We start from the raw sequence: 56,538 nt of genomic DNA on the forward strand, positions 1-56,538 counted from the left end.
AGAGGAATTATACGAAGTAGAAGAGGAAGACGAAGAAGATCGCTAAACATCCGGACCGGCAGTGCAAGACGCACGCCGGTTTTCTTTATTAGTTCTTGACAAGTTTCGCGAAAGCCGATAGAATCATTTTTGGGCTAAACGTATATATAATTCGATTATTGCAGATAAAAACAAAAGTGCCCCCATTCATGGGGAGGAGTCACTTTTGTTTTTTTTTATTTTATGGCTTCTTTTTCTTATTCTTTTATTCTGCTTGAAACAGAGGCGGAGGGGAATACTTACTAGTGTTGATTATCCAGAGGGGGAATAATGAATGGCAAAGTATATATTTGTAACGGGCGGAGTGGTTTCGTCTCTTGGAAAGGGTATTACAGCGGCGTCGTTGGGCCGCTTGCTAAAAAATAGAGGGGTCAAGGTTACAACCCAAAAGTTTGATCCGTATATTAACGTCGATCCGGGAACAATGAGTCCGTATCAGCATGGAGAAGTGTTTGTAACGGATGATGGCGCGGAAACGGATCTTGACCTTGGACATTATGAACGTTTTATTGATATTAATTTGAATAAATTCAGTTCCGTTACGACCGGTAAAATTTACTCTACCGTATTGCGCAAGGAACGAAGAGGAGAGTATTTGGGCGGTACGGTTCAAGTTATCCCTCACGTCACCAATGAGATTAAAGAGCGCGTTTTCCGTGCTGGACGGGAAACTAACGCGGATGTAGTTATTACTGAAATCGGCGGAACCGTCGGTGACATCGAAAGCTTGCCGTTCTTGGAAGCAATCCGCCAGATCAAAAGCGATGTAGGTTCTGAGAATGTCATGTACATCCACTGTACGCTCATTCCTTATATTAAAGCGGCGGGCGAGCTGAAAACCAAGCCAACACAACATAGTGTAAAAGAGCTTCGCAGTCTGGGCATTCAGCCGAACATCATTGTGGTCCGTACGGAAATGCCGGTGTCCGATGATATGAAAGAGAAAATCGGGCTGTTCTGCGACATCAATCCAAAAGCGGTCATTGAAGCTCGTGATGCAGACACCTTGTACCGTGTACCAATGGATCTTCAAGAGCAGAAAATGGACCAGATTGTATGCGACCATTTGAAGCTGGATTGCAAGGAAGCGGATATGGGCGAATGGAGTGCACTGGTTGACCGCGTGCTGAATCTTTCCGGAAAAGCAAAGATTGCGCTGGTTGGTAAATATGTAGCCCTTCAGGATGCCTATATTTCGGTGGTTGAGTCATTAAGGCATGCAGGATACCATCATGACGCCGATATTGATATCGAATGGATTAATTCCGAAGACGTGACAAAAGAGAACGTCAACGACATCTTAAAAGATATGGACGGAATCCTTGTTCCTGGCGGATTCGGTGACCGTGGTGTAGAAGGAAAAATTCTTGCCATTCAATATGCCCGTGAAAACAAGGTTCCTTATCTTGGAATTTGTCTTGGGATGCAGCTTGCTTCCGTAGAGTTTGCCCGCAATGTGCTGGGAATGGACAATGCGCATTCTACAGAATTGCTGCCAACTACTGATTTCCCAATCATTGACCTGCTTCCTGAACAAAAAGATATCGAGGACCTTGGAGGAACACTCCGTCTCGGACTTTATCCATGTAAGCTGAGTGAAGGAACAAAAGCTTATGATGCTTATCAGGACGAAGTGGTTTATGAACGTCACCGCCATCGTTATGAGTTTAACAATGAATATCGCGAACAAATGGAAAAGCAAGGCTTTGTCTTCTCCGGAACAAGCCCTGACGGACGTTTGGTGGAAATTGTGGAGCTCAAGGATCACCCTTGGTTTGTAGCATCCCAATTTCATCCTGAATTTATTTCACGTCCAACCCGCCCGCAGCCTTTATTCCGTGAGTTTATCGGAGCGGCGCTTCAACTTAAGAAATAAGACAGCAAACAAAACCCCCGGCTACTCAGAGCCGGGGGTTTTTAGCTGTTTTTGTGGAGAAGTGATTTTTAGATCAGCTCACTGGCCCTTTGGAGGCTGCGGTTTTTTTTGAGAGGGGGAACCACAGTGAATAAAGGGCCAGGTGTTGCTGTTGTTGTGCGAACCTGATGGGGTGCATCCTGCTGCAGGCACGGTTAAAGGGGTTTTTGTATGAGGTTCTGTTTTCTAAGATGGTGAGGTGAACAAAGGGGGCTGGTGAAGATTAGGACCTTAGTCCCGCCTCTATTCAAAATTTCGCCAATATGCGACAATATCCTTCAAGAATTAAATTTTTTTCACTCATATTCTTCCAATATTTCTTTGGCCGTTAAACAGATCACATGGTAAGTGAAAAGACCGGCCATGGCAGAGGGAATGCCGTAACGTTCTCCATTTTCAAATGGGACGAGACCGCCCCGCAGATTTAAGCGAATACAGGCATCCCATGTCTCTTCTTGTGACGCCTCCTCTTCTTTGCGGCTGGAAAGAAGGATGACGGGAGTATCGGTTTGATCTTTGACTTTCCGGATTAGATCAAGCAGTTCGTTATTCTCATTACGAAAGCCAGTTGCCGCAATTACAATATCTGTACTCGTTAACGCCGGAATATCAGAATCAGAAAGCTCACTGGCGGCAGGAAAAGCCTCAGGTCCTTCTAAGCCTTCTGCAGCTATTGCTTTCATCTCACCGCTTGCCACAAAATAAACAGTGCCCCCCGATATGACGGCCTGGGCAAGTAAACGCGCTGTGTCTTCAATGGCAAACTCATTTTCTTCCTGTATTTTTGTGAAGATGCCATTCAGCTGGGTCGAAAATATTTTTTGCATAAAGTCTCCTTTTCGCCGGTTTTTGTATGAATGTAGTATATCTTATTCATTTTTTTATTTCACTTAAAGCAGCAGGAAATTGGCAAACCTTGGCGAATTAGGTTTAGAATAAGAACATGTTGAACGAAAAATATGGCAGAGGTGAGCAGGTTGGGTAAAATACTAATTGTTGATGACCAGTACGGAATTCGAATTCTTCTCAATGAAATTTTTCAAAAGGAAGGATATCAGACATTTCAGGCAGCAAACGGCGTGCAAGCTTTGTCTATTGTTCAAAAAGAAAGTCCTGACCTCGTGATTTTGGATATGAAAATCCCTGGGATGGACGGGTTAGAAATTCTTCGCAGAGTTAAAAAGCTGGATGCTTCCATACAAGTCATCATCATGACAGCTTACGGGGAGCTGGACATGATCCATGAAGCAATCAAGCTCGGGGCAATTACTCACTTTGCAAAGCCTTTTGATATTGATGAGATCCGGGCAGCTGTAAGGAAAGAATTACCAATTAATGCCGGGTAATGAAAAATTCTTTTAAGCATTGCCCTGTGGGCGATGGTAGCGCTTGCACAGGAAAAGCCTGATTTATTGCGGTTTTCAAGCGCTATTGGTATGCTATAATAGATTTGAAAATATACTATATATGTTAAACATATGGCATTTTCGGAAAAAGAGCGAAGATGGTTCTTTTTTCGTTTTTTTGTGCCAATAGCAAAGGGAGGACATGAAAGATGCCTTTAGTTTCTATGAAAGAAATGCTCGAAAAAGGAAAAGCCGAGGGATATGCTGTCGGTCAATTCAACATCAACAACCTTGAATTTACCCAGGCGATCCTGAAAGCTGCCCAAGAGGAAAACTCTCCGGTAATTCTTGGGGTGTCAGAAGGTGCTGCTCGTTACATGGGTGGTTTTAAGCTTGTTGTCAGCATGGTTAAAGCACTCATGGAAGAATATAAAATTACCGTTCCGGTTGCTATCCATCTTGACCATGGTTCCAGCTACCAGAAATGTGCAGAAGCGATCCACGCTGGATTTACTTCTGTTATGATTGACGGTTCTCACTTCCCATTGGAAGAGAACATTGAATTAACTAAAAAAGTGGTAGAGCTCGCTCACTTCCATGGCGTTTCTGTTGAAGCAGAACTTGGCCGCATTGGCGGACAGGAAGATGACCTTGTGGTGGATGATGCTGAAGCTGCTTATGCCATTCCTTCTGAATGTGACCAGCTTGTTCGTGAAACTGGCGTGGACTGCTTTGCTCCAGCGCTTGGAAGCGTACATGGACCTTACAAAGGGGAACCAAACCTTGGTTTTGACCGCATGAAAGAAGTTAACGAACTAACTGGTGTGCCTCTTGTGCTTCACGGCGGGACAGGCATTCCAACCCACGATATCCAAAAAGCGATTTCTTTGGGAACAGCAAAAATCAATGTAAACACTGAAAACCAAATTGCGTCTTTCAATGCAGTAAAAGAATTTGTTGCTGCTAACCCAGACAAATACGATCCTCGTAAATACCTTACTGCAGCCCGTGATGCGATCCAGGAAACAGTTCAAGGTAAAATGCGCGAGTTCGGTTCTTCAAACAAGGCGTAAGTAATACACAGAAGCAAAGAAGGTACATTCCTTTTTTTGCTGCCTGCTATGAAACCGCCTATACATGATAGGCGGTTTCATTTACAATAAAATGTGTTAAAAGCATTAAATACGGGTATGAAAGTTGTTGTGTGGAAAAGACTAAAAAGGATTTTTTAGACTAATGTCTGTCCAACACTTAAATTCTTTAGGAGTGAATAATTCATGAAATTCTTTATTGATACAGCAAATATTGATGAAATTCGGGAAGCTCATGACCTTGGTATTTTATCCGGGGTTACAACCAACCCTACATTAGTAGCAAAAGAGGGCGTGGATTTCCACACCCGAATCAAGGAAATCGCGGAGCTTGTACCAGGCTCTGTAAGTGCGGAAGTTGTATCCTTGAATGCTGAGGAAATGGTTGCAGAAGGTAAAGAACTTGCTGCGATCGCACCAAACGTTACCGTTAAAGTGCCAATGACGACTGAGGGTCTAAAAGCAGTAAAAGCTTTCAGCGACATGGACATCAAAACAAACGTTACATTGATTTTCAATGCAAACCAGGCATTGCTTGCGGCACGCGCTGGAGCAACTTATGTATCACCATTCCTTGGAAGACTTGATGATATTGGACAGGATGGATTAAAGCTGGTTACTGAGATCTCAGAAATCTTTGCGATCCATGAACTTCCTACCCAGATCATCGCCGCATCTGTTCGTCATCCAATCCATGTAACTCAAGCGGCTCTTGGCGGTGCGCATATCGCTACCATCCCGCTTAAAGTTATCAAGAGCTTGACTAACCACCCATTGACAGATCAGGGTATTGAGCGTTTCCTTAGCGATTGGGAAGCTGTTAAAAACCAGGGCTAGATCTGAATAAAACCTATACAAGCACCACCTTTTGTGGTGCTTGTTTTTGGTTTTTTTCCATTAAATGAGATTAAATTAGCATGATATTCCAGTTGTCCGAGAATACTACACCATAAGACAACCGTTAGATATGCTTGATGAAGAAGGGAGCATACCATGGAACAAAAGCTTATGATTGAAGGGGGCTATCCCCTTGAAGGAACCGTTCATATCAGCGGAGCGAAAAACAGTGCAGTTGCATTAATCCCAGCTACCATTCTTGCAGAATCCCAAGTCATCATAGACATGCTGCCTAACATATCCGATGTTCACTTACTTAGATCCTTGCTTGAAGAAATTGGCGGAGAAGCCGTACTCGATGAGAATAATACATTAACGGTTAATCCGGAAAAAATGATTGCCATGCCATTGCCCAATGGCAAGGTAAAGAAGCTGAGAGCTTCATATTATTTGATGGGCGCGATGCTTGGCCGTTTTAAAAAAGCAGTGATTGGCCTGCCTGGAGGATGCAACCTCGGACCGCGGCCGATTGACCAGCATATTAAAGGCTTCGAAGCATTGGGCGCAAAAGTAACCAATGAACAAGGAGCCATCTACCTACGTGCAGATGAACTCATCGGGGCGCGAATCTATTTGGATGTCGTGAGTGTTGGCGCAACGATTAATATCATGCTGGCAGCTGTAAGAGCCAAAGGTCAAACCATTATAGAGAATGCGGCGAAGGAACCTGAAATTATTGATGTAGCCACTTTGCTGACAAGCATGGGAGCCAGAATAAAAGGTGCGGGTACCGATGTCATCCGGATCGATGGTGTCGATCATTTGCATGGCTGCCGTCATTCTATTATTCCGGATCGCATTGAAGCGGGTACTTACATGATCCTGGCAGCAGCAGTCGGACAGCAGGTTGTCATCGACAATGTTATTCCTCTTCATTTAGAATCATTGATTGCCAAACTTCGCGAAATGGGCGTACAGATCGAAACGAAAGACGACCAGGTCCTCATTCACAGCAGCAGCGGTCCGCTAAAGAGTGTCGACATTAAAACGCTGGTCTATCCTGGTTTTCCTACAGATCTTCAACAGCCGTTCACCTCACTCCTTACCAAGGCGGAAGGAACAAGCCTTGTAACGGATACGATCTATTCTGCACGCTTTAAGCATATTGATGAATTGCGCAGAATGGGTGCGAATGTAAAAGTGGAAGGCCGTTCTGCCATTATTAATGGACAAGCCCGTCTGGAGGGAGCAAAGGTTAAAGCCAGCGACCTGAGAGCGGGAGCTGCCCTTGTGGTTGCAGGCCTCATGGCAGAAGGTATTACAGAGGTTTCAGGGCTTGAACATATTGACCGGGGTTATGAATCACTTGTTGATAAGCTGGTTGGACTCGGTGCGAAAATCTGGCGCGAAAATCTTGATATCGAGGAATTGGAAGAAGTCGAAAAATAATGGCGGGATTGGTCAAACTTCCGCCCTCCAATGCCTTTCGTCTCTTAACGTTCATCTCAGCATTTCTTTGTCCAGCTTCGATGAACAGAGACTCGGTCATTTCACTCTTTCACAAAATACGAAAAGCGTATTTGTGTTCAAGAGTTCCAATGCCTTTCGTCTCTTAACGTTCATCTCAGCATTTCTAATAACTGTAAGCGTTTAACAAGGGGGATAATTTAACAATGGAACGTAGTTTATCAATGGAACTAGTACGTGTAACAGAAGCTGCTGCACTGGCTTCCGCCCGATGGATGGGCCGTGGTGTCAAGGATGAAGCAGATGATGCAGCAACAACAGCCATGCGGGATGTTTTTGATACAGTCCCTATGAAGGGAACGGTTGTTATTGGAGAGGGAGAAATGGATGAAGCTCCAATGCTGTATATCGGCGAAAAACTCGGGACAGGCTATGGTCCGCGTGTGGATGTAGCCGTTGATCCGCTGGAAGGTACAAACATTGTGGCTTCCGGTACCTGGAATGCGCTGGCTGTTTTGGCTGTAGCAGATCATGGGAACCTGCTGCATGCACCGGATATGTACATGGATAAGATTGCAGTTGGTCCTGAAGCGGTTGGGATGATTGACATTAATGCCCCGACCATCGACAACCTGAGAGCGGTAGCGAGAGCCCGCAATAAGGATGTCGAAGATTTGGTAGCCATCGTGCTGAACCGTCCAAGACATGAAAAGGTCATTCAGGAAATCAGAGAAGCGGGAGCACGCATCAAGCTGATTTCAGACGGCGATGTTGCCGCTGCCATTAACACCGCGTTTGAAGGAACAGGTGTTGATATTTTATTCGGTTCCGGTGGAGCGCCTGAAGGAGTTATCGCAGCTGTGGCACTCAAATGCCTTGGCGGTGAACTGCAAGGTAAATTGCTTCCTCAGGATGAGGCTGAGCTGGAACGATGCCGCAACATGGGGATTACCGATATTGATAAGGTGCTCCGCATGGAAGACCTCGTAAAAGGCGATGATGCAATTTTTGCTGCTACGGGTGTAACGGACGGAGAGCTTTTAAAAGGCGTCCAGTTTAAAGGAACGGTAGGAACTACACATTCCGTTGTTATGCGTGCAAAATCGGGAACTGTCCGCTTTATTGATGGCAGACACAGCCTTAAAAAGAAACCAGACCTTGTAATAAAACCATAGACATTGCGAAAAACGTCGGCGCTTTTTTTACCTCTGCACTCTTAATCAAAAAAGGATGTGCAGGGGAGGGCGTCCGGCATTTTTGCTTTTTTGAGGTCTTCCCCTTTAGGGGACTTGATTAAAGTCCGTATTTGTGGTTAAAATATGAAGTATTGTATTTATTCATAGATTTGCAATATCCACTTTCGGTTATTACTTCAAAATGCATCCTTCCAACCCTTCATTTCTGTTGCCCTGTTCTTCAATTAACGATCAAAAAAACAGGAAATAAACGATTGAGAAAATAGAATAAAGTGTGGTGTCAAAATGGGTTTAATATTATCTGAATTAGAGACAAAAAAACTAAAAGAACTATATGAATTAGCACGACAATATAAAGTACAGTATTATGGAAAGTTAACAAAAAGGGAATTGATGTTTTCGATTCTAAAAGCTCAGGCTGAGCAGGACGGCTATTCATTCATGGAAGGGATCCTCGAAGTTATTCCTAACGAGGGATTTGGCTTTTTGCGACCGATTAACTATTCGCCGAGCTCTCAGGATATCTACATCTCTGCTTCCCAGATCCGACGTTTTGATTTAAGAAACGGGGATAAAGTTTCCGGGAAGGTACGCCCTCCAAAGGAAAATGAAAGATATTACGGCTTGCTTCAGGTTGAAGCGGTAAACGGCGAGGATCCGGATACAGCCAAGGAACGTGTGCATTTCCCTGCATTAACCGCCCTGTATCCTGAAAAGAAAATGGTGCTTGAAACCGAGCGCAACAATCTTTCCACCCGTATTATGGACATGATTGCCCCTGTTGGCTTTGGCCAGCGCGGATTGATTGTGGCTCCTCCGAAAGCAGGGAAAACCAGCCTGCTGAAAGAAGTGGCGCACAGTATCTCAACCAATCATCCTGATACAGAGCTTATCGTATTGCTTATTGATGAGCGTCCCGAAGAAGTAACCGACATTGAACGTTCTGTTAAGGGAGATGTGGTCAGCTCCACATTTGACGAGGTGCCAGAGAACCACATTAAAGTGGCGGAGCTCGTTCTTGAGCGTGCCATGCGCCTGGTTGAACACAAAAAAGACGTGGTCATCCTATTGGACAGCATTACACGTCTGGCCCGTGCATACAACCTTGTGATTCCGCCAAGCGGACGCACATTGTCCGGTGGTATTGACCCGGCTGCTTTCCACCGCCCAAAACGCTTTTTTGGAGCGGCACGCAACATTGAGGAAGGCGGCAGCCTGACCATTTTGGCGACGGCATTGATTGAGACAGGCTCCCGTATGGATGATGTGATTTACGAGGAATTCAAAGGGACAGGCAACATGGAACTGCATCTCGACAGGAAATTGGCCGAGCGCCGTATTTTCCCTGCCATCGATATCCGCCGTTCAGGAACACGAAAAGAAGAAATGCTCATTCAAAAGGATCACCTTGAATCCTTGTGGGCGATCCGCAAGACGATGGATGATTCCTATGACTTCGTGGATACCTTTATGAAGCGTTTACGTAAAACAGCCAATAATGAAGAATTTTTCAATATGTTTGAAGCTGAAAAAACAGGCACGAACAAGCGTGTGAAGTCCCTGTCGAATTCCTGAATAATATAGGGAAATTGCGGTTGCAAAACAACCTGCACCCTGTTATACTACTGCTATGTGCTTATTTTAACTCTGGATCCACAGGATTCAGGGCAGAAGGAGTTGAGAACAAATGAAGCCAAATTTACATCCTGACTATAGAAAAGTTGTATTTATGGATGCAAGCAGCGGTTACAAGTTCTTGTCCGGCTCTACAATGTCTTCTAACGAAACCATTGAATGGGAAGATGGAAATACTTATCCTGTAATTAAAGTGGATGTTAGTTCCGATACACACCCTTTCTATACTGGTCGTCAGAAGTTTACAGATGTTGGCGGACGTGTTGACCGTTTCAAAAAGAAATACAATCTTAAGTAATATGCTGCAAGTTGTAAGGGGCAAGAGAACTTCTTGCTCCTTTTTTTTGTAAATTTACGCGAATTATGCCTGGTTTTCAGGCGTTGCAGGTACGATACAACGTACATAATATAGGTAGACGGGTTTTTAAAATGAAAGAGGGAAGGAGAACGAACATGTATGTAATGAAGCATAATGGCTGGGTAGAAGTCATTTGCGGGAGCATGTTTTCGGGGAAATCCGAAGAACTGATTCGCAGGGTACGCCGGGCGAAATATGGAAAACTTGAAGTGCAGGTGTTCAAGCCGGTAATCGATAACCGATACAGTGAAGAGTCGGTCGTTTCTCATAACGGTACAGCGGTTATTGCCCAGCCTGTTGAAAAGTCTTTAGATATCCTGAAAAATGTTTCTCCTGACACGGAAGTAGTTGGCATTGATGAAGTTCAGTTCTTTGATGAAGATGTAATTTCTGTTGTCCAGGAACTGGCAGACCACGGCATGCGGGTAATCGTTGCGGGTCTTGATCAGGATTTCAGAGGCGAGCCATTTGGCCCCATGCCAGAACTTATGGCGCTTGCTGAAACGGTGACAAAGCTTCAGGCTATTTGTATGGTATGCGGATCTCCCGCAAGCCGCACCCAGCGGCTGATCAACGGAAAACCAGCTTCCTATGATGATCCGGTTATCCTTGTGGGCGCATCCGAATCGTACGAGCCGCGCTGCCGCCATTGTCATGAAGTGCCGGGAAAGCCCAATAGCCTGCTCACCAGCACGGCTGAGCAGTCCGAATAAAAATAAGGATGGTTTTCTTGAGGGTGAATGCACCTTCTGGAGAACCATCCTTTTTTTGTCTGTATGTTTTGCGGAATATCACAAACCCTAATAGCTAGAGGGAGGTGTTATCTGTGAAAAAGACAGGGATTTTTATTATATTATCCGTTTTGCTGAGTGCCTGTTCTCCCGTTTCCAAAGATCATTATGAGCCCACGGCCAATGAATCAAATAAAAACATAAAGGATAACATTTGGGGCCATGGCATCGTCAATTACCATGCCACTAAAAACAACCCACGTTTCAACTACAGCTCGGAAACGAATAAAAACCCGAATGACTATCAAAAAATGAACACGGCGCGGTTTGATATTTCGGATGACCAGGACAAAATCCGTGAAGCTGTGGTCAGTAAAACAGGCAGAAATCCGCAAATGGTGACCATCAACGGGAACTACGCCCACATTCACGTGAACGTTCCTGCAAGTATGTCAGCTCGGAAAAAAGCAAAGATGCGCCGCGACATTTTTACAGCGGTCGAACGGGCAGTGCCGCGCTATAAATTTTCGGTCAAGATCGACAGCCGTTAAGGTTTGCTATGGCAGTATTGTAAAGTAATACTAAAAATAAAAAACGGCACTGGTATTTGCCGTTTTTTATTTTTGGGCTCTCCTTGCCGCCTGCTGGATCGGATCCCAGACTCCGTTATAGGGCGGGGCATAACAAAGGTCCAAATCCTCGAGTTCATGCAGATCCATTCCATGATAAATCGCCGTGGCGAGCACATCGACCCTTTTATCCACCCCGTGTTTCCCGATAAATTGGCCGCCAAGAATGCGTTGGTTGTTGGCATCAAAAACAAGCTTTACATGCAGCGGTTCAACTCCGGGAAAATAGCCCGCAATATCTTTGGCGTGAGTGGTGACCGTATCGACTGGAAACCGGAGCTTTTCCGCTTCTTTTACAGAGATGCCGGTTTTGCCGAGCGACAGGTCCATGAACTTGATGATGGAAGATCCCACAATTCCTTTAAAGGTTTTCCGTTTGCCTGCCATATTCATTCCGGCGATCCGGCCTTGTTTGTTTGCCGTTGTGCCAAGCGGAATATGGTCATCGATTTCTTTGATCAAGTGGTAGTGGCTGGCACAGTCACCCGCTGCAAAGATATCTTTTACGTTAGTTTCCATATACCGGTTAACAAGGATTGCCCCGCTGTCGTGAAGCCGGATACCTGTGTTCCCAAGCATGGAAACATTCGGTTTAACGCCGGCGGCCACGATGACCATGTCGGTAGGATAATCGCGTTTGTCTGTTTTGACAAATTGTACACGGTCGTCTCCTTTCAGCCGCTGGACTTCTTCATTCAGGCAAACCTCGATGTTATGTTTTTTTGCTTCCTCCAAAATCAAATCAGCCATGTCGGGATCAAATATTGAGCCGAGCTGGTTTCCCCGTTGAATAATCCTTACTCTTTTTCCAAGAAACTTTAAATTCTCCGCCATTTCAAGACCGATATAACCGCCGCCGATGATGGTCACATCCCGTATAGAGGAATCCATGTCTTTAATGATTCCTTCCACATCGGGAATCGTCTTCACCACATGAATTCCCGGCAGATGCCTGCCTTCCCATGCAGGCAAAACGGGGCTGACTCCTGTTGCGATCAGAAGCTTATCGTAAGCGAAGGTAAACGCTTCTTTTGTTTTCGTATGTATGCCGTAAACCATCTTTTCGTTCGGATCAACGCCCGTCACTTCATGGAAGGTTCGCGCATCCATTCCATACTTTTCCCTGAAGGTGGTTACATCCCGGGCAACCAGGGATTCAGAAGACGGAATCAGCCCGCTGACAACATAGGGCAGACCGCATTGCCCGTAAGAATAAATGCCTCCCTTTTCAAATACCGTAATCTTTGCTTCGGGATCATTCCTTACAATTTGCATGGCCGCACTCATGCCGGCCGCATCTCCGCCAATGATACAATAGTTCATGGGCCATCCCCTTTCTGTTCTGCTATAGTATTCCCTATTGATTTCTTTTCATTTTATTCATAAAGGATTTTCTCTATGAATCAAAGGGTATCCTCTTTTATCAGCAGCATTCGTTTCCGTACCATCAAGAACGTGCTGTTTCTGTCGAACATTGATAGTAGAGAGGTGTAGAAAATGTTGGATATTCTATCAAACGGAACCGATTGGAACGAACCTTGTGTTCCGATCACCACACTTATAAAAAGATTAAATGAAAAGCCGCTGGATCCCATTTATGAATCCATGGGAAATTTTATTGTGAAGGTGAATCCTGTAACCGATACGCAGCATGACATACGGCATAAAGGCTGTACCCAATTCTTTGGACACTTTGCTACCATACCCTTTGTTTTTAATATCATAACCGACGAAAAAGTAGTGATTGAAGAGCTCACAAAGGCAATCCGCATCAATCAGCAGCGCCTGGATTATGAAGCGCTGAAAAACCATACATCCATGTATTAAAAAGATTTACGATGCGCATCTCTATAGAGTACGATAAAAGAAAAAACGAGGTGTACATACGTGGAAGGGACACTGGTCGCATTAAATACCGGCAAAGCAGGCACGATTGAATGGCAGGGAAAAGGGGTAAGCTCGGCCATCAATAAAGAAAAAGTGCAGGGGCCGCTCTATCTGTCCAGACTGAATTTTGACGGCGATGAGCAGGCGGACACCATTCATCATGGCGGTCCTGAGAAAGCGGTTTGTGTCTACTCCTATGATCATTATCCTTATTGGGAGAAGGGACTGGGCATGACTCTCCAAGTTCCGACCTTTGGCGAAAATCTTACCGTCAACGGATTGACTGAAGATCAAGTGTTCATCGGGGACATCTTTAAGCTGGGAGAGGCGGTTGTCCAGGTGTGCCAGCCCCGCCAGCCGTGTTTTAAAGTCGCGGCTAAACTGAATCAGCCGTTCATGGTGAAGTGGATACAGGACACAGGCTACTCCGGTTATTACATGCGGGTGCTGGAGGAAGGCAGAGTCGACCCTCAGGACAAGTTGGTGCTGCAGGAGAGGAATGCACGCGGCATTTCTGTTGAGTTTGTAAACAGCATCCTTTACAGAGACAAGGAAAACAAAGAAGGAGTCATGCTTCTTGCGGAGCTCGATGAGCTCGCTGAAGGGGTAAGGACGTCCATGCAGAAGCGATTGCAGTCATTCCCGGGATAAGCGGTATTGCCCGGGTTTTTTGTTTACCACTAAAATGAGCCTGCAGCCTTTTGACTGCTTTACCCCCCTGTATTATAATTAGAATGTTATGCCATTAAAATGAGGTGAAAAGCGTGTTAGAACGTTTAGAAACGATAGAAGTGCGATATGACAAGTTAAACGAACTTTTGAGCGACCCCGAGGTCATCAATGATAACAATAAATTAAGAGAATATTCGAAGGAACAGTCTTCTCTTCAGGAGACAGTAGCCGTGTACCGTGAATATAAGGAAGCAAAGGAAGGCCTGGATGAAGCGAAGCTGATGCTTGAAGACAAGCTGGATCCGGAAATGACGGCCATGGTGAAAGAAGAAATCTCCGAGCTGGAGCAAAAAATGGAGGAGTGCACACAGCAGCTGAAGATTCTGCTTCTTCCAAAAGACCCGAACGATGACAAAAACGTTATCGTGGAGGTGCGCGGGGCGGCCGGTGGAGATGAAGCTGCGCTGTTTGCCGGAGACCTCTATAAAATGTACAGCCGCTATGCGGAAATGCAGGGCTGGAAAACAGAAGTGATCGAAGCAAGCTATACAGAGCTTGGCGGCTATAAGGAGATCATTTTCATGGTAAATGGCAATGGTGCCTATTCCAAGCTGAAATATGAAAATGGGGCACACCGTGTACAGCGTGTTCCTGCCACGGAATCCGGCGGACGTATCCATACATCCACAGCCACTGTAGCGATTCTTCCGGAGGCGGAAGAAGTGGAAGTGGAAATCCATGAAAAAGATGTCCGCGTCGATACCTTTACATCAAGCGGACCGGGAGGACAATCTGTTAACACGACTCAATCCGCTGTCCGACTTACACATATTCCAACAGGAACCGTTGTGTCCTGTCAGGATGAGAAATCACAGATCAAAAATAAAGAAAAAGCGATGAAGGTTCTTCGCGCCCGTGTATACGATAAAATACAGCAGGAAAAACAAAAGGAATATGATGAAAACCGTAAGTCTGCCGTCGGAACGGGAGACCGTTCAGAACGGATCCGCACGTACAATTTCCCGCAAAACCGTGTAACCGACCACCGAATCGGACTGACTCTTCAAAAACTCGACCAGATTTTGCTCGGAAAGCTGGATGAATTTATTGATGCTCTTATCACAGAAGACCAGACCAGCATGATGAAGGCGCAGACGGAAGCGTAAAATGGAAAATAGGAAACGGCATGAAGCCCTGAATTGGGCTTCATCTTTTTTAAAGGAAAAGAAACGCGAACCAGAGGCAGGAGAACTGCTGCTGCGCCATGTGCTCGGCGACCTCAGCCGGACCGAACTGCTGATGGGATTGAACGACCCGATGACAGTGGCCGAGCAGGCGTCCTTTGAAGCCGCGGTAAAAAAACATGGTGAAGGCGTGCCCGTTCAGTATATTATGGGTCATGAGGAATTTTACGGCCGGCGTTTCACCGTAAACCGGGAAGTACTTATTCCAAGGCCTGAAACCGAAGAGCTTGTATATGAAGTGCTTAAGCGGGCAAAATCGCGGTTTGGAGATCAGAAGGAAGTTCAGACCGTTGATGTCGGAACAGGCAGCGGAGCGATTGCGATCACCCTAGCTTTGGAAAATCCGAGCCTTTCTGTGTCCACAGTGGATATTGCCGAGGAGTCGATTGCGGTGGCCAAAGAAAACAGCCGGCGTTTGGGCGCTGGTGTCCGTTTTCTTCATGGTGACCTTCTGCAGCCATGGATTGCAAATAGCGAGAAGGCGGACATTGTGGTCTCCAATCCTCCTTACATTCCTGACTGGGAGATAGAGGGTCTGGAAACGGTTGTGAAGGACCAGGAGCCGATGAGGGCGCTCAGCGGAGGCGCGGACGGCTATGTTTTTTACAGAAGGTTTATGGAAGAATTGCCTCTTGTGCTGAAACCGAAAGCGATTGTGGCTTTTGAAGTCGGGCATGACCAGGGCCAGACGGTGGCGGAAATGCTGCGGGTTACCTTCCCTGGAGCTGATGTGGAGATTGTGCGGGACATCAGCCAAAAGGAACGCATGGTTATTGCAGAAATTGGGTTTTCAAAATATTGACGAAAGTCCTACTTTTGTTGTAGGATTACTATAATAAAATAAATCTTATCCAGAGTGGTGGAGGGACTGGCCCTATGAAACCCGGCAACCCGTTTGAAGGTGCTAAATCCAGCAGGAATCATCCTGAAAGATAAGATTGAAGCGGCGGAAAACTTCTTCTTATCTAAGAAGAGGTTTTTTTGTGTGTTTTTTTACCGTTTCTACTATAGCAGAGGAGAGAAACAGATGAGATTTGGATTTTGGTTACCAATATTCGGCGGCTGGCTGAGAAATGTGGAAGACGAAAATATGCCTCCGACGTTTGATTATGCAAAACAAGTGATTCAGTCAGCGGAAAAATGGGGTTTCGATACAACGCTGATCGCGGAGCTTTATTTAAATGATATAAAAGGACCGGAACAGGACGCCCTGGAAGCATGGACAACGGCAGCCGGCCTGGCTGCGGTTACAGAAAAGATCGAAATCATGACGGCTGTAAGGCCAGGATTTCATAACCCTGCGGTAACGGCCAAGATGGCCGCCAACATTGACCGGATCAGCGGCGGAAGATTCACCCTGAATGTGGTTTCCGCCTGGTGGGAAGAAGAGGCGAAGCAGTATGGCGGTGTCTTTACCGCCCATGATGAACGCTATGAGCGGACACAGGAGTTCATTGATGTCCTAAAAGGACTCTGGACAGAAGAAACCTTTAATTACAAAGGCAAGTACTATGAGCTTTCAAATACAAAACTGTCGCCTAAGCCAGTACAGCGGCCAAACCCTGTTCTTTATGCCGGCGGCGAAAGTGAACGCGGGAAACAGGTTATCTCGTCCTCCTGTGACGCCTATGTCATGCATGGGGGAACCGTCGAGGAAATCCAGGCCAAGGTGACCGATATGAAAGACCGCAGAGCCCAGACAGGAAAAGAACCGTTATCATCGTTTGGGATGGCAGCCTATGTCATCTGCCGGGATACGGAGGAAGAAGCACAGGCTGAACTGGAGCGAATTACAGATGTGAAAGAAACAAGCGGATATGCCGGCTTTAAGGATTTTACAAGCAAATCCCAGCTTGAACAGCAGATACAGCTGCAGGATTATTCCGTTTCCAACCGCGGCCTAAGACCGAACCTGATCGGCACGCCCGAGCAGATCGCCAAGCGGATTGTTGAGTACGAAGAAGCCGGTCTCGGACTGCTGCTGCTTCAGTTCTCACCGCAGCTGGAAGAAATGGAACGATTTTCGAAGCAAATCATGCCATTATTGGAAAAATACAACCAGGAAAAGGCGTTAAGCTAAGGAAACAGAAGGGGAGAGATCACGTTGAAAAAAGTATACATCATCCACGAAAACGATGAATGGACAAACCATTTAATTAAGCGTCTGGACGAGTTGGAGGTACCATACGAAACCTGGCATCTTGATCAGGGTACGGTCAACCTGTCGGAAACGCCTCCGGAAGGAATTTTTTACAGCCGCATGAGCGCTTCCTCCCATACAAGGGGACACCGCTACGCTCCTGAACTCGCGGCAAGTGTAATTGCCTGGCTCGAGCGCCACGGAAGAAAGGTGCTGAACGGCAGCCGTGCCCTTCAGCTTGAAGTCAGCAAGGTGGCGCAGTATCTCGAATTGGAAGCACACGGCGTGAAAACACCGAAAACCATTGCGGCAGCAGGAACGGAACAAATTCTGCAGGCGGCGGAACAATTCAGCGGCCAGCCGTTTATCACAAAGCACAACCGTGCAGGAAAGGGACTCGGTGTTCAGCTTTTTCATTCGTACGAGGGATTGAAAGATTACGTGCTTGGCCCGGATTTTGAGGAGCCGGTTGATGGCATTACACTTATTCAGCAATACATCGAATCACCTGAATCTTTCATCACCCGCTGTGAGTTTGTCGGCGGAAAGTTTGTGTATGCCGTTCGGGTGGACACATCGGAAGGGTTTGAGCTCTGCCCGGCGGATGCCTGCCAGATCGGAGACTTGTTCTGCCCGGTTGGGGAAGAAACGCCGGCTAAGCCAAAGTTTCAGATTCAGCAGGACTTCGCTGAAAGCATTATTGAAAAATATGAACAAGTGCTGGCAGACAACAACATCCAGGTGGCCGGTATTGAATTTATTAAAGACGCTGACGGCACCATTTATACGTATGACATCAATACGAATACCAACTATAACTCGGACGCTGAAGCAGCAGCAGGAAAATATGGCATGCTTGAGCTTGCCAAGTTCCTGAAAAGCGAATTAAATAAAGTAAACCCCGTTCTTGTATAGGACAACATAAAGAGCCTCCCGCTAAGCGGGAGGCTCTTACGTTTTCATCATCTACATGAAAAAGGGGGTGATAGGGATGTCCCTACTATAGCAGACCCTGACTTTAGAAAAAGTAATTATGTGACCTTTTTGATATGTTTAAGAAATTTGTGACATCTGCTTCCCGTTATTTGTCACTTTTTTTCGGGATTTGTTTGATAGTTTAGTAGTATGTTTTCTCCCCGCCCGGTCCACACTGAGGATATAAAACAAAAGGGGAGATTGAACATGAAACGTTCTAAACGATCGGTAATGACATTATTATTTCTATCGCTTATCGCGATGTTGCTGTTTTTTGAAACCCAGACGAAGGTGGCAAACGCCACGATGAATGAATCGGTTAAAATACCGAGCGACGCCATCCGGCTTCGCATTCTTGCCAACAGTGATGCAGAAAAGGATCAGGCGTTGAAAAGAAAAATCCGGGATAAGGTGAACCAGCAGATTACCACATGGGTGGGCGGCCTTGATTCCCATGATCAGGCAGAAAAAGTGATCAATAAGCATTTGCCAGAGGTGAGGCAAGTGGTGGAAACCTATTTGCGTGAGGCTGGCCTGGATATTCCTTATAAAGTACAATTCAATAAAGAGGTAGCGTTCCCAACCAAAATGTACGGCAACTATATTTATCCTGCCGGCAAATATGAAGCTCTTTTGATTACGCTTGGCAAAGGCAAGGGAGCCAACTGGTGGTGCGTGCTTTTCCCTCCTCTGTGCTTCCTCGATTTTGAAAATGGAGATGCGGTAAAAACCGAGCAACAGGGAGTAAAGGAAGTCGCTTCAGGGGCAGAGCAGGACATACCGGCTGTTCAGCAGCCTAAAGAGGAAAAAGTTGAAGTGAAATTTTTCCTGGGAGAGGTCTTCACCTCTGTCGCCAATAAGATTGGCGGGCTGTTCTCTTAAAACCCTGCATAACTTTCATGGTTGTTTCATAGACTTTTACAAAATACTAGAGGAGAGTGAGCGCCATGACCATTCGTTTGAGAGCGGCGATGCCGCACGAGGCAGGAAGTCTCGGTGAGCTGGTAAGGCAGGCTGGTTTAGGCACGGATGGAATGAGGGAAGGGATTGAAAATTACCTTGTGGTGGAAAACGAAAAAGGCGAAACCATTGGAACCGTCGGACTCGAACGGCTGGAAAAGGATGGCCTGCTCCGGTCGTTTGTTTTGAAAAAGGAATATTCCAATGAACAGCTATTTTTACGATTGATTCAGCGAATTTTGCTATACTGTAAAGAAAAAGGAGTAGAAACACTTTATTTGCTGACAAAGGCGGTTCACCTTTTTGAACCCCTGTCATTCCGGCCAGTGCCGGCAGAAGAGGTTCCTGCTCATGTGGAAAACACCGCCCATTATAAAAAAACAGCCGAAAAAGATGTGATCCTGCTTTCATGCAGCCTGCAGGACAAATGATTATCCACAAGTTATGCACAATAAATCGCCTTTTGTGTATAACTTGTGGATAAGATACGGTAAAGGCTGAAAAAAGGAAAGTGGCGGTTTGAAAGGATAGTTGGAATGAAGGAATTTACAACAAACATATGGTCTGTGGATAAAGAAAGTGACTCGCTTTCAGGTCATCCACAGATTATCCAAGCTTCCCTGTGGATAAAAAAGAATGAAGTCATCGCTTTCCCTACGGAAACGGTGTATGGTCTGGGAGGAAATGCAGAGAGCGATGAAGCAATTGAGAAAATTTTTGCGGCAAAAGGAAGGCCGAGTGACAACCCCCTTATTGTTCATATCTCAAGTGTGAACCAGCTGGAGGGCCTGGTGGCTGACATTCCAAAGCGGGCGCAATTGCTGATGGACGCATTTTGGCCCGGACCGCTAACCCTTGTTCTGCCCAAAGGAGAAAGGGTTTCCCGGCGAGTGACAGCAGGACTGTCCACGGTGGCAGTAAGGATGCCGGATCATCCTGTTGCTTTGGAGCTCATTAAGGAAAGCGGGCTGCCGCTCGCGGCTCCGAGCGCCAATATTTCAGGAAGGCCGTCACCAACTGCAGCCCGCCACGTTTTCGAGGACTTGAAAGGGCGAATCCCGGGGATTTTGGATGGCGGGCCAACCGGGGTGGGAGTGGAATCCACGGTGGTGGACTGCACTTCTGAAAAGCTTACCATTCTGCGGCCGGGCGGGGTGACGAAAGAGGAGCTGGAGGAAGTGGCAGGCGAGTCGGCTGTGGATCCTGCTCTTACCACAAACGAATCTGCAGCACCGAAGTCGCCGGGGATGAAATACACCCATTATGCGCCGGATGCGCCCTTATACCTTGTGGATGGATCATCTGCTTTTCTGCAGCAGCTTGTGGATAAGGAAAAAGCCAGAGGAAGGATTACCGGCGTTTTGACATCGGATGAAAACGCAGATTTTTACGATGCAGATACAGTGATACCGTGCGGCTCCCGCAAAGCGCTTGAAAGTGTCGCCCATCATCTTTATGATGCGTTGCGTGCCTTTAACGAGAGTGAGGCGGATATTATTTTCAGTGAGGTTTTTCCGAAAAAAGGCGTGGGCACCGCGATTATGAACCGTCTTGAGAAATCGGCCGGAGGAAAAATAATAAAAGAATGAAAAAGCAGGGCGGCCGCCCTGCTTTTTTTGTGGATGGTAGATCCCGTGAAAACCTGTCCTGGTATCATGCAGGATGGGAGAGAGTGGGAAGGGTGACGGTAAACGTACTGCCCTGGCCCACCTCGCTCGTCACCCGGATGCTTCCGCCGTGGTTTTCGATAATTTTATAGCATACCATCAGGCCGAGACCTGTTCCTTTCTCTTTTGTGGTGTAAAAGGGTTCCCCAAGAGATGGCAGCATGTCCTTGGGTATCCCGCATCCTTCATCGGTAAACACAACGCTCAATTGATCTTCTTCCTGCCGTACAGAAATATAAATATTACCGCCCTCAGGCATGGCTTCTATGGAGTTTTTCAGCAGGTTAATGAAAACCTGCTTTAATTGGCTGTCAGCAGATGAGACCATTGGCAGATCGTCGTCGGCATGGAAATGAATCTGCACATTCATTAAGATGGCCTGTGCTTCCAGCAGAGAAATCACATGGCTCAGCAGCTGCGTAAGATTGGTGGGAACAAGATTCATGACCTGGGGCTTTGCGAGCACCATAAATTCACTGACAATAGAGTTGATCCTGTCAATTTCAGAAAGCATAATCTCGTAATATTCGTTATGGTCCTGAGCCTGGGATTCCAACAGCTGCAAAAACCCTTTAATCGAGGTGAGCGGATTGCGGATTTCGTGGGCAACCCCGGCGGCCAGCTGGCCGAGGACGGACAGCTTATCCGATTTTCTCAGCATCTCTTCTGTTTTCATCCGTTCGGTCAGGTCCCGGGATACGACCACAATGCTTTCTACCTGGTCTTTTTCATTAATGACCGGTGTGGCATTCGTTTCAAGCAAAACATAATCTCCGTTATTATGCTTCCAGCGGGATTCAAATTTAATGGGCTTTCTGGTATGAACCATCTCTCCCATCAGAAGATTAATCCGTTCTCTGTCGTCCGGATGGGCAAATTCTCCTGCATATTTCCCGTAATAGGTTTCAGGCTCGATTCCCAGAATCAGCTTGTTGGATGGTGAACTGTACAGAACCTTGCCCTTGTCATCCGACACCGCGATTAAATCCATTGTATTTTCGGCGATGATCCGATATTTTTCTTCACTCTCGCGCAGTGCTTTTTCCTGGCGTTTTTTTTCTGTAATGTCACGCGAAATGCCTGAGTAGGCATGTACCCGGCCGTTTTGATCCCAGATGGGAAACAGTGTCACGCTTGTATTGAGCAGGGAACCGTCCTTGCGCTGGCAGATCATTTCATGTCCTTTAATGGGGATTCCTTTTTTGACGGTCTGAATCATATGCAGCGATTCCTGCATATATTTGTCCAGCACAATCGGAAGGATGGGGCTTTGGAGGTCTTTGAGCTCTTCTTCCTTCCAGCCAAAGGTTTCCTCGAAGGCGGGATTCAATTTTATCGTTTTCTTTTCAAAATCATAAATGGAAATCATATCGGCCGAATGGGTAAAAAGGGATTCAAGCAATTCTTTCGTTTCTTTGAACTCTGCTTCCTGTGCGATCCGTTCGGTAATGTCCTTTCCGATACAGTACACGCCAAGTACTTCGTCATTAACCGTAATCGGTGTGATGGTCAAGTTGATATAAACCATTTCGCCGCATTTTCTTTTAAGCTTCACCTCATACGTTTGCGAGGGGCCGCGGAGCGTTTGATTGAATCCCCTGTTGTATTTATCCTTTTTGTCATCGGGCAGAAGCGGATGATACGTCATGGCGAGCAGTTCCTCTTCAGAGTAGCCCGTCAACTTCTGGGCGGCGGGATTAACCATCGTGAAGTTCCCCTTTGTATCAATGGAAAACAAGGCATCGACCGTATGGTTAATGAGAGAATGAAACCGCTGCTCGCTTTCGTTCAGCTGTTTTTCTGCAATGATTCGGTCTTGAATATCAATGCAAAAACCGCTCACCTCAAACACCCTGTCTTCTTTAAAAACAGGATGCAGCGAAATAAGAAACGGAACATCATGAAACTCTGCTTCAAACGTGAGCGGCTCTCCCTGCCATGCCCGTTCCAGGCAATGGGTGATAAAGCTCGATTGCTCCGGAATAATGAGGCTGCCTTGTTCATTTTTAAACAGCCATTCTTTCATATATTCCAGCGGTGGGGAGAGGTCGCCGTTCCATTGTGTAACCATAAAAGCTTCCCGGGATTTTTTAAACGTAAAGGTCAGGCTGGTTTGTTTTGTGATTTTCATGCGGCGGGCGTGTCTGTTTTCGTCAGCGGCGGCCGGATGAATCGACTTCCCGTATTCAGTCATGAAATCGCCTCCGATTCTTCCGTTTATCTACTATGTTATTTACGGTAAAAAAAACCATATCCCTGCTTATGTCGAAATTTGATTGTCCATTGGTTTTTTTAGAAACACCCCCTGTCTCATTCTAATCGATGTGGGACGCGCATAAGTTGTACTAGCGGACTAAGGGGGAACGTAAATGGATGTTGTGACCATAGGAGAATGGCTGACTTTATGGGTCATGTCTTTTGCTCTGGGAATGGATGCCTTTTCCATCGGTCTGGGCATGGGTATGCTCCGGTTAAGGCTGAAACAAATCATTAAAATCGGTGTGGTCATCGGGTTGTTTCACATGGGCATGCCGCTTGGGGGACTGATGCTTGGAAAGCAAATTTCCTCTCACTTTGGAGGAATTGCTGCCATTATCGGCGGGTGTCTGCTGCTGCTGCTTGGGATTCAAATGATTCGTTCCTCCTTTAAACCTGGTAACGAACCATTTGTTACACCCGTCGGCTTCGGCCTGCTGCTGTTTGCGCTCAGCGCAAGCCTCGACAGCTTCTCTGTTGGTTTAAGTCTCGGAATTTACGGAGCCAAAATCATACTTACCATTTTTATGTTTGGCGTGATGAGCATGCTGCTGACCTGGTGCGGGCTGATGATGGGACGGAAGGTTCAAAAGTGGCTCGGCTCCTACAGTGAGGCGCTTGGCGGCTTGATTTTGCTCGCGTTTGGCATTAAGCTTTTGTTTCCGCTATGAATATAAAAAGGAACGATTGGCGTACAGGCCAATCTTTTTTTATACTATAAGTAGACATTCCAAAATAAAGGTGGTAACCCTATGAAAAATATACTTTTTGTTTGTACAGGAAATACTTGCAGAAGTCCGATGGCTGCCGCTCTCCTGAGACATCTCGGCAAGGGAAGCCTTGAGGTGCGGTCTGCCGGAGTCTTCGCAGCACAAGGGGCAGGGGCAAGTTCAAATGCCGTAACGGCCATGTCTGAAAAGGGCATTCCTTTTAACCATGAATCAAAGCCGGTGACACGGACCCTGATGGATTGGGCGGATCTTATCCTGACCATGACTGAAAGCCATAAGCATGCGCTCTGCAACAGGTTCCCGGAAGTGGTGAACAAGGTATACACGCTTAAGGAATTTATCTACCAAAATGAAGACTATGAACAAAGGCTGTCAGAACTTCATCAGGCGTATGCCGAAATAGAAACGTTAAGGGTGTTCTACAAAAGCAAATGGAACCAGGCCGGTGAAAACCAGCAGGCGGTTCAGGAAGAATTCGAGCAGGCGATTGCGCCGTTCAAAGAAAAAATTTCTTCACTGGAGCAGGAGCTTCCTTCGCTGGATGTTATCGATCCGTTCGGCGGAGATATCGAGATTTACAGGGAGACCAGAAGTGAGCTTGAATCTCTCATTCATAAGCTGCTGGAAAAAATATAGAACGTTTGCACTGGGCTGTCTGCCGAGAGTGGTTGAAACCGGGTGGAAATGGATTTAAAATCGAATAGACTACAGATTTTACAGGAGGAGAAGATGAGAGTAGCCATAGGTTCAGACCATGCAGGAGTAGAGCTTCGCCAGGAAATCATCGAGATGATGAAGGGAATGGGTATGGAAGTGTTTGATGCGGGATGCGAGTGCAGCACGTCCGTTGATTATCCGGATTACGCCATTCCCGTGGCGGAAATGGTAGCCAGCAATGAGGCAGACCGAGGTATATTAATCTGCGGTACGGGAATAGGTATGAGTATAACGGCAAATAAAGTTAAAGGCATCCGTTGTGCCCTTGTGCATGACCTGTTCAGCGCCAAAGCAACACGCCTGCATAATGACAGTAATGTACTGGCCATGGGTGAGAGGGTCATCGGACCTGGACTGGCTATGGAAATTGCCAAAGTATGGCTGACCACAGAATATGAAGGCGGCAGGCACGGCAAGCGTGTGGGCAAAATCTCAGATTACGAGGAGAGAAGCAGCGAGCGAGTGTAGGTGCTGCAAAGAAAAGGTGATGGAACACAGCTTCCGCGCCTTAAAAGAAGGGAAGATTCAACCAATGAGTGACCAGCTGCAAAACGTAGAGAAGCAGGTCTATCATGCCTTATCCGATTTACAAAAGCAGGCAGGGCTCAAGCCCGGGCAGCTCTTGGTAGTCGGAGCAAGTACGAGTGAAGTGACCGGTGGAAAAATAGGCACTTCAGGAACCATGGAAGTCGCACAGGCTCTTTTTAATGGAGTAAAAATGTTTCAGGAAGAAACCCGGGTGGCAGTGGCGGTACAGTGCTGCGAGCATTTAAACCGTGCCCTTGTTGTCGAGCGGGAAACGGCGGACAGGCTCAGACTTGAAGAAGTCCGCGTGGTGCCGGCAAGATCGGCGGGCGGAGCTCTGGCCACTTATGCTTTCCATCATTTAAAAGATCCGGTGATGGTGGAGTTCATCAAGGCAGATGCCGGAATCGACATTGGCGATACCTTTATTGGCATGCATTTGAAGCATGTCGCAGTACCGGTTAGAACGGAAGTCAAAAGCATTGGTGAAGCACATGTGACGCTCGCCAAAACCCGGCCGAAATTAATCGGCGGGGAGCGGGCCGTCTATCCTTCAAAAGAAGAATTCAGCTGCTTTTAATAGATCAAGAAACCGCCCGGCTCATTTTGAGTCCGGGCGGTTTTTTTTAGAACTTCTTTTCGGAAATCGCAGAGCGCATCCGCTGAAGCGAGGCTTTTGCGGCTTCTTTTCCGGCCATCATCACGTTTACATAAAGAGCATCGATGACGCTGAGCTGCGCGATCCTCGACGACAGGGCCTCAGAGCGGAATTCCGTTTCTGTAGCAACCGTATGAAGAGAAATATCGGACTTTTCACTGAGCGGCGACTTCGCGTAGTCGGTCAGTGAAATAGTGCGGCAGCCGTTTTCTTTTGCGACCGAAAGAACCTGAAGCAGATCCTTGTTCGTTCCGGAATGGGAGATGAACATGGCTGCATCACTCGCTGTGAGCTGGGAAGCAGACATGAGCTGAAAATGGGTGTCGGTATACGCGATGCTTTGCTTTCCGGTGCGTATAAATTTGTGGTGGGCATCCATGGCAATAATTCCTGATCCCCCGTTTCCGTAAAATTCGATCTTGGAGGCGGAAAGAAGGCAGTCAACGGCTTCCTGAAAATTTTTTTCATCCAGCATCCGCCTTGTATCTTCAAGGGTGCGGATGTTGGATTGAAAGACCTTTTCCGCCACCTGTGCCGGGCTGTCCGTTTCGAGAATGGTCTCATGGATGTCCTGCAATGGCCCTACCACATCAGAGGCGAGCGCAATTTTCAGCGCCTGGAATCCTTTGAAACCAAGGCGTTTGCAGAAGCGGAAGACAGTTGCATCCGCCACTTCGAGACGGTCGGCAACCTCATTGATGCTTGAATGAATGATATTCTGCGGATCTTCGAGAATCATATCCGCTATCTTTTTTTCTTTTTCGCTCAATATGCCGTAAGAAGAGCGGATCTTGGCTAAACAATTTGAAGCGGCCATATCTTGTTTCACCTTTTCCTCTGTGAGACGTTTGGCTCTATCATAATATGAAAATTAATTTCTTGTAAACGGAAAAAATTTTAGTATATAATGAGTGTTGAAGAAAATATTTTTCACAAGCTGCAAATGAGCTTGATTGGAAGGGGAAGTAACACATGCAAATCGGAATGATTGGCTTAGGTAAGATGGGTTATAATCTTGTTCTTAATCTTTTGGACCATGGACATGAAGTGGTGGCAACGGATGTAAACCATGAACAAGTTAAAAATATTGCGAACGACGGAGCAACCGGCGCTTACAGCATTAAAGAACTTGTCAGCGGATTAAACACACCGCGCGTAGTTTGGATGATGGTGCCTGCGGGAAACATTACTGAAGATGTGCTCACTGAACTCAAAAACGTCCTGGAGCCAGGCGACATTGTAATCGATGGCGGAAACTCCAATTATAAAGATACACTCCGCCGTGCGGAAGAATTGAAAGAAAAAGACCTTCACTTTGTGGATGTCGGCACAAGCGGCGGTACGGAAGGTGCCCGAAACGGAGCGTGCACAATGATCGGTGCCGAGCCTGAAGTATTTGAAATCATTGAACCGGCATTTAAAGACCTTTCTATTGAGAATGGCTACATGTATACAGGAAAAGTAGGAAGCGGGCATTTCTTGAAAATGGTTCATAACGGAATTGAGTACGGTATGATGCAAGCCATTGCTGAAGGCTTTGAAATTCTTGAGAAAAGCGAATTTGATTATGATTATGAAGCGGTTGCCAAAGTGTGGAACCATGGTTCCGTTATCCGCTCATGGCTCATGGAATTAACGCAAAGCGCATTCTCCAAGGATCCTAAGCTCGATGACATCAGAGGCATCATGCACGCTTCCGGCGAAGGTAAGTGGACCGTGGAAGCAGCCTTGGATCTTCAAGTTCCTGCACCGGTTATCGCACTTTCCCTCATGATGCGCAACCGTTCACTTGAAGATGATACATTTACCGGTAAAGTGGTAGCGGCGCTCCGCAATGAGTTTGGCGGACATGCAGTTGTAAAAAAATAAATGGCAAATCAGGAGGGTGACGTACACTGCATGTCACCCTCTTCTTTTTCATCGGCTCTTCATGTATGTATACGTTAACTTTAGCAGCATACTAAAAGCTGAGAAGAAAAGGGCAAGGCCGGAAAGGATGGAAAGCATGGATCAAAACAAATACTTGATGGGTGTGGACATCGGTACGACAAGCACAAAGGCTGTTCTTTTTGACCGGAAAGGGACGGTTATTTCCCAGCATACAGTGGGCTACCCGTTATTGAGCCCAACGCCGTCAACAGCAGAGCAGGAACCGGAGGAAATCTTTCGTGCGGTGCTTACCTGCATCAACAGAACTATGGCAGACAGCCTGATTGCACCAAAGGACCTTCAACTGGTTTCGTTCAGCTCGGCGATGCACAGTGTGATTGCAGTGGATGCAAAAGGAAAAGCACTGACCAAAAGCATCACATGGGCGGATAACCGCGGGGCTGACTATGCGGAAAAAATTAAAAATGAACTGAATGGCCATGAAGTATACTTGCGGACAGGAACACCCATTCATCCGATGTCACCGCTGACCAAGCTCCTGTGGATGAAAAATGAGCTGAAGGAAGCATACGATCTTACCCACAAATTTGTTGGGATCAAAGAATATGTCTTTCACAAGCTGTTTGGCGAGTTTCTGATTGACCATTCCATCGCTTCAGCTACGGGAATGATGAACCTTGAGAAGCTTGAGTGGGATGAAGAAGCTTTAAACATTGCCGGGGTTACAAGCGACAAATTGTCGAAGCTCGTGCCGACCACCCATGTTGTAAAAGGCCTTTCAACGGAAATGGCAGAGAAGCTCGGCATTCACCAAGAGACTCCTTTCGTGATTGGCGCAAGTGACGGAGTGCTTTCAAACCTGGGAGTAAATGCGATTGATCCCGGTGTTGTGGCGGTTACCATCGGTACAAGCGGTGCGATCCGGACAGTAAGCGACAAGCCGATCACCGACCAGAAAGGCCGGACATTTTGTTATGCGCTTACGGAAAACCACTGGGTCATCGGTGGCCCTGTCAACAACGGGGGCATGACGTTCCGCTGGGTCAGAGACCAGTTTGGCGCAGCCGAATCAGAAACGGCAAAACGCCTGGGACTTGATCCTTATGAAGTATTGACCGAGATTGCCGAAAAGGTTGCTCCCGGTGCAGACGGTCTTCTGTTCCATCCTTATATGGCAGGTGAACGTGCACCGCTTTGGAATGCCAATGCAAGAGGTTCCTTCTTCGGACTGGCACTCTACCATAAGAAGGAGCATATGATCCGTGCCGTGCTTGAAGGCGTCATTTTTAACCTGTACAGCGTTCTTCTGGCGCTTCAGGAGCTCATCGGAATTCCGAAAGGGGTACAGGCAACAGGAGGCTTCGCCCGTTCCGCCCTTTGGCGCCAGATGATGGCCGATATCTTTAACCAGGATGTGACCATTCCGGAAAGCTTTGAAAGCTCATGCCTTGGTGCCGTCATTCTTGGGTTATATGCATTGGATGAGATTGAGGATTTCTCCATCGTTTCCGAAATGGTAGGAAGCACCTATCAGCATACGCCAAATCCTGAAAACGTGGAGACATATCAGGAGCTCATGTCAATCTTTCTTTCTGTATCCAGAAGCCTGGAAGAGGATTATCACAATATTGCAGAGTATCAGCGAAAGCGGCTCGAGCATTAAGAGAACAGACAGGAAAGGGACAAACCTTTCCTGTTTTTGTATGTAACGGTTTCAAACACCGGTAAATTACGTACGTTTTATACATATACTTAATTTATAGTTCGGAAAATATCTAAAATGTATCCGTTATCAATTAAAAATGACCTAACAAAACCCTGAAAAGCTATGTTACAATGGACATGAATTAAGGACTTTTAACACGAAGGGGATGCGCAAACTTGAAAAAGCTAGCTGTTCAAGATCAAGAAGTTTTTGCTGCTATACAAGACGAACTCGGACGTCAGCGCAACAAAATTGAACTCATTGCATCAGAAAACTTTGTAAGTGAAGCGGTAATGGAGGCGCAAGGATCTGTCCTTACCAACAAGTATGCTGAGGGATATCCAGGCCGACGTTATTACGGAGGATGCGAATATGTTGACGTGGCAGAGAACCTCGCAAGAGACCGTGCCAAGAAAATTTTTGGAGCGGAGCATGTCAATGTTCAGCCTCACTCCGGTGCACAGGCGAACATGGCCGTGTATTTCACCATCCTGAAGCCGGGCGATACTGTCCTTGGAATGAACCTGTCCCACGGCGGACATTTAACGCACGGCAGCCCGGTTAACTTCTCAGGCGAGCTGTATAATTTCGTAGAGTATGGCGTGAACGAAGAATCACACCTGATCGACTATGAAGATGTACGCCAAAAAGCGGTTGAAAATAAACCGAAGCTGATTGTTGCCGGAGCAAGTGCCTACCCAAGAGCGATTGACTTTAAAAAATTCCGTGAAATTGCGGATGAAGTCGGCGCTTATTTGATGGTTGATATGGCGCATATTGCCGGACTTGTAGCCACAGGGCACCATGAAAACCCGGTTCCTTACGCTGATTTTGTAACAACTACTACCCATAAAACACTTCGCGGTCCACGCGGCGGAATGATTCTTTGTAAAGAAGAGTTTGCCAAGAAGATCGACAAATCCATTTTCCCTGGCATTCAGGGCGGTCCTCTTATGCACGTGATTGCGGCGAAAGCGGTCGCCTTTGGAGAGGCATTGTCAGACGACTTCAAAACATACTCCCAGCAGATCGTTGATAATGCAAAAAGGCTTGCGGAATCTCTTACTAAAGAAGGAATCACACTCGTATCCGGCGGAACGGACAACCATTTGATCCTGATTGATGTAAGCAAGCTTGGCATTACAGGCAAAATTGCCGAGAAGGCCCTTGATGACATCGGAATTACGGTAAACAAAAATACCATTCCGTTTGACCAGGAGAGCCCGTTTGTAACGAGCGGTATCCGTATCGGTACAGCTGCTGTTACATCCCGCGGATTCGGCCTCGAAGATATGGATGAAATTGCATCCCTTATTGCCCTTGTTGTTAAAAACCCTGAAGACGAAGCTTCATTGAAGGAAGCAAGCGAACGCGTTGCTGCCCTTGCCGGCAAATACAAGCTTTACGAATAATACTAGACACTATGAAAAGGCACCTGCGAGGGTGTCTTTTTTTGTTGAGAACGTTGGGTAAGGAGTTTTCTTTGATTAAGGAAATGGAAATCCACTACTTTAAAGAGCTAAAGATGCTATGAAAAAAGCATTCAAAAGTTAAGAATATGTTCATTTGTAAAATAGAGAGACTTCGTATACTCTTAAGTAGAACTTACTTCTGATTGATTAGTTAGTAAATTAATTTAAGGTAGTAGAGGTGAAATCATGGCGAATCAAAAACCTAAGGCAAAAGGCAAATCGAAGCCCGCAACCAAAAATTACGTAAGAAATAAGAATCAGCGGTCATCCAGCTGGATCTTCTGGGTCATCGGCATTATTGCGCTCGGTATTATTTTTGTGCTGTTTGTGGGGAATTTCGGCGATAAAAACGACGACTCCAACAATGGATCTATCGATTATAAGGATCAGCCATATTTGGGGAAAGAATCCGCGGATGTGAAAGTGCTCGAGTTTGGAGATTACAAATGTCCGGTTTGTAAGAACTTTAACGAGACCCTTTTTCCTGAAATTAATAAAGACCTGATCCAAACAGGTAAAATTAAATTTTATTTCATCAATTACCCTTTCATCAACGTGGATTCCAGACGCTCAGCGCAATTTGCCGAGACGGTCTATAGTGAATTGGGCAACGACAGCTTCTGGAAATTCCATGAGCTTCTGTACAAAAAGCAGCCGGCCGATCATAACGCTGAAAAGCAGGACATTTTTACGGAGGATTTCCTTGTGAAAACACTGGCGGAAGCTACCTCGGAAAAAGATGCCTCAAAAGTGAAAAAGGCATTTGATGCATCCAACCATGACGAGGATGTAAAGAAGGACGAGGCACTTGTAAGCAAGCTGGGCGTAGACTCTACTCCAACTCTGTTTGTGAATGGCAAACGTTTTGAGGGCGGCACGTATGACGACCTCAAAAAGCGGGTTGAAGAAGCATCGAAAGGGAAGAATTAAGGATGAACAGGCCTTTGCTGCTTGGATGGGTAACAGCTGTTATTGCTGTATTGGGGTCATTGTTTTTCAGTGAAGTCCTGCACTATGTTCCCTGTACCTTATGCTGGTATCAAAGAATACTAATGTATCCTCTTGCCGTCTTCCTGGGTGTCGCGTTTTATCACCAGAACAGCCGGATCGCTTCCTATGTTCTTCCGCTGTCGGGTCTCGGTGTTATTGTTTCGGGCTACCATATTGCCCTGCAAAAGATTCCGGCCCTGCAGCAGTTTGAAGCATGCAGCGCGGGGGTTCCCTGTTCTCAGGATTATATTAACTGGCTCGGCTTTATTACGATTCCGATGCTGGCTTTTGTTGCCTTCGTGATTATCACCGCATGCATGCTTGTACTGAGCAGAAGAGAAGAAGAGTAGAGAATGGGGCATCCTGATGGGGTGCCTTATTTTTATGGGAAATTCCGGGATTTTAATTGGAAGCTTTTTAAACCTTGAAGTGGCGCTTCTTTTTCTGTAAAATGCGGTAGAGGTTATGTGCAAGAATTTACGGGATGGACAAGCCCGTTTTAAAAGGAGAGGTAGCAGGATGGGTAATGTTTTTGTTCTGGATCATCCATTGATACAGCATAAGTTAACACATATTCGTGACGTTGAAACAGGAACGAAAGAGTTTCGTGAGCTTGTAGATGAAGTTGCGGGATTAATGGCGTTTGAGATTACACGCGATCTTCCGCTTGAGGAAGTGACCATTCAGACTCCGGTAGCTGAAGCAACAATGAAAGTTATCGCAGGGAAAAAGCTCGGTCTCGTACCGATTCTCCGCGCCGGTCTTGGCATGGTAGATGGAATTCTTAAATTAATTCCGGCAGCAAAAGTCGGACACGTTGGTTTGTACCGTGATCCGGAAACCCTTATGCCTGTTGAATATTATGTAAAGCTTCCGTCCGATGTAGAGGAACGCGACTTTATTGTCATTGATCCGATGCTTGCAACAGGGGGATCTGCTGCAGCAGCCATCACGTCCCTTAAAAACAGAGGCGCGAAAAATATTAAATTGATGTGCCTCGTTGCCGCTCCTGAAGGAATCGATCTGATTCACAGAGACCATCCTGAAGTGGACATCTATTTGGCAGCCCTTGATGAAAAGCTCAATGACCACGGCTATATCGTGCCAGGTCTTGGCGATGCAGGGGACCGACTGTTTGGAACAAAATAAGCAACATGAAAAAGCGCCGGGCTTCCGGCGCTTTTATTTTGGCTGAAACAAAGTACTTTCTTTGCCGTTTGGGTTAAATTTCAATTTTTTTGGAAATACCTAGCTTATATTATGAAGGGCATGAAGGTGGAAAGCGAGATTCAGGGATAAAAAAAGCCCCAGCCACCTGCAGTTGTATGGCAGCGGCCAGAGCATTTTAATCATTAACTGATTTCTTCAAAGGCTACAGAAATTAATTTTCCGTCACTGGCGTTATGAAGGACCTTTACTTTAATATCTTTTTCGACATCATGCTGGGTGACAATAAAATCAAAGAAGTCAATGACTGTTCCGTCAGCGTTTACCCGGCGGGTATCGTACTGATAATCACTGATCGTGCTGTCAGGGTATCTTTCCCTGGTGCGCTCGAGGGCAATTTTCCCCCATCTCGCATAGTCCTGGCGCATGGGAGTGCTCATATTTTGCGGTGTGCCCGAGTTTGGTTGATTGCTATTCATTTGGTGGGATTTTGCTCCATTTTTTCCATCGTTGACACTGTTCATGCAGGCAACAAGCATGACTGAAAAAAACAGGAACAAAAAACCGGTTTTAGTGAGCTTCATATGCATCCTCCCCGGATGAAGTTTGTACTGAAAAGTCTGCTCAAAAACCGGAATTTTATACAATATTGAATAGTTCATAATGTGTATTATGGCGCTATTTTCCTAGAGAAAAGCTATATTATACTGCAATTGAATAAACATATAGGAATTGTGACAGATTTTCCACAAATTATATGATATTTTGCCCGTAATTGCGTTGACACCTAGGTGCCGCTATTGGTATCCTTACAAAGGGATATGGTAAGGTTTTCATGCTAGGACACAAGCGTGTTTGCTGGAAATTATGACGGCCTTATAATGTTCCGAAAGGAGTCCATGCGATGAGCACCGGAAGACGACCTTATAAAGCAATGGCGTTAATGTCAGGTATACTTTCTGTGCTAGTCGGAAGTATATTGCTTGGGCTTTTCGGCGGCAAGTGGCTGGATCGTCTTACAGGAACAAGTCCTTTGTTCCTCATTATCGGCTTGTTTTTGGGGCTTGGAGCCGGCGTTTACGGCATGATTCGTTTAATATCCAATCAATCAGGAGAAGAACGCAAATGACCGAGTACACCACGACCTACCGAAGATACATAAAGTTAACACTCTTTATGCTCTCTTTTTTTGTCCTCGGATATGGAGTTACCTCCTATCAATCCATTTTCCTCGGTTTATCATTCGGCACCCTGTTCAGTCTCTATAATCTTTGGAGCATGTATTCGAGGATCGAACGGCTCGGACAAGCAGTCATTAACCAGCAGAAAGTCAGGACAATGGGTTCATTATCAAGGCTTCTTGTAGGTGGCCTGGCGGTACTGATCGCCATGAGATACCCGCAATTCTTCAATTTGTTAAGTGTGGTAATTGGATTGATGTCTGTCTATATTATCATGTTAATAGATTCACTAACTAAAACCATACGTACCCCAAAGGAAAAGAGGTGAAATAGGTGGAACACGAAGCTCCAATACATACGTTTATGGGTCTTCAATTTAACCTTTCAAACGTACTGATGATTACAGTTTCTTGCGTAATTGTTTTCCTGATTGCTGTACTGGCTACCCGCGCCTTGTCCATGAAACCGGGCGGAATGCAAAACTTTCTTGAATGGGTAGTAGATTTTGTAAAAGGAATCATCAACAGCACAATGGACTGGCATACAGGCGGCCGCTTTCTTACACTAGGTCTTACATTACTTATGTATATTTTTGTTTCCAACATGCTCGGCCTCCCGTTCGCAGTAGCTTTCGATCATGAATTATGGTGGAAATCGCCGACTGCAGATCCAACAATCACTTTAACACTCGCTGTAATGGTAGTGGTGCTAAGCCACTATTATGGAGTGAAGTTAAAAGGTGCAAAACGGTATGGTGCAGAGTACTTCAAGCCATTCAAGCTTTTCTTCCCATTGAAGCTGATTGAAGAATTCGCCAACACACTAACGCTTGGCCTCCGGCTTTACGGTAACATTTACGCTGGTGAAATCCTTTTAGGCCTTCTTGTAGGGCTCGCACATAAAGGTATTTTTGCCGGTATCCTGGGAATCTTCCCGCTGATTGTATGGCAGGGATTCTCCGTATTCGTAGGTGCCATTCAGGCATTTATTTTTACCATGTTAACAATGGTGTATCTTGCCCATAAAGTGGCGGACGACCATTAATTAATATAAGTTCCGTTCTTGGCCAATCCGCCAGGAACAAAAAATAAAATTGCAGGGGAAAAGAAGGGAGAAATACAAAAATGAATCTTATTGCAGCAGCAATTGCAATCGGTCTAGCAGCACTAGGTGCAGGTATTGGTAACGGTCTTATCGTAGGACGTACAGTTGAGGGGATCGCTCGTCAGCCAGAACTTCGCGGTACACTTCAAACAACAATGTTCATCGGGGTTGCGTTAGTTGAAGCACTTCCAATCATCGGCGTTGTTATTGCGTTTATCGTTCTTGGCAGCTAATAACAGCAAGATTTAAAAAGATCTCAATAATGGCGAAGCATGTTTCAAAACTGGAACTTTTCTTCGCCATTCCTTATGTATGACCTATTGAAGGGAGGAAATACCGTGCAATCCTTAATGTTAGGTGCGGCAACCGGTGTTAACGGCGGAGATATTCTCTTCCAGTTACTAGCATTCATTATTCTGATGCTCTTATTACGCAAGTATGCATGGGGCCCGCTAATGGGAATCATGAAAGAGCGACAAAACTTTATTACGAATGAAATTGAAGCAGCAGAAACCAGCCGCAAAGAAGCGGATAAGCATCTTGCTGCTCAAATAGAAGAATTGAAACAAGCGCGTGAAGAAGCACGAGCTATCATTGAAAATGCGAAAAAACAAGGTGAAGCGCAAGGTGAGTCCATCATCAAAGCTTCCCGTGTTGAAGCTGAACGCGTGAAAGAATCTGCATTGGCTGATATCGCCAGTGAAAGAGAGAAAGCTGTCGCTACTCTTCGCAAAGAAGTTGCATCCCTGTCTGTCATGATTGCTTCTAAAGTAATCGCGAAAGAACTGGATGAGCGCAGCCAGGAGAAGTTAATCCAGGATTACCTTCAAGAGGCAGGCGAAGCTAGATGAGCAAGGACCTTACTGTAATTGCAAAACGCTATGCATCAGCTCTTTATGAAGTAGTTGGACAAGAAAACCTTGAACAGTCTGAGGCTGAGCTTCGTGCAGTAAAGGATGTCATGGAAAGCAATCGTGACATTCATAAACTATTGAACCATCCGAAAATTTCTGTTGAACAGAAAAAACAGATTGTAAAGGACAGCCTTGGCACAGAAATTTCCCAGCCGGTTTTGAACACCATTTTATTGCTGATCGACCGCAACCGGGAGAATATCATCGCTCAAATGGCTGGCCAGTTTATTGAACTAGCAAATGAATCGCGCGGCATTGCTGAAGCAACGGTTTACTCTGTACGCCTGTTATCACAGGAAGAAAGAGTCCGTCTCGAGGAAACCTTCGCAAAGCGAGTGGGAAAACAGCATCTGCGCATTGAAAATATTATTGACCAATCCCTCGTTGGTGGGATGAGAATCCGCATTGGCAACCGTATTTTTGACGGAAGCATCCGCGGCAAACTAGAGCGTATCGAGCGCCAATTAGCCACAACACAAGGCTAAAAAGATAGGGGTGAAATTCATGAGCAACATTAAAGCTGAAGAAATCAGTGCTTTAATAAAAAAACAGATTGAAAACTATCAGTCTGAAATCGAAGTAAACGACGTCGGTACAGTTATTCAGGTTGGTGACGGTATTGCCCGTGCCCATGGATTGGATAATGTAATGGCCGGCGAGCTTGTTGAATTTTCTAATGGGGTACTGGGTATGGCCCAAAACCTTGAAGAAAACAACGTAGGTATCATCATCCTCGGACCTTACCAGGAAATTCGTGAAGGTGACGAGGTTAAACGTACGGGACGTATCATGGAGGTTCCGGTTGGACCAGAACTTCTTGGACGTGTCGTTAACCCGCTTGGTATGCCGATTGATGGCAAAGGACCAGTAGAAACTACGAAAACCCGTCCAATCGAGCAAAAAGCGCCAGGCGTTATGGCTCGTAAATCAGTACACCAGCCGCTTCAAACAGGGATCAAAGCGATCGATGCTCTTGTTCCAATCGGACGCGGACAGCGTGAGTTGATCATCGGTGACCGTCAAACTGGTAAAACAGCTGTAGCCATTGATACGATCATTAACCAAAAAGACCAGGACATGATTTGTATCTATGTTGCTATTGGACAAAAAGAATCCACTGTTGCAGGCGTTGTCGAAACGCTTCGTGAGCACGGTGCTCTTGATTACACAATTGTTGTATCTGCAGGTGCTTCACAGCCCGCTCCTCTTCTTTTCTTGGCGCCATACTCTGGTGTTTCCATGGCTGAAGAGTTTATGTGGGATGGAAAGCATGTATTGATTGTTTATGATGACCTTTCTAAACAAGCAGCAGCTTACCGTGAACTTTCCTTGCTTCTTCGTCGTCCTCCGGGCCGTGAAGCTTATCCAGGGGATGTTTTCTACCTTCACTCACGTCTCTTGGAGCGTGCAGCGAAATTGAACGATGACCTCGGCGGAGGCTCCATTACAGCCCTTCCATTTATCGAAACGCAAGCGAGTGACGTATCGGCTTATATTCCGACAAACGTAATCTCCATCACCGACGGACAAATCTTCTTGCAGTCTGACTTGTTCTTCTCCGGTGTGCGTCCTGCGATCAACGCGGGTATCTCAGTATCCCGTGTAGGTGGATCCGCGCAAATTAAAGCAATGAGCAAAGTATCCGGTACACTCCGTCTTGACCTTGCTTCATTCCGTGAGCTTGAAGCATTTTCTCAATTCGGTTCTGACCTCGATAAAGCGACTCAAGCAAAACTTAACCGTGGTGCACGTACAGTAGAAGTCCTGAAACAAGGTCTTCACAAACCGCTTCGTGTAGAACTTCAGGTTGCCATCCTGTTTGCATTAACAAGAGGCTATCTTGATGATGTTCCAGTCGAAGACATCACACGTTTTGAAGAAGAGCTTCATGCATATATGGATAACAACGCTAAAGACGTTCTCAGCCAGATCAAAACCACTGGAAAGCTTCCAGAAGGCAGCGAGCTGGACGATGCGATCAAAGCATTCAAGAAAGTTTTTGCGTAAAAAAAGGAAAGCTGAAGCCGCTGCTTAGTGGCTGAAGCTGAATACATCCTAACTACAACCAACAGTTATATATACACTGCAGGATGCCCGGTGCATCCTGCAACCAGCTTAACCAAAAGGTGGTGAATACGAGTGGCATTACGAGATATTAAAGCGAGAATTGATGCAACAAAAAAGACGATGCAGATTACGAAGGCCATGGAAATGGTTTCTGCAGCTGCACTGAACCGTGCGGAGCAAAACGCGAAACGATTTACTCCTTATATGGATAAAATGCAGGAGGTCGTTACCAGCATTGCGTCCGGAAGCAAAAGTGCGCGCCACCCTATGCTTGCCAGCCGTCCCATAAAGAAGACAGGCTATTTTGTCGTCACAGCGGACCGGGGTTTGGCAGGGGCGTATAACTCCAATGTGCTGCGCCACGTTTACCGCACGATTAACGAGCGCCATCAGTCTCCGGATGAGTATGCACTTATTGTTGTCGGGAAGGTGGGCCTTAACTTTTTCAAAAGGCGCAACATGACCATCATTGACAGCATTACAGGACTCCCGGATCAGCCGTCTTTTGCAGACATTAAAGCCATCGCAAGCAAAGCGGTCGGTTTGTATGCGAACGAAACGTTTGATGAACTATACATGTATTACAACCACTTCGTCAGTGCAATCCAGTCAGACCTTTCAGAGCGAAAAGTTCTTCCGTTGACCGGATTTGAAGGAACAGTGAGCTCAAATGCTGCTTACGAATACGAGCCATCCGAAGAGGAAATTTTGGAGGTTCTCCTTCCACAGTACGCGGAAAGCCTGATTTACGGAGCACTTCTTGATGCAAAAGCAGCAGAGCATGCTTCCCGTATGACAGCAATGAGAAATGCGACTGACAATGCAGACGATCTAATCGGCCAGTTTACCCTCACGTATAACCGTGAGCGCCAGGCGGCCATCACTCAGGAAATTACCGAGATTGTCGGCGGGGTTGCGGCACTCGAGTAGATTTTTATACATGCCTTAATCGGCATCCGGCACAAAGACGTGCCAGAAGTTAGGAGGGGAAACGATGAATAAAGGGTATATCACCCAGATTCTTGGACCTGTTGTCGACGTTAAATTTGATGACAGTCTTCCGGAACTTTTAAATGCATTAACAGTTGACGCAGAAGGCGTTAACTTGACACTAGAAGTAGCCCTTCACCTTGGAGACAACACTGTCCGTACCATCGCGATGGATTCTACTGACGGTCTTGTCCGTGGAATGGTTATTTCGGATACAGGCAAGCCAATTTCCGTTCCTGTAGGGAGTGCAACACTTGGACGCGTATTTAACGTTACCGGTGAGGAAATTGACCTTGGAGAAGCGGTTCCGGCCGATGTTCGCCGTGATCCAATTCACCGTGGAGCGCCATCTTTTGAAAACCTTACAACAAAAACTGAAATCCTTGAAACAGGAATTAAAGTCGTTGACCTTATCGCTCCTTACGTTAAGGGTGGTAAGATCGGTCTGTTCGGTGGTGCGGGTGTAGGTAAAACCGTACTTATCCAGGAATTGATCAACAACATCGCACAAGAGCACGGCGGTATCTCCGTATTCGCAGGTGTTGGTGAGCGAACTCGTGAAGGAAATGACCTTTTCCACGAGATGACTGATTCTGGCGTTATCAAGAAAACGGCAATGGTATTCGGACAGATGAACGAGCCTCCTGGAGCACGTGCCCGTGTAGCACTTTCCGGTCTTACAATGGCTGAATTCTTCCGTGATGAAGAAGGACAGGACGTATTGTTCTTCGTGGATAACATCTTCCGTTTCACACAAGCAGGTTCTGAGGTATCCGCGCTTCTAGGCCGTATGCCATCAGCGGTAGGTTACCAGCCTACACTTGCTACAGAGATGGGTCAGCTTCAAGAACGTATTACATCTACGAAAAAAGGTTCTGTTACCTCCATCCAGGCGATCTATGTACCGGCCGATGACTATACTGACCCGGCTCCGGCAACAGCGTTTGCCCACTTGGATGCAACAACAAACCTTGAGCGTAAATTGACTGCTATGGGTATTTATCCTGCGGTGGATCCATTGGCTTCCACTTCCCGCGCTCTTTCTCCAGAAATCGTGGGCGAGGAGCACTATGCGATTGCCCGTCAAGTGCAGCAAACCCTGCAGCGCTATAAAGAATTACAGGATATTATCGCGATCCTTGGTATGGATGAGCTTTCTGAAGAAGATAAATTGGTTGTTCAGCGTGCGCGCCGCATCCAGTTCTTCTTGTCTCAAAACTTCCACGTGGCTGAGCAGTTTACCGGCCAAAAAGGTTCATACGTGACTGTGAAAGAAACTCTTCGCGGTTTCAGAGAAATCCTTGATGGAAAGCATGATGACCTTCCAGAGGATGCGTTCCGTCTTGTAGGTTCTATTGATGAAGTTGTTGAAAAAGCAAAAGCGATGGCCTAAACCTATAAGGGGGTAAGACGAAATGAGAACGTTAGACGTAAGTGTAGTCACCCCTGATGGTCCTGTGTTTGAAGGAACGGCAGAAATGGTCAGCTCCAAAGCAAAAAGCGGTGAGCTGGGTGTCCTGCCGGGACATATTCCATTGGTTGCTCCTTTAACCATCAGTGCAGTACGTGTGAAAAAAGATGGAAAAACACAATATGTGGCCGTTAGCGGTGGATTTATCGAAGTTCGGCCTGAAAAAGTAACGATCCTTGCTCAAGCTGCTGAACTGGCAGAAGAGATTGAGGTCAATCGTGCGGAAGCAGCCAAAGAGCGTGCCGAGCGCCGTTTGGCTGAGAGCAATCAAAACGATTTGGATCATGCGAGAGCAGAATATGCTCTTCGCCGTGCGATCAACCGTCTTGATGTTGCCAAGCACAGATAAATGAACAGTCAAATAGCCTTCCTGATCCGTCAGGAAGGCTATTTTTCTTTTTATACATAAAAAAGGATATAATAAGGAAAACTCGGCGTGGGAGGTATATCAATGACATTTCATAACCAAACCGTTTTGCCAGCCGTCCGAAAATGGAAAGACCTGGAGAAGCTGCTGGACAGCTCTTATACCTATATAGTTATATTGGACAGCCACATTGCCCAGCTGAAGGATATGGTCAGACTGGCTGGACGGGCGAACAAGAAACTGTTTGTTCATGCCGATCTGATCAGCGGCCTGAAGGCGGATGAGTATGCGGCGGAGTTTATTTGCCAGGAGATCAAACCCGCAGGCATTATCTCCACAAGAAGCAACGTGATTGCAACCGCAAAAAAGAAAGGGGTCACCGCCATACAGCGGCTGTTTCTTCTGGATTCGATTGCGCTTGAAACGAGTTATAAAATCATCTCAAAAACCCAGCCGGATTATGTAGAGGTGCTTCCTGGCCTGATGCCTAACATCATTCAGGAGGTGCACGAAAAAACAGGCATACCGGTCTTTGCCGGCGGCTTAATCCGCACGAAGGAGGAAGTCGAGTTGGCGATTACAGCAGGAGCGATGGCGGTAACCACCTCGGATAAAGAGCTATGGTGAGGGATCTTTCCTTTTATTCCCTCTTGTGTTTCATTGACAGCGTTTCCAAACTGTGTTTAAATAATAGACAAGTTAACATTCTGACGGAGAATCGGAGATCAGCGAAAGCCCTTACATAACTTGTTTGGGATCTTTTTGCTGGTCTTTTGTTTTGCGCAGAGTATTACGTTTGCTAAAATTGAGAGGAGTGTTGCAGGATGTCACCGATACTCGGAGAAATCGTAGGAACAATGATTTTGATTATATTTGGTGGTGGAGTTGTCGCCAACGTCAGCTTGAAGAAATCCAAGGCAGAAGGCGGAGGATGGATTGTCGTCGCACTTGGATGGGGGCTCGCGGTAACGATGGGAGTTTATGCTGTTGGAAATGTAAGCGGTGCCCATCTAAACCCGGCTGTTACTTTGGGTATGGCTGCGGTTGGAGAGTTCAACTGGTCACAGGTTCCCGGATATATCCTGGCGCAGATGCTGGGTGCGTTCCTTGGTGGAGTCATCGTTTATTTTCAGTTTCTTCCGCACTGGGAGAAAACAGAAGACAAAGCAGTTAAATTGGGAGTTTTCTCAACAGACCCTGCAATTCCGCATACATTATCGAACCTTTTGAGTGAGTTCATTGGAACAGCCGTTTTGCTGGTAGGACTTTTGGCAATCGGCGCGAATAAATTTACAGAAGGTCTTAACCCGTTAATTGTTGGTTTTCTTATTGTGGCGATCGGTTTATCTCTTGGCGGAACTACCGGTTACGCCATCAACCCGGCACGTGACCTTGGACCAAGATTGGCCCACTTCTTCCTTCCGATCAGCGGAAAGGGAGGATCTAACTGGAAGTACGCATGGATTCCTGTTGTGGGACCGATACTCGGAGGCGTTTTTGGAGCACTGCTGTATGAAGTGTTGTTTAAGGGTAAGGTAACCGCTTTCTTCTGGAGCTGGACCGTACTGTCCGTCGTTATCCTTGCCGCCGCCCACTTTGCAGGCAAACGAGGCACCCAAGGCCTCAGACACGGCGAACGCATCAAGAACTAAATGCTTTTTTACTAAAAGATAGTTACATTGGGAATGTTTTGTTAAAAAACTTCCTTGAGTAGAGTTGATCGTAGTGGAAGGTGCGAGACTCCAGTGGGAAAAGCGGGACAGTTGAGACTCCGCAGGAGCTTAGCGACAAGGAGGCTCAGCGCCCGCCCACGGAAAGCGAGCAGCCTGGAACGAAGATTAACTACTATTGAGAGCTACCAAGGTTATCAAGCGGTAAAAAAACCAGTTAATTTTGCAAAGGAGAGGAAAAGAAAATGGAAAAGAAATATATTTTATCTCTCGATCAGGGAACAACAAGCTCAAGGGCCATTCTTTTTAACAAAGAGGGCGAATGCGTCAATGTCGCTCAAAAAGAGTTCACGCAGCATTTTCCTAAACCAGGCTGGGTAGAACACAATGCACAAGAAATCTGGGGCAGCATTTTGGCGGTTGTCGCTCAGGTACTGGAGGGAACCAATACCTCTCCAAAGGAAATCGCGGCGATTGGAATTACAAACCAGCGGGAAACAGCTGTGGTCTGGGATAAAAACACAGGTAAACCGGTCTACAATGCGATAGTCTGGCAGTCAAGACAGACCGCGGACATCTGCGAAGAGCTAAAAGGACAAGGACATAATGATTTGTTCCGTGACAAAACAGGCTTGCTGATTGATGCTTATTTTTCCGGTACAAAAGTCAAATGGATTCTGGACAATGTAGAAGGAGCCCGTGAAAAGGCAGAAAACGGAGACCTGCTGTTCGGAACGATTGATACCTGGCTTCTTTGGAAATTAACTGGCGGAAAAGCCCATGTTACGGACTACTCCAATGCGTCACGTACATTGATGTATAACATTTATGATTTAAAATGGGATGAAGAATTGCTGGACATCCTTGGTGTACCGGCCTCCATGCTTCCTGAAGTGAAATCTTCATCTGAAGTTTACGGCCACACCATTGATTATCACTTTTTCGGTGAAAGCATTCCGATTGCCGGAATTGCGGGAGACCAGCAGGCTGCCCTGTTCGGACAAGCTTGTTTTGAAACCGGTATGGCGAAAAACACGTATGGCACCGGCTGCTTTATGCTCATGAACACAGGTGAAAAGGCTGTTCGGTCAGAGCACGGGCTGTTAACGACTCTTGCCTGGGGCATTGACGGAAAAGTAGAGTACGCGCTGGAAGGAAGTATTTTTGTAGCCGGTTCTGCGGTTCAATGGCTTCGTGACGGTTTGCAGCTGATCCGCACCTCTCCTGAAAGTGAGGACTTGGCAACCCGTGTGACTTCTTCCGATGGTGTTTACGTTGTTCCTGCGTTTGTAGGATTGGGTACTCCGTATTGGGACAGCAAAACACGAGGTGCCGTATTCGGTTTAACACGCGGCACACAAAAAGAACATTTTGTCCGCGCCACACTGGAATCACTTGCGTACCAAACACGTGATGTGCTGACAGCGATGGAAGCCGACTCCAATATTGAATTGAAAAAGCTTCGCGTGGACGGAGGGGCGGTTATGAATAACTTCCTCATGCAGTTCCAGGCCGATATTTTAGGGGTTCCTGTTGAGCGTCCGGAAATCAATGAAACAACAGCGCTTGGAGCCGCCTATCTTGCGGGACTTGCAACGGGCTTCTGGAAGGGCCGTGAAGAAATCGCGAACAAGTGGAAAGTGGAAAGAGATTTTGATGTGGAAATGGAAGAACAGGAAAGAGAAGACCTTTATAAAGGCTGGAAAAAAGCTGTGGAAGCAGCACGCGTTTTCCAATAATCTTCAAGCTCACCATTTGCACTTTCCGGTATAACTTGTTATGATATAACCATAAGTTAATAACGGTCGGAGCTATGGAGAGACCACAATACCTTGTACATGGATACAGGGGTATTGTGGTCTCTTTTTTATTCTCCTGTAAATTTGATGCTTTAATTGTGGAAGATTAGGAAATGAATAAAAATAGATGGAATGATGAAGGAGTGGCGTTGATATGGATATTTCTTTTTCAAGCAACAAAAGGAAGCAGTATATTGAGGACATGAAAAATTCGTCCCTGGATATGTTGATTATCGGGGGAGGAGTAACTGGAGCAGGGATTCTTCTGGATGCCACCACACGCGGTATGAAAGCAGGCGTGCTCGAAATGCAGGATTTTGCCGGAGGTACATCCAGCCGTTCCACCAAACTCGTCCACGGCGGACTTCGTTATTTGAAGCAGTTTGAAGTCGGCCTAGTAGCAGAAGTGGGGAAAGAGCGTGCGATTGTTTATGAAAATGCACCACATGTAACCACACCGGAATGGATGCTCCTTCCTTTCTATAAAGAAGGAACGTTTGGCAAATTTTCAACATCCATCGGCTTGAAAGTGTATGACTTCCTGGCTGGAGTAAAACGCAAAGAACGCCGTTCCATGCTGACCAGGGAAGAAACGCTGAACAGGGAACCACTGCTCAAAAACAAGGATTTGCTCGGCGGCGGCTACTATGTTGAGTATAAGACCGATGACGCACGTCTTACGCTTGAGATCATGAAAGAAGCGGCAGCCCGCGGGGGTAAAGCGGTGAACTACATTAAAGTGGTTGACTTCATTTACGATGAAAGCGGAAAACTGCTTGGCGTTAAAGCAGAAGATACCATTACTGGTGAAACACATGAAATCTACGCGAAGAAAATTGTTAATGCAACAGGTCCATGGGTGGATGAATTGCGTGATATTGATAAGTCTAAAAAGGGCAAAAGAATTCACCATACAAAAGGAATCCATCTTGTGATTGATCAGGAGCGCTTCCCGCTTCAACAGGCTGTTTACTTTGATACACCGGACGGCCGCATGGTATTTGCGATTCCCCGTGAAGGCAAAACCTATGTGGGTACAACAGATACCGATTACAAGGGCGATCTCAAAAATCCAAGAGTTACGCATGACGATGTTAATTATGTGATTAAGGCCATCAATTTCATGTTCCCTGAAGTGCAAATGACAGAGGCGGACATCGAATCCTCATGGTCAGGTTTGCGTCCATTGATCCATGAAGAAGGCAAGGATCCTTCAGAGATTTCAAGGAAAGACGAAGTATTCTTCGCTCCTTCAGGATTGATCACAATCGCTGGCGGTAAATTAACCGGGTACCGGAAAATGGGCGAAAAAGTGGCGGATATCGTAGCCGGGCAGCTTGAAAAAGAAGTGGGCATCAAGTATGACTCAAGCAATACGAAGCACTTGGTGCTATCCGGCGGTAATGTTGGCGGAAGCGGCCATTATCCGGAATTCATTCGTGAAAAAGTGGCAGAAGGACTTAACCTTGGTTTGAGCAGGGAAGATGCAGAGCAGCTGGTCAAAAAGTACGGTTCCAATGTTGACCGTCTGTTTGAAATCATCCGTGATGGAAAAAAAGAAGCAGACTCAAATGGTTTGCCTGTTAATGTCTATGCGACATTGGTCTATGCAATGGATGAAGAGATGGCAACAACTCCTTCCGATTACTTTATCCGACGCACAAGCGCCATGTATTTCGATATTGCGTATGTTCGACAATGGAAGGAAAAGGCGATCGCGTTCATGGCGAAGCATTTGAACTGGACGCCTGAGCAAACGCAAAAGCATACGGAAGAACTTGAACGACAAATGAGCTACAGCACAGAAGCTGTTTAATATCGATTTGCGAAACCGGAATTTCTTCATGAAATTCCGGTTTTTTTATGTGATTTTTTTCAGCAGAAGGATCTGGCACCCTATTTTAGTATGGAGGATTGGCTTAGATAGGCTTGGGGATAGGCAGGTAAAAGTGTTTCTCTGATATAGCTCAGCAGATTTTCTGCTGCAGGTTCTCCTTTGCCAAATTCTTCGGGAAGATTGGAACAGTCCTCAAGCATTTGAAAGAACTGGCTCTTTTCCTCCTCTGTGGCCGATTTTTTAAAATAACCCCACAGATGCTCGGCAGTATTGATAAATCCTTTTTTCGTATAAGACAGGTCTTCCAATTCATTTAGCTCATCCAAAATGGATAAATAATCTTCTTCCTCTTTTGCCTCGCGAAAGCGGTCCCTGATTCCGCTGTAATAACGGTAACTTTTTGCCATTACCTCGTATTTTTGCCGCGCCCACTGTCTTTCAGCATTCTTTCTTATGTCCATGCTCTCCCTCCTTTTTCAAATGTAGCATTGAGGATGGTTCCGCTCAAGGCTGAACACCCTTCTACATGCTGGAACAAGCACATATAGTAGGGGAGTGGGGGAGAACTTCTGCTGCCTTCGTATTGTCGACACAAATATTGGAATTTGCTATAATGAAGACGATTACATAATGTTTTAAAAATTCAGATGATTAGGGGGTAAGAGATGGACGCTATCCATATTTACCAGAACAATTATCTTGTTGTTGCCGTCTTTCTGGCGCTGGGAATTCTTTTGCCGGTGGGCGCCTTAACCGCAGGCCGCCTGCTTCGGCCGTATAAGCCAACGAAAGAAAAGTACACCACCTATGAAAGCGGAATTGAACCTTTTCATCAAAGCTGGATTCAATTTAATGTACGTTATTACTTGTTTGCTCTCATGTTTGTCATTTTTGATGTGGAAACCGTATTTCTGTATCCATGGGCTGTCGCTTATGACCATCTGGGTGCCTTTGCGCTGATTGAAATGGGTATTTTCATTGTGATGCTTGCGCTTGGTTTACTATACGCTTGGAAAAAGAAGGTGCTGAAATGGATCTGAAGCTTTCCGATATTTCCCCTGAAGAAAAAGCAGAGCTCGACCGCAATGTATTTATGGCCACGCTTGAGCAAATCAAAGCCTGGGCCCGCAGCAACTCCCTTTGGCCGTTGACGTTCGGTCTCGCCTGCTGTGCCATTGAAATGATGGGGACCGGCTCCTCTCACTACGACCTGGACCGGTTCGGAAGCATATTCCGAACGTCTCCCCGCCAGTCGGATGTCATGATTGTGTCGGGAACGGTAACGAAAAAAATGGCGCCCGTGCTGAAAAGGCTGTACGACCAGATGCCAGAGCCTAAGTGGGTCATTGCCATGGGTTCATGTGCAACGGCTGGAGGTCCTTATATTAAGTCCTACGCGGTTGTGAAGGGTGTGGACCAGATTGTGCCGGTGGATGTGTATATCCCGGGATGTCCCCCGAACCCCGCCGCTTTGATCTATGGAATCAATAAATTGCAGGAGAAGATCAGGTATGAAGCGAAGACAGGGAAGAAGGTGATGTAATGCCCAACGAACATGACGGAACACCGCCTGAATCCAATGAACCGTTATCAAAGGAAGAACTGAAAAAACGTGCCGCCGCCGAAGCAAAAGCGAAAGCGCTGGAGCTTGCCAGGCAAAGGGCGCTGGAAAAGAAAGAAGAAAGTGAAGCCGCAGCTGGAAGCAGTGAGCCGGAAGATGCTTTAGCCAAAGAAAAAGCCCTGGCTGCAGCCAAAGCGAAGGCAGTTGCAGCGGCAAAAGCCAAGGCAGCAGCTGCCGCCAAAGCGAAAGCGGCCCGTGAAGGAGCAACGGCTGCAGCGGGCAGCGGGGATGAAAAAGCTCTTGCCGCAGCCAAAGCAAAGGCGGCTGCAGCAGCAAAGGCCAAAGCAGCCGCTGCCGCGAAAGCAAAAGCGGCCCGTGAAGGAGCAACGGAAGCAGCGGGCAGCGGGGATGAAAAAGCTCTTGCTGCAGCCAAAGCGAAGGCGGCCGCAGCAGCAAAGGCCAAAGCAGCAGCCGCCGCGAAAGCAAAAGCGGCCCGTGAAGGAGCAACGGACGCAGCGGGCAGCGGGGATGAAAAAGCTCTTGCCGCAGCCGAAGCAAAGGCGGCTGCAGCAGCAAAGGCCAAAGCAGCAGCCGCCGCGAAAGCAAAAGCGGCAAGAGCCGGTGAATCAGACCCGTCTGATGCCTCCGACGAAAAAGCAAAAGCTATAGCTGCCGCAAAAGCCAAAGCAGCTGCAGCGGCACGGGCAAAAGCGGCAGCATCCGCGAAAATCGCCGAAAAACCTGCCGAGGAACAAAAGCCTTCTCCTCTTCAGCCGCTGCTCGATAAGTACAAAGCCATCATCCAGAAGGAATTGGGAGAGGACGCACTCGAAGACAGCTACATCAACCTGCTGTCCAAGGATGTCCCCACTCTGGTTGCCAAACCGGATACATATTATCAAATCGCCCAGTTGCTTAAACACCACGAAGAACTTCGTTTTGATTATTTATCAGAACTCCATGCCACAGATTTTGAGACTCACCTGGAAGTGTACACGCATTTTTATTCCTACTCACACCGTTGTCCCGCCGCACTTAAAGTAAAAATAAACAGAGAAGACCCGGTTATTGATTCGTTGGCCCCATTATGGTCGGGTGCCGACTGGCCTGAACGGGAAGCGTATGACCTGATTGGAATCACCTTCAAGGGTCATCCCAATTTAACAAGAATCATGATGCCGGATGATTGGGTCGGGCATCCGCTCCGCAAAGATTATGAACCCTATGATGTGGAGGTGTAGCCAGTGATCCGCACCGAAGAAATGCTGTTGAACGTCGGCCCGCAGCACCCCAGTACACACGGGGTTTTCCGGATCGTTCTGAAAATTGATGGCGAAACCATCATCGAAGCTAATCCCGTTATCGGTTACCTTCACAGAGGAACGGAAAAGCTGGCCGAGAACCTTCAATACACACAAATCATCCCGTATACCGACCGGATGGATTATCTGGCCGCCATGACCAACAACTATGTGATCTGCCACGCGGTGGAAACCATGATGAATATCGAAATTCCAGAGCGCGCCGATTATCTCCGCGTTTTGGTAATGGAGCTTGGCAGGGTTGCCAGCCATCTGGTCTGGTTTGGAACCTATCTGCTTGATATCGGGGCGATGAGTCCGTTTCTTTATGCCTTCCGTGAAAGAGAAGCCATAATTGGCTTTTTAAACGAGATATCCGGAGCCCGTCTGACGTTCAATTACATGCGCATCGGCGGTGTGAAATGGGATGCTCCTGAAGGATGGATTGAAAAAGTCAGGGATTTTGTACCTTACATGCGGGAACAGCTGGCAGGGTACCATGATTTGGTGACTGGAAATGAGATTTTTTTGAACCGTGTGAAGGGCGTCGGATACTATTCAAAAGAAGAAGCGCTTGATTATTCGCTGAGTGGAGCGAATCTCAGATGTACCGGAATTGCATGGGATCTCAGGAAAGATGAGCCCTATTCCCTCTATGACCGGTTTACCTTTAATGTTCCCGCGTTCGACAGCGGCGATGCCTGGGCGCGCTATCAGTGCAGAATGGCGGAAATCGAAGAATCGTTGAAGATTATTGAACAGGCCGTCGAACAGTTTCCGGAGTCAGGAGAAGTTTTGGCGAAGGTGCCTAAAATCATTAAGCCGCCAAAAGGAGAAGCCTTTGTGCGGATTGAATCCCCCCGCGGAGAAATCGGCTGCTATATTGCGTCGGAAGGGAAGAAGGAACCGTACCGACTGAAGTTCAGGAGGCCGTCCTTTTACAACCTTCAGATCCTGCCGAAGCTTCTTGTCGGCGAAAATATCTCCAACCTGATTACCATTCTCGGCGGTATTGATATCGTGTTAGGGGAGGTGGACGGCTGATGGTGAATGATTTGTTAACCTCGCCGCCGGGATGGATGCATGCAGCGATCTTTTTCGGATTGGGAGCATGCCTCCTGATGATCGTCCTTGGCTTCGTTACGTATGCCATCCTTGCTGAACGGAAAGTGCTTGGCTTTATGCAGCTCCGCCCCGGGCCAAACCGGGTTGGAGGGCGGTTCGGGCTGCTGCAGACGGTAGCTGATGTATTGAAGCTTTTAATCAAGGAAGATACCATTCCAAAGGCAGCGGATAAACCGCTTTTCATTTTGGCCCCTGTGCTGGCGTTTGCTCCAGCCTTTATGGTGCTGGCAGCCATCCCTTTTTCCGACCATCTGAAATTCTCCGATCTTAGCATTGGTCTTTTGTATTACATAGCCATATCAGGTATTACCACAGTCGGGATTTTGATGGCAGGATGGGCTTCCAACAATAAATATTCCCTGCTTGGCGGAATGAGGTCGGCGGCCCAGATGATCTCTTATGAAATTCCTCTGGTCATCTCGGTTGTCGGCGTGATCATGTTCAGTGGCAGCCTGAACCTGACAGAGATTGTTGAGGGACAAAAAACGGTGGCGTACATGTTTTTGTCACCGCTTGGGTTTATCGTATTCCTCATTTCCTCCATTGCCGAATTGAACCGGACACCATTTGATCTGCCGGAAGCGGAGTCGGAGCTTGTTGCCGGGTATCATGTGGAGTATTCAGGCTTTCGCTGGGCGTTTTTCATGCTGACGGAATATGTGTATCTGTTTGCGATGGCCGCCCTGACAACGGTTCTGTTCCTGGGCGGATGGAATCCTGTTCCTTTTTTGGGCTTCATACCGGGAATCATCTGGTTTGCCCTGAAATTCAGCCTGATCGTGTTCTTTATGATCTGGGTCCGCGGCACGATGCCCCGGCTGAGAGCAGACCAGCTGATGGAATTCGCCTGGAAGGTTCTATTGCCGGTTGCTCTTCTCAATATTTTTGTCAGTGCGGTTGTAAAGGAACTTTTTTTAAGATAGGCAATCTGCAGAATAGGAGTGGTGCGAAATGAAGGGTCTTGCGAAAGGCTTGAAATACACACTCAGCAACTTAACCAAGCAGAACGTGACCACACAGTATCCGGATGTTCCCCTTCAAATGCCGGATCGGTTCAGGGGCATCCAGAAATTTTATCCGGAAAAATGCATTGTCTGCAATCAATGCGCAAATATCTGTCCCACTGACTGCATCCAGCTCACGGGCAACCCCCATCCTGATCCGGGCAAAAAGGGAAAAATCATTGATACGTATGATATAAACTTTGAAATTTGCATATTGTGCGACTTGTGTACGGAGGTTTGCCCGACCGAGGCGATTGTCATGACGAACAATTTTGAGCTGGCGGAGTACAGCCGGGATGAGCTGTTTAAAGACCTGGTCTGGCTGGATGAAAACGACAATAACGTAAGGAAGGAGAATAAAGCATGACCGGTGAGATGATTGCTTTTTTTATCCTTGCGTTAACGGCCATTGCCGGTGGTGTCATGATGATCAATATGACCAACGTCATTCATATGGTTGTGGCCCTCGTATTCACCTTTCTGGCCATCGCGGGAATTTATATCACCCTCTCTGCCGAGTTCGTGGCCGCCGTCCAGGTGCTGATCTACTCGGGGGCGATTACCATCATTATGCTGTTTGGAATCATGCTGACCCGGCATGAGGGCATGACGGAATGGAAGCTTCCCAGGCTAACCGTTTTATTGTCGGGAGCAGGGATCATCGTCTTTTTCGTGATCATGTTTTTCGGCATTAACCGCCTCAGCCTGGGAAACCCTGCGACTGATCTTCATGTTGATAATACGAAAAATATCGGGATTGAGCTTTACTCAAAATATGTCATTCCTTTCGAATTAACATCGGTCCTGCTTCTGGTGGCACTGATCGGTGCCATCGTGATTGCAAAAAGGGATGATGAGAAGGAGGAGGCAGGCAAATGAGTACGATTCCTCTATCAGTCTACCTTGTGCTTGCGCTCATTTTGTTTTGCATCGGACTGTTTGGCGCCCTCACCAAGCGCAACGCGGTGATCGTGCTGATCTCTATCGAATTGATGCTGAATGCGGTCAATATTAATCTGGTGGCTTTTGCGAAATATGGCGTGAATCCGGGTCTTACGGGACAGATCTTTTCCTTGTTCACCATAACCGTTGCTGCTGCTGAAGCGGCAGTGGGCCTTGCCATTTTAATGGCCCTTTACCGTAACCGCAAGACCGTTAATGTGGATGAAATGGATATTATGAAGCGCTAAAAAGGGGTTGGAAATGATGATGCAGAATGCCTGGCTTATACCACTGTTACCGCTGCTATCCTTCATCCTTCTTTTACTTTTTGGGAAAAAATTAAGAGAAGCCTCTGCTTATGCTGGTATTCTATTAACCTTTCTTTCTCTGGTCATGTCTGTCATCGTCATGGCCGGCCAATGGGGGGGAGAGTCCTATAAAGCAGAAGGACTGTGGCTGAATATCGGAAAACATCCTGTAACCATGGGATTTGAGATTAATCCGCTCAATGCATTAATGCTTGTTGTCGTCTCGCTTGTCAGCTTTCTCGTACATGTGTATTCCAAAGGCTATATGCACGGAGACAACCGGTTTCACGTGTTTTTTGCCTATCTTGGCTTATTTACCTTTGCCATGCTTGGACTTGTATTATCGCCCAACCTGCTTCAGGTCTACATTTTCTGGGAGCTTGTCGGGCTCGGTTCCTTCCTTTTGATCGGCTACTACTTCTTCAAACCGGAAGCGAAGGCAGCCGCCAGGAAAGCGTTTATTATGACCAGAATCGGGGATGTCGGCCTGTTTATTGGCATTATTCTCTTATTCTGGCAGACTGGAAGCTTTGAATACGATGAAATTTTTAAAGCGGTGGGAAATAAAAGCATTTCTCCCGATATGATTACGCTGACGGCCATTCTGATTTTTGTCGGGGCGGTCGGAAAATCAGGCCAGCTTCCTCTTCATACATGGCTTCCGGACGCGATGGAGGGGCCGACACCAGTGTCTGCTCTCATTCACGCCGCAACGATGGTAGCTGCGGGTGTTTACCTCGTGGCGTCCATGTACCCGTTGTTTGAAGCATCCGCGACAGCCATGACCACGGTGGCGGTGGTGGGTGGAATAACCGCCATTTTTGCCGCATCCATCGGCCTGATGCAGAAGGACATTAAACGGGTGCTCGCTTACTCCACGGTCAGCCAGCTCGGTTATATGATGCTGGCCCTTGGCGCGGGTGGCTATACTGCCGGAATCTTTCATTTAATGACACATGCCTTTTTTAAAGCGCTGCTGTTTCTTGCCGCAGGAAGTGTCATTCATGCAGTACATACGCAAAATATTGAAAAAATGGGCGGTTTGTGGAAAAAGCTGAATGTGACCGCTCCTCTTTTTTTAATCGGTGCTCTGTCGATTTCCGGCTTTCCCCTGCTCTCCGGTTTTTTCAGCAAGGATGAAATTTTGATGGCGACCTATGAGAACGGAAGATATGTTTTGTTCACTCTTGCGCTGATCGCCGCCTTTTTTACCGCATTCTATATGTTCCGGCTGTTTTTTATGGTATTCACCGGAAGTACTGCCGAAACCACACAGGAAGTGAAAGAGTCCGGAACGGCAATGAAAATTCCTATGCTTGTGCTCGGGCTGCTTGCGGTCGTGGCCGGTTACTTGAATACTCCATGGTTTGGCACGTTTTTAAATAATTATCTGAGCCAGGGACCTGTATCGCTTTCGGCAGAAGGGGCACATGGACCGGTTTGGATTCCAATCCTGGCCGTTGTTCTGTCTTTGGCAGGAATTGCTCTTGCGTATGTCATGTACGGAAGGAAAACACTGTCCAGAGACTGGCTTTCCCGTTCCTTTCCTTCCATCAGTTCCCTCATCTACAATAAGTATTATGCAGATGAAATTTACAATGCCACCGTCGTTAATGGCACAACCGCCTTCAGCTACTTTTGGAGCTATGTTGACCGGTATCTGGTGGAAGCAACGGTAAACGGCACAGCAGGGCTTGTTCACTGGCTCGGTAAAAAAGGATCGGAATTTCATAATGGCCAGGTGCAGAGGTTTGGGGCCATCGCTCTGGCCGGCCTGGTTCTCCTGCTGTTAATCTTTGCCGTCTCAGGGGGGTATTTCTCATGAATCATTTGCTGTCCCTGCTTGTATTCTCGCCACTGGCCGGCATCCTTGCAGTAAGCTTTCTCTCATGGGAAAACGAGAGGGCCATCAGGCTTGCAGGACTGTTCGGTACGCTTCTGCCGCTCCTCATCGTTCTGATCGCTGCAGCCGGGTTTCAATCCTCTGTCTCAGATCTTCAAATGACAGAGCAGGCCAACTGGATTTCCTACACATTGGAAGGCTTGAATGGCCGCATGCAGCTAAACATCGATTACGAATTGGGCGTTAACGGACTTTCTCTGGTCCTGCTGATATTAACGTCGGTTGTCTCTGTTCTCGCGGCGCTTGCCTCGTGGAACATGAAGAATGCTTCCAAAAGCTACTTCATCTTCTTTTTAATCCTGGAACTGGGCATGCTGGGCGTGTTCGCTTCCCAAAACTTATTTTTATTCTTCATCTTCTTTGAAATCACACTGATTCCCATGTTCTTTCTTATAGGAAAATGGGGATATGCCGACAGGGAAAAAGCAGCCTACAGTTTTTTAATCTATAACGGCATCGGTTCTGCCATTCTGCTCATTGTCTTTGTCGCCCTTTTCATGAAAACAGGCACGATGAATTACGTAGAATTGGCAAAGATACTGGCAAGCCCCGACGGAGCTGGCGCTGCGGGAAGCACATTCCGCCTGACTGTGCTCATATCGCTGCTCATTGCTTTCGGGATCAAGCTCCCCATCTTTCCGCTTCATACGTGGATGCTCAGGGTACACGTCCAGGCGCCGCCTCCGGTCGTCATGCTTCACTCGGGGATTCTCCTGAAGATTGGGGCTTACGGGCTTTTCACGTTCGGTATGGGCTTCTTTCCGGAGGAATTTAAGAAACTGGGTGTTCTCATTGCTGTCCTCGGTGTGATCAATCTGCTGTACGGTGCGTTTCTCGCCATCGTCCAGACGGATTTAAAGAAAGTGCTTGCCTATTCCTCCGTGTCTCATATGGGAATTGTGCTGATCGGGCTGGCTGCCATGAATGAAGCCGGGGTAAAGGGAGCCATCTTCCAGCTCGTCTCCCATGGCCTCATTTCGGCGCTGCTGTTCTTTCTGATTGGAGTGCTTTATGAAAGAAGCGGTTCATCGGATATACAGGACTTCGGAGGTCTTGCCGCAGCGATGCCGATCACTGCAGGTGTACTGCTTGCTGGAGGACTTGCATCTCTCGGTTTGCCGGGGATGTCGGGCTTTATCAGTGAATTTCTTGCCTTTGTCGGTCTTTTTGAAACAATGCCTGTTATTGCCGCTGTAGGCGCCCTTGGCATCATTCTGACAGCGGTCTATATCCTGCGTGCGGTTCTCGCCGTTACCTTTGGGCCGCAAAAAGAAGCGCACTCCGCCTTTAAAGACCTGACCGTTCTGGAAAAAATACCTGCTTTTGTGTTATTGGCCCTCGTATTGTTCATTGGGGTCTATCCTGAAATTCTGAGCAAATCACTAACCGCTGTTTTAGATACCATCTTGTTAGGCTTAAGGGGGTAGCCCGATGGATTTACAAACCTTAACTTCAATGAATTGGGGAATCATGGCGCCGGAGTTTACTGTGCTGGGAACAGCGCTGCTTTTGTCACTGCTGGATTTGTTCATGCCCCGGCAAAAAAGCCGGAGGATGCTCGGCATTCTGTCCGCCGGGGGAATTGTCCTGGCGCTGGTCTTTTTGTTTCTGCAGTTCAGCCATGAACTGGCTTCTTTGTTTCATGACATGTACCGGCTCGATTCCTTTTCAAAAGCGTTTAAACTGATTCTCCTGCTGGGTACAGGGCTGATTTTAATTTTGGCCTATGATTATAAAATGGACCGGGAAGAGGAGTACCGGGGAGAATTTTATTATCTTCTGCTGACCGCTCTGCTTGGCGGACTGATCATGGCTTCAAGCGCAGATATGATCACGCTTTTTATTGGTCTTGAACTTCTTTCCCTGTCTTCGTACGTTATGGCGGGGCTGAGGAAGCGGGACAAAGAATCCAATGAAGCATCTTTCAAATATGTTGTAACTGGCGGAATTTCGACGGCAATCACCCTGTTCGGAATGAGCTATATCTTTGGCCTTACCGGTGAAACCAACCTGTATGCCATCGGAGCCGCCCTGCAGGATACGAGTATTCTGCAAAATCAGTTCTTAATCGCATTTGCCTTTTTTATCACCTTT

At 46.8% G+C, this 56,538-nt stretch carries 61 protein-coding genes and 1 riboswitch (2 of these 62 running past the window's edge); of the genes, 55 read left to right on the forward strand and 6 right to left on the reverse strand.

What is annotated here, in order from left to right:
• Together rpoE and pyrG are read left to right on the forward strand one after the other, a co-directional pair.
• Nucleotides 1–46 carry the 3' portion of a DNA-directed RNA polymerase subunit delta gene (rpoE, locus tag QYB97_RS09755; RefSeq protein WP_301165810.1) on the forward strand. The gene continues 530 nt to the left of window position 1, outside the view, so 46 of the gene's 576 nt are visible here — the last part of the coding sequence; the start codon falls outside the window, past its left edge; it ends in the stop codon at nt 44–46.
• Nucleotides 47–313: 267 nt separating this feature from the next.
• Complete coding sequence (gene pyrG / locus QYB97_RS09760; RefSeq protein WP_301165811.1) at nt 314–1,915, forward strand: CTP synthase; 1,602 nt, start codon at nt 314–316, stop codon at nt 1,913–1,915.
• Between the two features lie 335 nt (nt 1,916–2,250).
• On the opposite strand, the gene QYB97_RS09765 is transcribed toward pyrG, so the two are convergent.
• A complete protein-coding gene (locus QYB97_RS09765; RefSeq protein WP_301165812.1) occupies nt 2,251–2,781 on the reverse strand; it encodes a DUF2529 family protein in 531 nt (176 codons plus the stop codon).
• Between the two features lie 150 nt (nt 2,782–2,931).
• Between QYB97_RS09765 and QYB97_RS09770 the strand changes: the two genes are divergently transcribed.
• From QYB97_RS09770 to QYB97_RS09810, 9 genes are all read left to right on the forward strand, one after another.
• Entirely contained in the window at nt 2,932–3,300 is a 369-nt protein-coding gene (locus QYB97_RS09770) for a response regulator (protein WP_425589789.1), read from the forward strand.
• A 209-nt stretch (nt 3,301–3,509) separates the two neighbouring features.
• Nucleotides 3,510–4,373, forward strand: coding sequence for a class II fructose-1,6-bisphosphate aldolase (fba, locus tag QYB97_RS09775; RefSeq protein ID WP_301165814.1), 864 nt, complete (start codon nt 3,510–3,512; stop codon nt 4,371–4,373).
• A gap of 204 nt (nt 4,374–4,577) precedes the next feature.
• On the forward strand, nt 4,578–5,228 hold the full coding sequence (fsa, locus tag QYB97_RS09780) for a fructose-6-phosphate aldolase (protein WP_301165815.1): 651 nt from the start codon (nt 4,578–4,580) through the stop codon (nt 5,226–5,228).
• A gap of 156 nt (nt 5,229–5,384) precedes the next feature.
• Complete coding sequence (gene murA / locus QYB97_RS09785) at nt 5,385–6,677, forward strand: UDP-N-acetylglucosamine 1-carboxyvinyltransferase (protein ID WP_301165816.1); 1,293 nt, start codon at nt 5,385–5,387, stop codon at nt 6,675–6,677.
• 224 nt (nt 6,678–6,901) lie between these two features.
• A complete protein-coding gene (gene glpX, locus QYB97_RS09790) occupies nt 6,902–7,870 on the forward strand; it encodes a class II fructose-bisphosphatase (protein ID WP_301165817.1) in 969 nt (322 codons plus the stop codon).
• 306 nt (nt 7,871–8,176) lie between these two features.
• Entirely contained in the window at nt 8,177–9,466 is a 1,290-nt protein-coding gene (gene rho, locus QYB97_RS09795; protein WP_301165818.1) for a transcription termination factor Rho, read from the forward strand.
• Nucleotides 9,467–9,578: 112 nt separating this feature from the next.
• On the forward strand, nt 9,579–9,824 hold the full coding sequence (locus tag QYB97_RS09800) for a type B 50S ribosomal protein L31 (RefSeq protein WP_301165819.1): 246 nt from the start codon (nt 9,579–9,581) through the stop codon (nt 9,822–9,824).
• Between the two features lie 155 nt (nt 9,825–9,979).
• A complete protein-coding gene (locus QYB97_RS09805; protein WP_301165820.1) occupies nt 9,980–10,597 on the forward strand; it encodes a thymidine kinase in 618 nt (205 codons plus the stop codon).
• Between the two features lie 113 nt (nt 10,598–10,710).
• The gene (locus QYB97_RS09810; RefSeq protein ID WP_301165821.1) at nt 10,711–11,166 is read left to right on the forward strand and encodes a hypothetical protein; all 456 of its coding nucleotides are present in this window, start codon (nt 10,711–10,713) and stop codon (nt 11,164–11,166) included.
• A gap of 66 nt (nt 11,167–11,232) precedes the next feature.
• Here QYB97_RS09810 and QYB97_RS09815 read toward each other — a convergent pair whose 3' ends face one another.
• Nucleotides 11,233–12,567 carry an FAD-dependent oxidoreductase gene (locus QYB97_RS09815; protein WP_301165822.1) on the reverse strand — a complete coding sequence of 445 codons (1,335 nt, stop codon included), beginning with the start codon at nt 12,565–12,567 and terminating at the stop codon, nt 11,233–11,235.
• A 174-nt stretch (nt 12,568–12,741) separates the two neighbouring features.
• On the opposite strand from QYB97_RS09815, the gene QYB97_RS09820 reads away from it, so the two are divergent.
• From QYB97_RS09820 to QYB97_RS09860, 9 genes are all read left to right on the forward strand, one after another.
• Nucleotides 12,742–13,071, forward strand: coding sequence for a hypothetical protein (locus QYB97_RS09820; protein WP_301165823.1), 330 nt, complete (start codon nt 12,742–12,744; stop codon nt 13,069–13,071).
• A gap of 60 nt (nt 13,072–13,131) precedes the next feature.
• On the forward strand, nt 13,132–13,782 hold the full coding sequence (locus tag QYB97_RS09825; protein ID WP_301165824.1) for an MOSC domain-containing protein: 651 nt from the start codon (nt 13,132–13,134) through the stop codon (nt 13,780–13,782).
• Nucleotides 13,783–13,895: 113 nt separating this feature from the next.
• Nucleotides 13,896–14,969 (forward strand): peptide chain release factor 1, encoded by a 1,074-nt coding sequence (gene prfA / locus QYB97_RS09830; protein ID WP_301165825.1) that lies wholly within the window; start codon nt 13,896–13,898, stop codon nt 14,967–14,969.
• Nucleotide 14,970: 1 nt separating this feature from the next.
• Nucleotides 14,971–15,849, forward strand: a complete 879-nt coding sequence (prmC, locus tag QYB97_RS09835) for a peptide chain release factor N(5)-glutamine methyltransferase (protein WP_301165826.1) — start codon at nt 14,971–14,973, stop codon at nt 15,847–15,849.
• Between the two features lie 42 nt (nt 15,850–15,891).
• Nucleotides 15,892–15,986: riboswitch (SAM riboswitch) on the forward strand.
• A gap of 88 nt (nt 15,987–16,074) precedes the next feature.
• Nucleotides 16,075–17,127, forward strand: coding sequence for an LLM class flavin-dependent oxidoreductase (locus QYB97_RS09840; protein ID WP_301165827.1), 1,053 nt, complete (start codon nt 16,075–16,077; stop codon nt 17,125–17,127).
• Between the two features lie 24 nt (nt 17,128–17,151).
• Nucleotides 17,152–18,102, forward strand: a complete 951-nt coding sequence (locus QYB97_RS09845) for an ATP-grasp domain-containing protein (protein WP_301165828.1) — start codon at nt 17,152–17,154, stop codon at nt 18,100–18,102.
• Between the two features lie 267 nt (nt 18,103–18,369).
• On the forward strand, nt 18,370–19,044 hold the full coding sequence (gene spoIIR / locus QYB97_RS09850) for a stage II sporulation protein R (protein ID WP_301165829.1): 675 nt from the start codon (nt 18,370–18,372) through the stop codon (nt 19,042–19,044).
• 65 nt (nt 19,045–19,109) lie between these two features.
• Complete coding sequence (locus QYB97_RS09855; RefSeq protein WP_301165830.1) at nt 19,110–19,553, forward strand: GNAT family N-acetyltransferase; 444 nt, start codon at nt 19,110–19,112, stop codon at nt 19,551–19,553.
• 105 nt (nt 19,554–19,658) lie between these two features.
• On the forward strand, nt 19,659–20,711 hold the full coding sequence (locus tag QYB97_RS09860) for an L-threonylcarbamoyladenylate synthase (protein WP_301165831.1): 1,053 nt from the start codon (nt 19,659–19,661) through the stop codon (nt 20,709–20,711).
• A gap of 64 nt (nt 20,712–20,775) precedes the next feature.
• On the opposite strand, the gene QYB97_RS09865 is transcribed toward QYB97_RS09860, so the two are convergent.
• On the reverse strand, nt 20,776–22,983 hold the full coding sequence (locus QYB97_RS09865; protein WP_301165832.1) for a PAS domain S-box protein: 2,208 nt from the start codon (nt 22,981–22,983) through the stop codon (nt 20,776–20,778).
• 175 nt (nt 22,984–23,158) lie between these two features.
• On the opposite strand from QYB97_RS09865, the gene QYB97_RS09870 reads away from it, so the two are divergent.
• The 4 genes from QYB97_RS09870 to QYB97_RS09885 all read left to right on the forward strand — a co-directional run bounded on the left by QYB97_RS09870 (nt 23,159) and on the right by QYB97_RS09885 (nt 25,598).
• Entirely contained in the window at nt 23,159–23,716 is a 558-nt protein-coding gene (locus tag QYB97_RS09870) for a manganese efflux pump MntP (RefSeq protein ID WP_301165833.1), read from the forward strand.
• Nucleotides 23,717–23,797: 81 nt separating this feature from the next.
• Nucleotides 23,798–24,412 carry a low molecular weight protein arginine phosphatase gene (locus QYB97_RS09875; protein WP_301165834.1) on the forward strand — a complete coding sequence of 205 codons (615 nt, stop codon included), beginning with the start codon at nt 23,798–23,800 and terminating at the stop codon, nt 24,410–24,412.
• 93 nt (nt 24,413–24,505) lie between these two features.
• The gene (gene rpiB / locus QYB97_RS09880; RefSeq protein WP_301165835.1) at nt 24,506–24,961 is read left to right on the forward strand and encodes a ribose 5-phosphate isomerase B; all 456 of its coding nucleotides are present in this window, start codon (nt 24,506–24,508) and stop codon (nt 24,959–24,961) included.
• Between the two features lie 64 nt (nt 24,962–25,025).
• Nucleotides 25,026–25,598, forward strand: coding sequence for a TIGR01440 family protein (locus QYB97_RS09885; protein WP_301165836.1), 573 nt, complete (start codon nt 25,026–25,028; stop codon nt 25,596–25,598).
• Between the two features lie 46 nt (nt 25,599–25,644).
• Here the strand turns inward: QYB97_RS09885 and QYB97_RS09890 are convergent, their stop codons facing one another.
• Nucleotides 25,645–26,493: a MurR/RpiR family transcriptional regulator gene (locus tag QYB97_RS09890; protein WP_301165837.1), complete on the reverse strand. Its 849-nt coding sequence runs from the start codon at nt 26,491–26,493 to the stop codon at nt 25,645–25,647.
• Nucleotides 26,494–26,648: 155 nt separating this feature from the next.
• On the opposite strand from QYB97_RS09890, the gene gnd reads away from it, so the two are divergent.
• From gnd to upp, 6 genes are all read left to right on the forward strand, one after another.
• On the forward strand, nt 26,649–27,545 hold the full coding sequence (gene gnd, locus QYB97_RS09895) for a phosphogluconate dehydrogenase (NAD(+)-dependent, decarboxylating) (protein WP_301165838.1): 897 nt from the start codon (nt 26,649–26,651) through the stop codon (nt 27,543–27,545).
• A 136-nt stretch (nt 27,546–27,681) separates the two neighbouring features.
• On the forward strand, nt 27,682–29,229 hold the full coding sequence (gene gntK, locus QYB97_RS09900) for a gluconokinase (protein ID WP_301165839.1): 1,548 nt from the start codon (nt 27,682–27,684) through the stop codon (nt 29,227–29,229).
• A gap of 218 nt (nt 29,230–29,447) precedes the next feature.
• Nucleotides 29,448–30,683 (forward strand): serine hydroxymethyltransferase, encoded by a 1,236-nt coding sequence (gene glyA, locus QYB97_RS09905; protein ID WP_301165840.1) that lies wholly within the window; start codon nt 29,448–29,450, stop codon nt 30,681–30,683.
• A gap of 246 nt (nt 30,684–30,929) precedes the next feature.
• Nucleotides 30,930–31,673 carry a DsbA family protein gene (locus QYB97_RS09910; protein WP_301165841.1) on the forward strand — a complete coding sequence of 248 codons (744 nt, stop codon included), beginning with the start codon at nt 30,930–30,932 and terminating at the stop codon, nt 31,671–31,673.
• A 2-nt stretch (nt 31,674–31,675) separates the two neighbouring features.
• Nucleotides 31,676–32,083 (forward strand): disulfide oxidoreductase, encoded by a 408-nt coding sequence (locus tag QYB97_RS09915; RefSeq protein WP_301165842.1) that lies wholly within the window; start codon nt 31,676–31,678, stop codon nt 32,081–32,083.
• A 169-nt stretch (nt 32,084–32,252) separates the two neighbouring features.
• The gene (gene upp, locus QYB97_RS09920; RefSeq protein ID WP_301165843.1) at nt 32,253–32,882 is read left to right on the forward strand and encodes a uracil phosphoribosyltransferase; all 630 of its coding nucleotides are present in this window, start codon (nt 32,253–32,255) and stop codon (nt 32,880–32,882) included.
• A gap of 203 nt (nt 32,883–33,085) precedes the next feature.
• On the opposite strand, the gene QYB97_RS09925 is transcribed toward upp, so the two are convergent.
• Nucleotides 33,086–33,484 (reverse strand): DUF3889 domain-containing protein, encoded by a 399-nt coding sequence (locus QYB97_RS09925; protein ID WP_301165844.1) that lies wholly within the window; start codon nt 33,482–33,484, stop codon nt 33,086–33,088.
• A gap of 320 nt (nt 33,485–33,804) precedes the next feature.
• On the opposite strand from QYB97_RS09925, the gene QYB97_RS09930 reads away from it, so the two are divergent.
• The 14 genes from QYB97_RS09930 (at nt 33,805) to QYB97_RS09995 (ending at nt 46,279) form a co-directional block, all read left to right on the forward strand.
• Nucleotides 33,805–34,029 (forward strand): AtpZ/AtpI family protein, encoded by a 225-nt coding sequence (locus tag QYB97_RS09930; protein WP_301165845.1) that lies wholly within the window; start codon nt 33,805–33,807, stop codon nt 34,027–34,029.
• The gene (locus QYB97_RS09935; RefSeq protein ID WP_301165846.1) at nt 34,026–34,409 is read left to right on the forward strand and encodes an ATP synthase subunit I; all 384 of its coding nucleotides are present in this window, start codon (nt 34,026–34,028) and stop codon (nt 34,407–34,409) included. Before QYB97_RS09930 ends, QYB97_RS09935 begins: the two co-directional genes overlap by 4 nt.
• 5 nt (nt 34,410–34,414) lie before the next feature.
• Nucleotides 34,415–35,125 carry a F0F1 ATP synthase subunit A gene (gene atpB / locus QYB97_RS09940; RefSeq protein ID WP_301165847.1) on the forward strand — a complete coding sequence of 237 codons (711 nt, stop codon included), beginning with the start codon at nt 34,415–34,417 and terminating at the stop codon, nt 35,123–35,125.
• Between the two features lie 80 nt (nt 35,126–35,205).
• The gene (gene atpE / locus QYB97_RS09945) at nt 35,206–35,418 is read left to right on the forward strand and encodes a F0F1 ATP synthase subunit C (RefSeq protein ID WP_090239739.1); all 213 of its coding nucleotides are present in this window, start codon (nt 35,206–35,208) and stop codon (nt 35,416–35,418) included.
• A gap of 75 nt (nt 35,419–35,493) precedes the next feature.
• Nucleotides 35,494–36,036: a F0F1 ATP synthase subunit B gene (gene atpF, locus QYB97_RS09950; protein WP_425589790.1), complete on the forward strand. Its 543-nt coding sequence runs from the start codon at nt 35,494–35,496 to the stop codon at nt 36,034–36,036.
• Entirely contained in the window at nt 36,033–36,584 is a 552-nt protein-coding gene (locus tag QYB97_RS09955; RefSeq protein ID WP_301165848.1) for a F0F1 ATP synthase subunit delta, read from the forward strand. The genes atpF and QYB97_RS09955 overlap by 4 nt, the downstream gene beginning before the upstream one ends.
• Nucleotides 36,585–36,603: 19 nt before the next feature.
• Nucleotides 36,604–38,106 carry a F0F1 ATP synthase subunit alpha gene (atpA, locus tag QYB97_RS09960; RefSeq protein ID WP_301165849.1) on the forward strand — a complete coding sequence of 501 codons (1,503 nt, stop codon included), beginning with the start codon at nt 36,604–36,606 and terminating at the stop codon, nt 38,104–38,106.
• A 126-nt stretch (nt 38,107–38,232) separates the two neighbouring features.
• Entirely contained in the window at nt 38,233–39,096 is an 864-nt protein-coding gene (gene atpG / locus QYB97_RS09965) for an ATP synthase F1 subunit gamma (RefSeq protein WP_301165977.1), read from the forward strand.
• Nucleotides 39,097–39,160: 64 nt separating this feature from the next.
• Nucleotides 39,161–40,549 carry a F0F1 ATP synthase subunit beta gene (gene atpD, locus QYB97_RS09970; RefSeq protein ID WP_301165850.1) on the forward strand — a complete coding sequence of 463 codons (1,389 nt, stop codon included), beginning with the start codon at nt 39,161–39,163 and terminating at the stop codon, nt 40,547–40,549.
• 22 nt (nt 40,550–40,571) lie between these two features.
• The gene (locus tag QYB97_RS09975; RefSeq protein ID WP_301165851.1) at nt 40,572–40,976 is read left to right on the forward strand and encodes a F0F1 ATP synthase subunit epsilon; all 405 of its coding nucleotides are present in this window, start codon (nt 40,572–40,574) and stop codon (nt 40,974–40,976) included.
• A 102-nt stretch (nt 40,977–41,078) separates the two neighbouring features.
• Nucleotides 41,079–41,621: a glycerol-3-phosphate responsive antiterminator gene (locus QYB97_RS09980; RefSeq protein ID WP_301165852.1), complete on the forward strand. Its 543-nt coding sequence runs from the start codon at nt 41,079–41,081 to the stop codon at nt 41,619–41,621.
• 197 nt (nt 41,622–41,818) lie between these two features.
• Entirely contained in the window at nt 41,819–42,646 is an 828-nt protein-coding gene (locus tag QYB97_RS09985) for an MIP/aquaporin family protein (protein ID WP_301165853.1), read from the forward strand.
• A gap of 263 nt (nt 42,647–42,909) precedes the next feature.
• The gene (glpK, locus tag QYB97_RS09990) at nt 42,910–44,403 is read left to right on the forward strand and encodes a glycerol kinase GlpK (protein ID WP_301165854.1); all 1,494 of its coding nucleotides are present in this window, start codon (nt 42,910–42,912) and stop codon (nt 44,401–44,403) included.
• 214 nt (nt 44,404–44,617) lie between these two features.
• Nucleotides 44,618–46,279, forward strand: coding sequence for a glycerol-3-phosphate dehydrogenase/oxidase (locus tag QYB97_RS09995; protein WP_301165855.1), 1,662 nt, complete (start codon nt 44,618–44,620; stop codon nt 46,277–46,279).
• Nucleotides 46,280–46,359: 80 nt separating this feature from the next.
• Here QYB97_RS09995 and QYB97_RS10000 read toward each other — a convergent pair whose 3' ends face one another.
• On the reverse strand, nt 46,360–46,761 hold the full coding sequence (locus QYB97_RS10000) for a DUF1722 domain-containing protein (protein WP_301165856.1): 402 nt from the start codon (nt 46,759–46,761) through the stop codon (nt 46,360–46,362).
• A gap of 204 nt (nt 46,762–46,965) precedes the next feature.
• Between QYB97_RS10000 and QYB97_RS10005 the strand changes: the two genes are divergently transcribed.
• The 11 genes in view from QYB97_RS10005 to nuoN are tightly spaced (at most 28 nt apart) and all read left to right on the forward strand, a layout consistent with a single transcriptional unit that may run on beyond the window.
• On the forward strand, nt 46,966–47,340 hold the full coding sequence (locus tag QYB97_RS10005) for an NADH-quinone oxidoreductase subunit A (protein ID WP_061973582.1): 375 nt from the start codon (nt 46,966–46,968) through the stop codon (nt 47,338–47,340).
• Nucleotides 47,331–47,843: a NuoB/complex I 20 kDa subunit family protein gene (locus QYB97_RS10010; RefSeq protein WP_301165857.1), complete on the forward strand. Its 513-nt coding sequence runs from the start codon at nt 47,331–47,333 to the stop codon at nt 47,841–47,843. Before QYB97_RS10005 ends, QYB97_RS10010 begins: the two co-directional genes overlap by 10 nt.
• On the forward strand, nt 47,843–49,102 hold the full coding sequence (locus QYB97_RS10015) for an NADH-quinone oxidoreductase subunit C (protein ID WP_301165858.1): 1,260 nt from the start codon (nt 47,843–47,845) through the stop codon (nt 49,100–49,102). The genes QYB97_RS10010 and QYB97_RS10015 overlap by 1 nt, the downstream gene beginning before the upstream one ends.
• 3 nt (nt 49,103–49,105) lie before the next feature.
• Entirely contained in the window at nt 49,106–50,206 is a 1,101-nt protein-coding gene (locus tag QYB97_RS10020) for an NADH-quinone oxidoreductase subunit D (RefSeq protein ID WP_301165859.1), read from the forward strand.
• The gene (nuoH, locus tag QYB97_RS10025) at nt 50,206–51,210 is read left to right on the forward strand and encodes an NADH-quinone oxidoreductase subunit NuoH (protein WP_301165860.1); all 1,005 of its coding nucleotides are present in this window, start codon (nt 50,206–50,208) and stop codon (nt 51,208–51,210) included. The genes QYB97_RS10020 and nuoH overlap by 1 nt, the downstream gene beginning before the upstream one ends.
• Before the next feature lie 28 nt (nt 51,211–51,238).
• On the forward strand, nt 51,239–51,658 hold the full coding sequence (gene nuoI / locus QYB97_RS10030; RefSeq protein WP_301165861.1) for an NADH-quinone oxidoreductase subunit NuoI: 420 nt from the start codon (nt 51,239–51,241) through the stop codon (nt 51,656–51,658).
• Nucleotides 51,655–52,170, forward strand: coding sequence for an NADH-quinone oxidoreductase subunit J (locus QYB97_RS10035; protein WP_301165862.1), 516 nt, complete (start codon nt 51,655–51,657; stop codon nt 52,168–52,170). Before nuoI ends, QYB97_RS10035 begins: the two co-directional genes overlap by 4 nt.
• The gene (gene nuoK, locus QYB97_RS10040; RefSeq protein ID WP_061973596.1) at nt 52,167–52,481 is read left to right on the forward strand and encodes an NADH-quinone oxidoreductase subunit NuoK; all 315 of its coding nucleotides are present in this window, start codon (nt 52,167–52,169) and stop codon (nt 52,479–52,481) included. Before QYB97_RS10035 ends, nuoK begins: the two co-directional genes overlap by 4 nt.
• A gap of 16 nt (nt 52,482–52,497) precedes the next feature.
• Nucleotides 52,498–54,366 (forward strand): NADH-quinone oxidoreductase subunit L, encoded by a 1,869-nt coding sequence (gene nuoL, locus QYB97_RS10045; protein WP_301165978.1) that lies wholly within the window; start codon nt 52,498–52,500, stop codon nt 54,364–54,366.
• Nucleotides 54,363–55,871: a complex I subunit 4 family protein gene (locus QYB97_RS10050; RefSeq protein WP_301165863.1), complete on the forward strand. Its 1,509-nt coding sequence runs from the start codon at nt 54,363–54,365 to the stop codon at nt 55,869–55,871. Before nuoL ends, QYB97_RS10050 begins: the two co-directional genes overlap by 4 nt.
• A 4-nt stretch (nt 55,872–55,875) precedes the next feature.
• Nucleotides 55,876–56,538, forward strand: the 5' end (the start) of a protein-coding gene (nuoN, locus tag QYB97_RS10055; RefSeq protein ID WP_301165864.1) for an NADH-quinone oxidoreductase subunit NuoN. 855 nt of this gene lie beyond the right edge of the window; the window shows 663 of its 1,518 coding nt (coding positions 1–663); its start codon is at nt 55,876–55,878; the stop codon falls past the right edge of the window.

The organism is Fictibacillus fluitans, assembly GCF_030418125.1.
GTDB classification, from domain to species: Bacteria; Bacillota; Bacilli; order Bacillales; family Fictibacillaceae; genus Fictibacillus_C; species Fictibacillus_C fluitans.

Excerpts from the sequence above, each read along its gene's own strand:
- QYB97_RS09890 (WP_301165837.1), bottom strand. The coding sequence starts at position 26,493 with ATGGCCGCTTCAAATTGTTTAGCCAAGATCCGCTCTTCTTACGGCATA.
- QYB97_RS09860 (WP_301165831.1), top strand. The coding sequence starts at position 19,659 with ATGAAGGAATTTACAACAAACATATGGTCTGTGGATAAAGAAAGTGAC.
- QYB97_RS09875 (WP_301165834.1), top strand. The coding sequence starts at position 23,798 with ATGAAAAATATACTTTTTGTTTGTACAGGAAATACTTGCAGAAGTCCG.
- prmC (WP_301165826.1), top strand. The coding sequence starts at position 14,971 with ATGGAAAATAGGAAACGGCATGAAGCCCTGAATTGGGCTTCATCTTTT.
- QYB97_RS09885 (WP_301165836.1), top strand. The coding sequence starts at position 25,026 with ATGAGTGACCAGCTGCAAAACGTAGAGAAGCAGGTCTATCATGCCTTA.
- atpD (WP_301165850.1), top strand. The coding sequence starts at position 39,161 with ATGAATAAAGGGTATATCACCCAGATTCTTGGACCTGTTGTCGACGTT.
- QYB97_RS09925 (WP_301165844.1), bottom strand. The coding sequence starts at position 33,484 with ATGAAGCTCACTAAAACCGGTTTTTTGTTCCTGTTTTTTTCAGTCATG.
- atpE (WP_090239739.1), top strand. The coding sequence starts at position 35,206 with ATGAATCTTATTGCAGCAGCAATTGCAATCGGTCTAGCAGCACTAGGT.
- QYB97_RS09930 (WP_301165845.1), top strand. The coding sequence starts at position 33,805 with ATGAGCACCGGAAGACGACCTTATAAAGCAATGGCGTTAATGTCAGGT.
- QYB97_RS09800 (WP_301165819.1), top strand. The coding sequence starts at position 9,579 with ATGAAGCCAAATTTACATCCTGACTATAGAAAAGTTGTATTTATGGAT.
- atpF (WP_425589790.1), top strand. The coding sequence starts at position 35,494 with ATGTATGACCTATTGAAGGGAGGAAATACCGTGCAATCCTTAATGTTA.
- QYB97_RS09955 (WP_301165848.1), top strand. The coding sequence starts at position 36,033 with ATGAGCAAGGACCTTACTGTAATTGCAAAACGCTATGCATCAGCTCTT.
- nuoL (WP_301165978.1), top strand. The coding sequence starts at position 52,498 with ATGATGCAGAATGCCTGGCTTATACCACTGTTACCGCTGCTATCCTTC.
- atpA (WP_301165849.1), top strand. The coding sequence starts at position 36,604 with ATGAGCAACATTAAAGCTGAAGAAATCAGTGCTTTAATAAAAAAACAG.
- QYB97_RS10005 (WP_061973582.1), top strand. The coding sequence starts at position 46,966 with ATGGACGCTATCCATATTTACCAGAACAATTATCTTGTTGTTGCCGTC.
- pyrG (WP_301165811.1), top strand. The coding sequence starts at position 314 with ATGGCAAAGTATATATTTGTAACGGGCGGAGTGGTTTCGTCTCTTGGA.
- QYB97_RS10050 (WP_301165863.1), top strand. The coding sequence starts at position 54,363 with ATGAATCATTTGCTGTCCCTGCTTGTATTCTCGCCACTGGCCGGCATC.
- QYB97_RS09985 (WP_301165853.1), top strand. The coding sequence starts at position 41,819 with ATGTCACCGATACTCGGAGAAATCGTAGGAACAATGATTTTGATTATA.
- QYB97_RS10000 (WP_301165856.1), bottom strand. The coding sequence starts at position 46,761 with ATGGACATAAGAAAGAATGCTGAAAGACAGTGGGCGCGGCAAAAATAC.
- gntK (WP_301165839.1), top strand. The coding sequence starts at position 27,682 with ATGGATCAAAACAAATACTTGATGGGTGTGGACATCGGTACGACAAGC.
- QYB97_RS09820 (WP_301165823.1), top strand. The coding sequence starts at position 12,742 with ATGTTGGATATTCTATCAAACGGAACCGATTGGAACGAACCTTGTGTT.
- QYB97_RS09995 (WP_301165855.1), top strand. The coding sequence starts at position 44,618 with ATGGATATTTCTTTTTCAAGCAACAAAAGGAAGCAGTATATTGAGGAC.
- QYB97_RS09980 (WP_301165852.1), top strand. The coding sequence starts at position 41,079 with ATGACATTTCATAACCAAACCGTTTTGCCAGCCGTCCGAAAATGGAAA.
- QYB97_RS09805 (WP_301165820.1), top strand. The coding sequence starts at position 9,980 with ATGTATGTAATGAAGCATAATGGCTGGGTAGAAGTCATTTGCGGGAGC.
- nuoK (WP_061973596.1), top strand. The coding sequence starts at position 52,167 with ATGAGTACGATTCCTCTATCAGTCTACCTTGTGCTTGCGCTCATTTTG.
- nuoH (WP_301165860.1), top strand. The coding sequence starts at position 50,206 with ATGGTGAATGATTTGTTAACCTCGCCGCCGGGATGGATGCATGCAGCG.
- QYB97_RS09870 (WP_301165833.1), top strand. The coding sequence starts at position 23,159 with ATGGATGTTGTGACCATAGGAGAATGGCTGACTTTATGGGTCATGTCT.
- nuoI (WP_301165861.1), top strand. The coding sequence starts at position 51,239 with ATGAAGGGTCTTGCGAAAGGCTTGAAATACACACTCAGCAACTTAACC.
- glpK (WP_301165854.1), top strand. The coding sequence starts at position 42,910 with ATGGAAAAGAAATATATTTTATCTCTCGATCAGGGAACAACAAGCTCA.
- QYB97_RS09910 (WP_301165841.1), top strand. The coding sequence starts at position 30,930 with ATGGCGAATCAAAAACCTAAGGCAAAAGGCAAATCGAAGCCCGCAACC.
- murA (WP_301165816.1), top strand. The coding sequence starts at position 5,385 with ATGGAACAAAAGCTTATGATTGAAGGGGGCTATCCCCTTGAAGGAACC.
- spoIIR (WP_301165829.1), top strand. The coding sequence starts at position 18,370 with ATGAAACGTTCTAAACGATCGGTAATGACATTATTATTTCTATCGCTT.
- glpX (WP_301165817.1), top strand. The coding sequence starts at position 6,902 with ATGGAACGTAGTTTATCAATGGAACTAGTACGTGTAACAGAAGCTGCT.
- QYB97_RS09975 (WP_301165851.1), top strand. The coding sequence starts at position 40,572 with ATGAGAACGTTAGACGTAAGTGTAGTCACCCCTGATGGTCCTGTGTTT.
- QYB97_RS09935 (WP_301165846.1), top strand. The coding sequence starts at position 34,026 with ATGACCGAGTACACCACGACCTACCGAAGATACATAAAGTTAACACTC.
- rpiB (WP_301165835.1), top strand. The coding sequence starts at position 24,506 with ATGAGAGTAGCCATAGGTTCAGACCATGCAGGAGTAGAGCTTCGCCAG.
- QYB97_RS10010 (WP_301165857.1), top strand. The coding sequence starts at position 47,331 with ATGGATCTGAAGCTTTCCGATATTTCCCCTGAAGAAAAAGCAGAGCTC.
- QYB97_RS10015 (WP_301165858.1), top strand. The coding sequence starts at position 47,843 with ATGCCCAACGAACATGACGGAACACCGCCTGAATCCAATGAACCGTTA.
- QYB97_RS09840 (WP_301165827.1), top strand. The coding sequence starts at position 16,075 with ATGAGATTTGGATTTTGGTTACCAATATTCGGCGGCTGGCTGAGAAAT.
- fba (WP_301165814.1), top strand. The coding sequence starts at position 3,510 with ATGCCTTTAGTTTCTATGAAAGAAATGCTCGAAAAAGGAAAAGCCGAG.
- QYB97_RS09815 (WP_301165822.1), bottom strand. The coding sequence starts at position 12,567 with ATGAACTATTGTATCATTGGCGGAGATGCGGCCGGCATGAGTGCGGCC.
- QYB97_RS09855 (WP_301165830.1), top strand. The coding sequence starts at position 19,110 with ATGACCATTCGTTTGAGAGCGGCGATGCCGCACGAGGCAGGAAGTCTC.
- fsa (WP_301165815.1), top strand. The coding sequence starts at position 4,578 with ATGAAATTCTTTATTGATACAGCAAATATTGATGAAATTCGGGAAGCT.
- gnd (WP_301165838.1), top strand. The coding sequence starts at position 26,649 with ATGCAAATCGGAATGATTGGCTTAGGTAAGATGGGTTATAATCTTGTT.
- QYB97_RS09915 (WP_301165842.1), top strand. The coding sequence starts at position 31,676 with ATGAACAGGCCTTTGCTGCTTGGATGGGTAACAGCTGTTATTGCTGTA.
- QYB97_RS10035 (WP_301165862.1), top strand. The coding sequence starts at position 51,655 with ATGACCGGTGAGATGATTGCTTTTTTTATCCTTGCGTTAACGGCCATT.
- QYB97_RS09865 (WP_301165832.1), bottom strand. The coding sequence starts at position 22,983 with ATGACTGAATACGGGAAGTCGATTCATCCGGCCGCCGCTGACGAAAAC.
- upp (WP_301165843.1), top strand. The coding sequence starts at position 32,253 with ATGGGTAATGTTTTTGTTCTGGATCATCCATTGATACAGCATAAGTTA.
- rho (WP_301165818.1), top strand. The coding sequence starts at position 8,177 with ATGGGTTTAATATTATCTGAATTAGAGACAAAAAAACTAAAAGAACTA.
- QYB97_RS09765 (WP_301165812.1), bottom strand. The coding sequence starts at position 2,781 with ATGCAAAAAATATTTTCGACCCAGCTGAATGGCATCTTCACAAAAATA.